The organism is Kribbella capetownensis, assembly GCF_004331485.1.
Lineage (GTDB): Bacteria > Actinomycetota > Actinomycetes > Propionibacteriales > Kribbellaceae > Kribbella > Kribbella capetownensis.
On the sequence record NZ_SJKD01000006.1, the window covers coordinates 225,704 to 281,315 of the forward strand.

The 55,612-nt window shown below is 67.4% G+C and carries 55 protein-coding genes and 1 tRNA gene (1 of these 56 only partly in view); 28 read left to right on the top strand and 28 right to left on the bottom strand.

Annotation, left to right across the window (positions count from 1 at the left end):
• Positions 1-216, top strand: the end of a protein-coding gene (locus tag E0H75_RS25975; RefSeq protein WP_131516267.1) for an alpha/beta hydrolase family protein. Its footprint begins 696 nt before the window's first position; 216 of the gene's 912 nt are visible here — the last part of the coding sequence; the start codon falls outside the window, past its left edge; it ends in the stop codon at positions 214-216.
• Between the two features lie 7 nt (positions 217-223).
• On the opposite strand, the gene E0H75_RS44685 is transcribed toward E0H75_RS25975, so the two are convergent.
• From E0H75_RS44685 to E0H75_RS25990, 3 genes are all read right to left on the bottom strand, one after another.
• Positions 224-1,687: an ATP-binding protein gene (locus E0H75_RS44685; RefSeq protein WP_131516268.1), complete on the bottom strand. Its 1,464-nt coding sequence runs from the start codon at positions 1,685-1,687 to the stop codon at positions 224-226.
• The gene (locus E0H75_RS25985) at positions 1,687-3,348 is read right to left on the bottom strand and encodes an NAD(P)/FAD-dependent oxidoreductase (RefSeq protein ID WP_131516269.1); all 1,662 of its coding nucleotides are present in this window, start codon (positions 3,346-3,348) and stop codon (positions 1,687-1,689) included. Before E0H75_RS25985 ends, E0H75_RS44685 begins: the two co-directional genes overlap by 1 nt.
• A 103-nt stretch (positions 3,349-3,451) precedes the next feature.
• On the bottom strand, positions 3,452-5,206 hold the full coding sequence (locus tag E0H75_RS25990; protein WP_131516270.1) for a chitinase: 1,755 nt from the start codon (positions 5,204-5,206) through the stop codon (positions 3,452-3,454).
• 268 nt (positions 5,207-5,474) lie between these two features.
• Here E0H75_RS25990 and E0H75_RS25995 point away from each other — a divergent pair, with 268 nt between their 5' ends.
• Complete coding sequence (locus E0H75_RS25995; RefSeq protein WP_202873178.1) at positions 5,475-8,486, top strand: S8 family serine peptidase; 3,012 nt, start codon at positions 5,475-5,477, stop codon at positions 8,484-8,486.
• Here E0H75_RS25995 and E0H75_RS26000 read toward each other — a convergent pair.
• Positions 8,483-9,244 carry a helix-turn-helix transcriptional regulator gene (locus E0H75_RS26000; RefSeq protein ID WP_131516271.1) on the bottom strand — a complete coding sequence of 254 codons (762 nt, stop codon included), beginning with the start codon at positions 9,242-9,244 and terminating at the stop codon, positions 8,483-8,485. The genes E0H75_RS25995 and E0H75_RS26000 overlap by 4 nt on opposite strands.
• Positions 9,245-9,306: 62 nt before the next feature.
• Positions 9,307-9,684, bottom strand: coding sequence for a hypothetical protein (locus E0H75_RS43700; RefSeq protein WP_202873179.1), 378 nt, complete (start codon positions 9,682-9,684; stop codon positions 9,307-9,309).
• Positions 9,685-9,865: 181 nt separating this feature from the next.
• Here E0H75_RS43700 and E0H75_RS26010 point away from each other — a divergent pair, with 181 nt between their 5' ends.
• Complete coding sequence (locus tag E0H75_RS26010) at positions 9,866-11,053, top strand: helix-turn-helix domain-containing protein (protein ID WP_131516272.1); 1,188 nt, start codon at positions 9,866-9,868, stop codon at positions 11,051-11,053.
• A 19-nt stretch (positions 11,054-11,072) separates the two neighbouring features.
• Entirely contained in the window at positions 11,073-12,218 is a 1,146-nt protein-coding gene (locus tag E0H75_RS26015; RefSeq protein ID WP_238163282.1) for a branched-chain amino acid aminotransferase, read from the top strand.
• Here E0H75_RS26015 and E0H75_RS26020 read toward each other — a convergent pair.
• On the bottom strand, positions 12,202-12,624 hold the full coding sequence (locus E0H75_RS26020; protein ID WP_165554034.1) for a nuclear transport factor 2 family protein: 423 nt from the start codon (positions 12,622-12,624) through the stop codon (positions 12,202-12,204). The two genes, E0H75_RS26015 and E0H75_RS26020, sit on opposite strands and share 17 nt — an antisense overlap.
• A 58-nt stretch (positions 12,625-12,682) precedes the next feature.
• Between E0H75_RS26020 and ligD the strand changes: the two genes are divergently transcribed.
• On the top strand, positions 12,683-13,654 hold the full coding sequence (gene ligD, locus E0H75_RS26025) for a non-homologous end-joining DNA ligase (protein ID WP_131516273.1): 972 nt from the start codon (positions 12,683-12,685) through the stop codon (positions 13,652-13,654).
• Between the two features lie 181 nt (positions 13,655-13,835).
• Here the strand turns inward: ligD and E0H75_RS26030 are convergent, their stop codons facing one another.
• On the bottom strand, positions 13,836-14,444 hold the full coding sequence (locus tag E0H75_RS26030; RefSeq protein WP_202873180.1) for a TetR/AcrR family transcriptional regulator: 609 nt from the start codon (positions 14,442-14,444) through the stop codon (positions 13,836-13,838).
• An 85-nt stretch (positions 14,445-14,529) separates the two neighbouring features.
• Between E0H75_RS26030 and E0H75_RS26035 the strand changes: the two genes are divergently transcribed.
• Together E0H75_RS26035 and E0H75_RS26040 are read left to right on the top strand one after the other, a co-directional pair.
• Positions 14,530-15,900 carry an FAD-dependent monooxygenase gene (locus E0H75_RS26035; protein ID WP_131516274.1) on the top strand — a complete coding sequence of 457 codons (1,371 nt, stop codon included), beginning with the start codon at positions 14,530-14,532 and terminating at the stop codon, positions 15,898-15,900.
• A 9-nt stretch (positions 15,901-15,909) separates the two neighbouring features.
• Entirely contained in the window at positions 15,910-16,542 is a 633-nt protein-coding gene (locus E0H75_RS26040; protein ID WP_131516275.1) for a nucleoside/nucleotide kinase family protein, read from the top strand.
• Here the strand turns inward: E0H75_RS26040 and E0H75_RS26045 are convergent.
• Positions 16,530-17,279, bottom strand: a complete 750-nt coding sequence (locus E0H75_RS26045) for a TetR/AcrR family transcriptional regulator (RefSeq protein ID WP_272948929.1) — start codon at positions 17,277-17,279, stop codon at positions 16,530-16,532. The two genes, E0H75_RS26040 and E0H75_RS26045, sit on opposite strands and share 13 nt — an antisense overlap.
• Before the next feature lie 82 nt (positions 17,280-17,361).
• Here E0H75_RS26045 and E0H75_RS26050 point away from each other — a divergent pair, with 82 nt between their 5' ends.
• Positions 17,362-18,261: an ATP-binding cassette domain-containing protein gene (locus E0H75_RS26050; RefSeq protein WP_131516276.1), complete on the top strand. Its 900-nt coding sequence runs from the start codon at positions 17,362-17,364 to the stop codon at positions 18,259-18,261.
• 9 nt (positions 18,262-18,270) lie between these two features.
• Complete coding sequence (locus E0H75_RS26055; protein WP_131516277.1) at positions 18,271-19,044, top strand: ABC transporter permease; 774 nt, start codon at positions 18,271-18,273, stop codon at positions 19,042-19,044.
• A 126-nt stretch (positions 19,045-19,170) separates the two neighbouring features.
• On the opposite strand, the gene E0H75_RS26060 is transcribed toward E0H75_RS26055, so the two are convergent.
• Positions 19,171-20,361 carry a cytochrome P450 family protein gene (locus tag E0H75_RS26060; protein WP_202873181.1) on the bottom strand — a complete coding sequence of 397 codons (1,191 nt, stop codon included), beginning with the start codon at positions 20,359-20,361 and terminating at the stop codon, positions 19,171-19,173.
• Positions 20,362-20,459: 98 nt separating this feature from the next.
• Between E0H75_RS26060 and E0H75_RS26065 the strand changes: the two genes are divergently transcribed.
• A complete protein-coding gene (locus tag E0H75_RS26065) occupies positions 20,460-20,678 on the top strand; it encodes a hypothetical protein (protein WP_131516278.1) in 219 nt (72 codons plus the stop codon).
• Between the two features lie 72 nt (positions 20,679-20,750).
• Here the strand turns inward: E0H75_RS26065 and E0H75_RS26070 are convergent, their stop codons facing one another.
• Positions 20,751-21,155, bottom strand: a complete 405-nt coding sequence (locus tag E0H75_RS26070; RefSeq protein WP_131516279.1) for a hypothetical protein — start codon at positions 21,153-21,155, stop codon at positions 20,751-20,753.
• A gap of 153 nt (positions 21,156-21,308) precedes the next feature.
• On the opposite strand from E0H75_RS26070, the gene E0H75_RS26075 reads away from it, so the two are divergent.
• Both E0H75_RS26075 and E0H75_RS26080 read left to right on the top strand, forming a co-directional pair.
• The gene (locus E0H75_RS26075; RefSeq protein ID WP_131516280.1) at positions 21,309-22,541 is read left to right on the top strand and encodes a sensor histidine kinase; all 1,233 of its coding nucleotides are present in this window, start codon (positions 21,309-21,311) and stop codon (positions 22,539-22,541) included.
• Positions 22,526-23,179, top strand: coding sequence for a response regulator transcription factor (locus E0H75_RS26080; protein WP_131516281.1), 654 nt, complete (start codon positions 22,526-22,528; stop codon positions 23,177-23,179). The genes E0H75_RS26075 and E0H75_RS26080 overlap by 16 nt, the downstream gene beginning before the upstream one ends.
• Here E0H75_RS26080 and E0H75_RS26085 read toward each other — a convergent pair.
• Complete coding sequence (locus E0H75_RS26085; RefSeq protein ID WP_131516282.1) at positions 23,155-23,991, bottom strand: alpha/beta hydrolase family protein; 837 nt, start codon at positions 23,989-23,991, stop codon at positions 23,155-23,157. The two genes, E0H75_RS26080 and E0H75_RS26085, sit on opposite strands and share 25 nt — an antisense overlap.
• Before the next feature lie 89 nt (positions 23,992-24,080).
• Here E0H75_RS26085 and E0H75_RS26090 point away from each other — a divergent pair, with 89 nt between their 5' ends.
• Together E0H75_RS26090 and E0H75_RS26095 are read left to right on the top strand one after the other, a co-directional pair.
• Positions 24,081-24,971, top strand: a complete 891-nt coding sequence (locus tag E0H75_RS26090) for a MurR/RpiR family transcriptional regulator (RefSeq protein WP_131516283.1) — start codon at positions 24,081-24,083, stop codon at positions 24,969-24,971.
• Between the two features lie 117 nt (positions 24,972-25,088).
• Positions 25,089-25,412 carry a putative quinol monooxygenase gene (locus tag E0H75_RS26095; protein WP_131516284.1) on the top strand — a complete coding sequence of 108 codons (324 nt, stop codon included), beginning with the start codon at positions 25,089-25,091 and terminating at the stop codon, positions 25,410-25,412.
• Positions 25,413-25,702: 290 nt separating this feature from the next.
• Here E0H75_RS26095 and E0H75_RS26105 read toward each other — a convergent pair whose 3' ends face one another.
• The 4 genes from E0H75_RS26105 to E0H75_RS26120 all read right to left on the bottom strand — a co-directional run bounded on the left by E0H75_RS26105 (position 25,703) and on the right by E0H75_RS26120 (position 28,735).
• The gene (locus E0H75_RS26105; RefSeq protein WP_202873182.1) at positions 25,703-26,341 is read right to left on the bottom strand and encodes an amidohydrolase family protein; all 639 of its coding nucleotides are present in this window, start codon (positions 26,339-26,341) and stop codon (positions 25,703-25,705) included.
• A 116-nt stretch (positions 26,342-26,457) separates the two neighbouring features.
• Positions 26,458-26,733, bottom strand: a complete 276-nt coding sequence (locus tag E0H75_RS26110; protein ID WP_131358745.1) for a YggT family protein — start codon at positions 26,731-26,733, stop codon at positions 26,458-26,460.
• 152 nt (positions 26,734-26,885) lie between these two features.
• Entirely contained in the window at positions 26,886-28,313 is a 1,428-nt protein-coding gene (locus E0H75_RS26115) for an MFS transporter (protein ID WP_131516285.1), read from the bottom strand.
• A 98-nt stretch (positions 28,314-28,411) separates the two neighbouring features.
• Positions 28,412-28,735: a YciI family protein gene (locus E0H75_RS26120; protein WP_131516286.1), complete on the bottom strand. Its 324-nt coding sequence runs from the start codon at positions 28,733-28,735 to the stop codon at positions 28,412-28,414.
• A gap of 301 nt (positions 28,736-29,036) precedes the next feature.
• Here E0H75_RS26120 and E0H75_RS26125 point away from each other — a divergent pair, with 301 nt between their 5' ends.
• The 4 genes from E0H75_RS26125 (at position 29,037) to E0H75_RS26140 (ending at position 31,361) form a co-directional block, all read left to right on the top strand.
• Entirely contained in the window at positions 29,037-29,276 is a 240-nt protein-coding gene (locus tag E0H75_RS26125; protein ID WP_131516287.1) for a hypothetical protein, read from the top strand.
• A gap of 2 nt (positions 29,277-29,278) precedes the next feature.
• Positions 29,279-29,668 carry a hypothetical protein gene (locus E0H75_RS26130; RefSeq protein ID WP_131516288.1) on the top strand — a complete coding sequence of 130 codons (390 nt, stop codon included), beginning with the start codon at positions 29,279-29,281 and terminating at the stop codon, positions 29,666-29,668.
• A 488-nt stretch (positions 29,669-30,156) separates the two neighbouring features.
• Positions 30,157-30,717, top strand: coding sequence for an NUDIX hydrolase (locus E0H75_RS26135; protein WP_131516289.1), 561 nt, complete (start codon positions 30,157-30,159; stop codon positions 30,715-30,717).
• A gap of 185 nt (positions 30,718-30,902) precedes the next feature.
• Complete coding sequence (locus E0H75_RS26140) at positions 30,903-31,361, top strand: hypothetical protein (RefSeq protein WP_131516290.1); 459 nt, start codon at positions 30,903-30,905, stop codon at positions 31,359-31,361.
• A 224-nt stretch (positions 31,362-31,585) separates the two neighbouring features.
• On the opposite strand, the gene E0H75_RS26145 is transcribed toward E0H75_RS26140, so the two are convergent.
• A complete protein-coding gene (locus tag E0H75_RS26145) occupies positions 31,586-32,257 on the bottom strand; it encodes a helix-turn-helix domain-containing protein (RefSeq protein WP_131516291.1) in 672 nt (223 codons plus the stop codon).
• 235 nt (positions 32,258-32,492) lie between these two features.
• Here E0H75_RS26145 and E0H75_RS26150 point away from each other — a divergent pair, with 235 nt between their 5' ends.
• The 3 genes from E0H75_RS26150 (at position 32,493) to E0H75_RS26160 (ending at position 33,587) form a co-directional block, all read left to right on the top strand.
• Positions 32,493-32,693: a hypothetical protein gene (locus E0H75_RS26150; protein ID WP_131516292.1), complete on the top strand. Its 201-nt coding sequence runs from the start codon at positions 32,493-32,495 to the stop codon at positions 32,691-32,693.
• Between the two features lie 18 nt (positions 32,694-32,711).
• Entirely contained in the window at positions 32,712-33,104 is a 393-nt protein-coding gene (locus tag E0H75_RS26155; RefSeq protein ID WP_131516293.1) for a hypothetical protein, read from the top strand.
• 228 nt (positions 33,105-33,332) lie between these two features.
• Positions 33,333-33,587: a hypothetical protein gene (locus tag E0H75_RS26160; RefSeq protein ID WP_131516294.1), complete on the top strand. Its 255-nt coding sequence runs from the start codon at positions 33,333-33,335 to the stop codon at positions 33,585-33,587.
• A gap of 435 nt (positions 33,588-34,022) precedes the next feature.
• On the opposite strand, the gene E0H75_RS26165 is transcribed toward E0H75_RS26160, so the two are convergent.
• A tRNA-Met gene (locus tag E0H75_RS26165) sits at positions 34,023-34,096 on the bottom strand.
• 114 nt (positions 34,097-34,210) lie between these two features.
• On the opposite strand from E0H75_RS26165, the gene E0H75_RS26170 reads away from it, so the two are divergent.
• Both E0H75_RS26170 and E0H75_RS26175 read left to right on the top strand, forming a co-directional pair.
• Positions 34,211-35,176: a GNAT family N-acetyltransferase gene (locus tag E0H75_RS26170; RefSeq protein ID WP_131516295.1), complete on the top strand. Its 966-nt coding sequence runs from the start codon at positions 34,211-34,213 to the stop codon at positions 35,174-35,176.
• A 113-nt stretch (positions 35,177-35,289) separates the two neighbouring features.
• Positions 35,290-35,871 carry a hypothetical protein gene (locus E0H75_RS26175; protein ID WP_131516296.1) on the top strand — a complete coding sequence of 194 codons (582 nt, stop codon included), beginning with the start codon at positions 35,290-35,292 and terminating at the stop codon, positions 35,869-35,871.
• A 77-nt stretch (positions 35,872-35,948) separates the two neighbouring features.
• On the opposite strand, the gene E0H75_RS26180 is transcribed toward E0H75_RS26175, so the two are convergent.
• From E0H75_RS26180 to E0H75_RS26200, 5 genes are read right to left on the bottom strand one after another with little or no spacing between them, the layout of a single operon-like run.
• On the bottom strand, positions 35,949-38,918 hold the full coding sequence (locus E0H75_RS26180; protein ID WP_131516297.1) for a UPF0182 family membrane protein: 2,970 nt from the start codon (positions 38,916-38,918) through the stop codon (positions 35,949-35,951).
• The gene (locus E0H75_RS26185; protein ID WP_202873183.1) at positions 38,915-39,532 is read right to left on the bottom strand and encodes a PPA1309 family protein; all 618 of its coding nucleotides are present in this window, start codon (positions 39,530-39,532) and stop codon (positions 38,915-38,917) included. Before E0H75_RS26185 ends, E0H75_RS26180 begins: the two co-directional genes overlap by 4 nt.
• A 43-nt stretch (positions 39,533-39,575) precedes the next feature.
• Positions 39,576-40,616, bottom strand: a complete 1,041-nt coding sequence (locus tag E0H75_RS26190) for a YlbL family protein (protein ID WP_131516298.1) — start codon at positions 40,614-40,616, stop codon at positions 39,576-39,578.
• Positions 40,613-41,059, bottom strand: a complete 447-nt coding sequence (locus E0H75_RS44280) for a hypothetical protein (protein ID WP_238163284.1) — start codon at positions 41,057-41,059, stop codon at positions 40,613-40,615. The genes E0H75_RS26190 and E0H75_RS44280 overlap by 4 nt, the downstream gene beginning before the upstream one ends.
• Positions 41,060-41,089: 30 nt before the next feature.
• Positions 41,090-41,515: a molybdenum cofactor biosynthesis protein MoaE gene (locus E0H75_RS26200; protein ID WP_131516299.1), complete on the bottom strand. Its 426-nt coding sequence runs from the start codon at positions 41,513-41,515 to the stop codon at positions 41,090-41,092.
• Between the two features lie 378 nt (positions 41,516-41,893).
• Between E0H75_RS26200 and E0H75_RS26205 the strand changes: the two genes are divergently transcribed.
• From E0H75_RS26205 to E0H75_RS26215, 3 genes are all read left to right on the top strand, one after another.
• On the top strand, positions 41,894-43,210 hold the full coding sequence (locus E0H75_RS26205) for a zinc-dependent metalloprotease (protein WP_131516300.1): 1,317 nt from the start codon (positions 41,894-41,896) through the stop codon (positions 43,208-43,210).
• Positions 43,211-43,356: 146 nt separating this feature from the next.
• Positions 43,357-43,938, top strand: a complete 582-nt coding sequence (locus tag E0H75_RS26210; protein ID WP_131516301.1) for an NUDIX hydrolase — start codon at positions 43,357-43,359, stop codon at positions 43,936-43,938.
• Between the two features lie 162 nt (positions 43,939-44,100).
• Positions 44,101-44,685: a ferritin-like domain-containing protein gene (locus tag E0H75_RS26215; RefSeq protein ID WP_131516302.1), complete on the top strand. Its 585-nt coding sequence runs from the start codon at positions 44,101-44,103 to the stop codon at positions 44,683-44,685.
• A 1,349-nt stretch (positions 44,686-46,034) separates the two neighbouring features.
• Here the strand turns inward: E0H75_RS26215 and E0H75_RS26220 are convergent.
• Positions 46,035-46,646, bottom strand: a complete 612-nt coding sequence (locus E0H75_RS26220) for a hypothetical protein (RefSeq protein ID WP_131516303.1) — start codon at positions 46,644-46,646, stop codon at positions 46,035-46,037.
• Positions 46,643-47,050, bottom strand: a complete 408-nt coding sequence (locus E0H75_RS26225; RefSeq protein WP_131516304.1) for a winged helix-turn-helix transcriptional regulator — start codon at positions 47,048-47,050, stop codon at positions 46,643-46,645. Before E0H75_RS26225 ends, E0H75_RS26220 begins: the two co-directional genes overlap by 4 nt.
• A 115-nt stretch (positions 47,051-47,165) precedes the next feature.
• Between E0H75_RS26225 and E0H75_RS26230 the strand changes: the two genes are divergently transcribed.
• Positions 47,166-48,098, top strand: a complete 933-nt coding sequence (locus E0H75_RS26230) for an NADP-dependent oxidoreductase (protein ID WP_131516305.1) — start codon at positions 47,166-47,168, stop codon at positions 48,096-48,098.
• Positions 48,099-48,111: 13 nt separating this feature from the next.
• Here E0H75_RS26230 and E0H75_RS26235 read toward each other — a convergent pair whose 3' ends face one another.
• The 3 genes from E0H75_RS26235 to E0H75_RS26245 all read right to left on the bottom strand — a co-directional run bounded on the left by E0H75_RS26235 (position 48,112) and on the right by E0H75_RS26245 (position 52,019).
• Positions 48,112-49,878, bottom strand: coding sequence for a helix-turn-helix domain-containing protein (locus E0H75_RS26235; protein WP_131516306.1), 1,767 nt, complete (start codon positions 49,876-49,878; stop codon positions 48,112-48,114).
• Between the two features lie 64 nt (positions 49,879-49,942).
• Positions 49,943-51,244 carry an MFS transporter gene (locus E0H75_RS26240; protein WP_131516307.1) on the bottom strand — a complete coding sequence of 434 codons (1,302 nt, stop codon included), beginning with the start codon at positions 51,242-51,244 and terminating at the stop codon, positions 49,943-49,945.
• 40 nt (positions 51,245-51,284) lie between these two features.
• Positions 51,285-52,019, bottom strand: a complete 735-nt coding sequence (locus tag E0H75_RS26245) for a 3-hydroxybutyrate dehydrogenase (RefSeq protein WP_131516308.1) — start codon at positions 52,017-52,019, stop codon at positions 51,285-51,287.
• A 146-nt stretch (positions 52,020-52,165) separates the two neighbouring features.
• Between E0H75_RS26245 and E0H75_RS26250 the strand changes: the two genes are divergently transcribed.
• Positions 52,166-54,427: an FdhF/YdeP family oxidoreductase gene (locus E0H75_RS26250; protein ID WP_131516309.1), complete on the top strand. Its 2,262-nt coding sequence runs from the start codon at positions 52,166-52,168 to the stop codon at positions 54,425-54,427.
• On the opposite strand, the gene E0H75_RS26255 is transcribed toward E0H75_RS26250, so the two are convergent.
• A complete protein-coding gene (locus E0H75_RS26255) occupies positions 54,396-55,571 on the bottom strand; it encodes an MFS transporter (RefSeq protein WP_131516310.1) in 1,176 nt (391 codons plus the stop codon). The two genes, E0H75_RS26250 and E0H75_RS26255, sit on opposite strands and share 32 nt — an antisense overlap.
• Between the last annotated feature and the right edge of the window lie 41 nt (positions 55,572-55,612).

Consider the following 55,612-nt stretch of genomic DNA (forward strand, 5'->3'; position numbering starts at 1 on the left):
ATCCTTGTTCTGCAAGGCGGGCGCGACTACCAGGTCACCGTCGCCGACGACCTCCCAGGCTGGCGGCAAGGGCTCCCCGACGCCAGCATCAAGGTCATCGACGCCGACAACCACCTGTTCTTCGCCGGCACCGGACCCTCCGCGCTGAACGACTACGCGATCGCGCAGAACGTGGATCCGGCAGCCATCACCGCCCTCCTCGACTGGTTGCCCTGAGCAAGCGCTAGGACAGCAGTGAGGCCCCGGTCTCGACCTCCTCCTCGGGATCGAGCGGCAGGATGATCTTGAACCGGGTGTTGCCGGGCTCGGACTCGACACGGAGATCGCCGTGGTGCTTCTTCACCACGATGCGCCAGGAGATGTCGAGGCCCAAGCCGGTACCTTCTCCGATCGGCTTGGTGGTGAAGAAGGGCTCGAAGATGCGGCGGCGGATCTCCTCCGGGATGCCCGGCCCGGTGTCGCCGATCTCGACGAGCGCGTACGCGCCGTCCCGTTTGGTCCGGATCGTCAGTGTGCCGTGCCCACCCATCGCGCTGACCGCGTTGTCGATGATGTTCGTCCACACCTGGTTCAGCTCGGCGGCGTACGCCGGGATCGGTGGCAGCTCCGGGTCGAAGTCCTTCACGACGTCGTACCCCTGCAGCTTGCCCGACATCATCACCAGCGTGCTCTTCAGCAATTCGCGCAGATCAACGGTCTGGTACGGCGCTCGGTCGATCTGGGAGTACTGCTTCGCCGCCCCGACCAGCGTCGAGATCCGGGTCACGGAGTCGTCGATCTCGTTCATCAGCGACTCGGTGTCGATCGTGTACATCAACCAGCGGACCGCGCCCTCGAGGTACGTCGGGCCGACCGCGGTCAGCACCTCCTCCATCCATGCCACGTCCAGCCCGGCCGCGGCGAGCACCGGCGCGACATCCCAGCTGGCCTGCACGTCGTGGTCGTCGAGCCAGTCGGTCAGCGAGTCCTCGGCGTCGGACAGGTCCATCGGCGAGATGTCCTTGTCCTTGTTCTTCTCCAACCGCTCGACCGCGTCGTCCTGCAGCGCGACGATCTGGTGCAGCTTGGTCGCGTCGAGCGTCCCGTCGGCGAGCATCGCCAGCTTGGACCGCATCCCGGAGACCCGCTGCCGCAACGTCGCCGCGGCCCGGACCGCCGCGGCGGCCGGGTTGTTCAGCTCGTGCGTGAGACCGGCCGACAAGGAGCCGAGGGCAAGCAACCGCTCGCGCTCCCCCAGCGTCTCGTTGGTCCGGCGCATGCCCATCACGAAGCCCTCGATCAGGTGCACGGCCATCGGGAACCAGGTGTTCATCATCGTCGCCATCGTGTCGGCGCCGATGACGTAGAACTCCGACGTCTCGGTCACCCGCATCGTCGCGGTGTAGGCCTTGCGGTCGGCGGCGCCGAAGAACGCGTTGAACGCACCGGCGTAGACCCCGCGCTGCCTGGTCCGGTTGATCTCCACCTCTTCGCCGTGCGACAGCTTGCACAGCCGGATCTCACCGGACAGCAGGACGTAGCAGCAGGTGGCCGGGTCGCCCTCGTTGAACACGAGGCCCTCGGAGTAGGTCTCGACGTACCCGGCGTCGGACAGCCACTGCAACTGCTCGTCGGAGAGGCTCTCGAACAGGAAGAGCGTGCGCAGCTCGTCCGGGCTCAGCCGGCGCGCCTCGGTCTCGGCAGCCATCAGAGCATCTCCAGGTATCGGTGCACCAGTGTCACGGCCATCGCTCCGTCGCCGACCGCGGAGGCGACCCGCTTGACCGACTCCGCCCGTACGTCGCCGGCGGCGAACACGCCAGGCATGCTCGTCTCCAGGTGGTACGGCTCCCGGTCCAGCGCCCAGCCCGGCGGCTTGCCGCGCAGGTCAGGACCGGTGAGTACGAAACCGCGCTCGTCGCGGAGCAGGTCGCCGGGCAGCCAGTCCGTCCGTGGGGCCGCGCCGATGAACACGAACATCCACTCCGTGTCCACCTCGCGGCTCTCGCCGGTCGCACTGTTCTGCAGGGTGACGCGCTCCAGATGCTCGGAGCCCTTGCAGGACACCACCTGCGTACAGGTGTGGACCTCGATGTTGTCGATGTCGTCGATCTGATTGATCAGGTACGACGACATCGTCGCCGTGAGCGATGGTCCTCTCACCAGCATATGCACGGTTTTCGCGTGTTTCGAGAAATACACCGCGGCCTGACCGGCGGAGTTCGCCCCGCCGATGATGTAGACCTCCTGGCCGACACAGCTCGGACCCTCGGTGGTCGCGGACCCGTAGTAGATCCCGCGGCCGCAGAGGTCGTCGACGCCGGGCGCGTCCAGGTGCCGGTAGGCCACCCCGGTCGCCAGGATCACCGAGTGGGACGAGATCTCGCTGCCGTCGGAGAACATCAGTTTGCGGGCCGACCCGAGCGTCTCGAGGCCGACCACCTGGCGCGCGGTCAGCAACTCGGCGCCGAACCGGACCGCCTGCCGCCGGGCCCGATCCGTCAGCTGCGCCCCGGACACACCGTCCGGGAAGCCCAGGTAGTTCTCGATCCGGCTCGACTGGCCGGCCTGACCACCGGTCGCCAACTGCTCGACCAGGACAGTCCGCAGTCCCTCGCTGGCGCCGTACACAGCAGCGCCGAGGCCGGCCGGTCCGCCGCCGACCACGACCAGGTCGTAGAAGTCCTTCGTCGGTGAGGTGGAGAGGCCGACCTTGTCGGCAAGCTCCGCCTCGCTCGGGGCGACCATCACCGTGCCGTCCGGGGTGATCACCACGGGCAGGGTCGACCCGTCGATCCCGGCCGCGTCGAGCAGGCGCTTGCTCTCCTCGTCGTCCACGCTCAGCCAGCGGTACGGCACCGCGTTGCGGGCCAGGAAGTCGCGGGCCGTGAACGACGGCGCCGACCAGCGGTGGCCGATCACCCGGGTCTCGTCACTGGACGGCTCCGGGGTCGTCTTCCACAGGTCGAGCATCGCGTCGACGACCGGGTAGAGCTTCTCCTCCGGCGGGTTCCACGGCTTGAGCAGGTAGTGGTCGAGGTCGACCACGTTGATCGCCTGGATCGCGGCGTCCGTGTCGGCGTACGCCGTCAGCAGGACCCGGCGGGCCAGCGGGAACAGGTCCATCGCGGCCTCGAGAAACTCGATGCCGGACATCTGGGGCATCCGGTAGTCGGCGAGCAGCAGGGCCACCGGTTCGCCACGCAGCTTGAGCTCGCGCAGAGCCTCCAGCGCCTGGGACGGGTGCTCGGCCCGGACGATGCGATTCTCCTCGCCGTACCGACGGCGAAGGTCACGGGCGATAGACCGGGAAACACCCGGATCGTCGTCCACGGTGAGGATCACCGGGCGGGTCGTCGACGCTGTCATGCCTCCTTCATACCAGCGCGAAGCCACAAAGCGGGATCGGTCATCCACAGGCACTGGCCCGGTTCGCGGGGCTGGTCACGAACCGGGCCGGCCTGGGCGGGCCTCAGGGCAGGGCCGCGAGGTACGGCGCGTGGCTGGTCCGGAACTCCCAGTTGTAGTAGCGGTCCCAGTTGATCGACCACGTCATCAGCCCGCGGAAGGCCGGTGACGCACCGCCGCGAAGGCTGTAACCACCGCAGTTCTGGCCCTTCACCAGGCAGTCCAGCGCTTGATGAACGGCTGCCGGGGCGGTGTAGCCGTTGCCCGCGCTGACTGCCGCCGGGAGCCCGAACCCGATCTGGTCCTCCCGCAGCCCAGGGAAGGTCTGACCGGTGTTGGCGACCGGGAATCCGGCCTTGACCATGTCCGTCATCGCGATGTGGAAGTCGGCGCCGCCCATGTTGTGGTACTGGTTGTCGAGCCCCATCACCGGACCGGAGTTGTAGTCCTGGACGTGCAGCACGGTCAGGGCGTCCCGCATCGCGTGGATCACCGGCAGGTACGACCCGGTCCGGTTGTCGCCGCCACCCGCACCGCCGTAGAACTGGTAGCCGACCTGCACGAAGAACGTCTCCGGCGCCATCGTCAGCACGAAGTTCGCGCCGTACCTCGCCTTGAGCGTCTTCAGCGCCAAGATCAGGTTGACGATCACCGGTGTGGTCGGGTTGCGGAAGTCGGTGTCACCGGAGTTCAGGTACAGCGAGTGGCCCTCGAAGTCGATGTCCAGCCCGTCCAGGCCGTACCGGTCGATGATCGCGCTGACCGAACTGACGAACGCGTCCCGGGCCGCCGTGGTGGTGAGCTGCACCTGTCCGTTCGCGCCACCGATCGAGATCAGCACCTTCTTCCCGGCTGCCTGCTCAGCCCGGATCGCCGCGATGAACTCCGCCTCGCTCTCGACGTTCGGGCACTCACTCGCCGGACAGCGGTTGAACCTGATGTCTCCCGATGTGACCGAGGTCGGTTCGCCGAAGGACAGGTTGATGATGTTCCACTCACTCGGTACGTCGGCCATCCGTACGTACCCGGAGCCGTTGGCGAAGCTCGCGTGCAGGTAGCCGATCAGCGCGTGCTTGGGTAATCCGGTGCTCGCGCAGCCGCCCGTCGTACCTGTCGTCGCCGCCGACTTGGCCGACTCACCAACGCCGTTGTACGCGGCTACGGCGTACGTGTGGCTGCTGCACGTCTGCAATCCGCTGAGGGTGGCCGTCGTACCGGTGGCGGTCTGTACGACGTTCGAGCCTTCGTAGACGCGGTAGCCGGTGACTGTGCCGCTGGCTGCCGGCCAGCTCAGTGAGATGGCGCTGTTCGTCGTACTGGTGACGGTCGGCGTACCAGGAACACTTGGAGCACCCGGAGTACCGCCCGGACCATCCAGACTGATGTCGTCCGCCTGGTACGCCGGTTGGCCGTACCAGCCATGCACGTAGATCTGAGCCGACGTCTGACTTGCGCCAGTAGTAAAGGACAGCGTCAGCTGCGTGTAGCTGGCGGCAGACGGCGTCCAGGTGGACGTGCCGCCGGTGACACCGAGGTAGACGTACGACCCACGCACCCAACCCGACAGCGTGTACGTCGTACTCGGTTGCACGGACACGGTCTGGCTGCACTGCGCGAAGTCGGAACCCGACACCGCACCGTTCAGCGCATGGCTGCCGCTGCGGACCGGGTTGGTGACGACCGATCCGCCCGAGCAGGTCCAGCCGCTCAGCGAACCGGTCTCGAAGCCCGGATTGGACAGGATGTTCGCGGCCTGAGCCGGCACCGTGATGCCGGCCAGCAGGATTCCGACGACAACAGCAAGCCATCGTGCACGCATTGGACCTCCTCGAAGGTCCATTTAGTAGAGACGCTCCATAACTAGAGGTCAATGCGTCACCGGAGCGGCTTCCCGACGTTGTCGGGAAACCGCCTGCTGTTTGGCAGGTTTTCGCCAGCGGCCAGTTGAAGCCAAAACAGTGTCGTCCGCGCCGTGGGTTGGCAGGCTCTTCCGCGTCCGGGCTCGGGGGCGGGCGGCCGGGGCGACAGCCGCGGTCAGGACCTGAGGGACGCACATCCGCCCGTCCCTCCAGCACTGGAGGAATCGCGTGAACCACCTGTCCTTGCGTCGACGGACCGCGCTGATCGCGGCCGCCGTCCTGAGCACCGCCGCCTTCGCGGCGCCGGCCGGGAACGCCGTCACCACGGCTTCCGCGCCCGGCTCGCCGCCACCGGACGATCTCGCCACCTCGATGCGACTGCCCCACTTCGCCCCCGGCCGGTACGTCGTGACGCTGGCCGACAAGCCACTGGCGACGTACTCCGGTGGTGTGGCCGGGCTGAAGGCCACCAAGCCGGCCAAGGGACACAAGGTCGACACCGCGAACCCCGACTCGAAGCGCTACAGCAACTGGCTCGACAGCCGCCACAACACGGTCGCGGCCGCGGTTGGTGCGAAGGCGACCCGGCACTACTCGACCGCGGTCAACGCGTTCGCTGCCATCCTGAGCAGCCAGCAGGTCAATGAGCTCAGCAAGACACCGGGCGTCGTCGCGGTCACTCCGGACCAGTTGCACCAGGCACTGGACGACAAGAAGCCCACCGACTTCCTCAAACTGTCCGGCAAGAACGGCGTCTGGTCCGCGCTGGGCGGCAACGCCGAGGCCGGCAAGGGCGTCGTGGTCGGCGTTGTCGACACCGGCATCTGGCCGGAGAGCGCCTCACTGTCCGGACCGAAGCTGGGCACCAAGCCCGCCACCGAGGCCGACCCGTACCGGCCGTACCGCTCCGGCGACAGCATCGTCATGCACAAGGCCGACGGCAACGACTTCACCGGCTCCTGCGAGGCCGGCGAGGAATTCACCGCCGACCTGTGCAACACCAAGCTCATCAGCGCCAAGTACTTCGGCGACGCCTGGCTCGGCGCCACTCCGCCCGAGGCCCGGGCCGACTACGCCTCCCCACGCGACGGCGAAGGCCATGGCACGCACACTGCGACGACTGCGGCCGGCCGCGCCGGTGTGGACGTTGCGGAGAGCGGCATCAACTTCGGCACGATCTCCGGCGTCGCACCGGCTGCCAAGATCGCCGTCTACAAGGCGTTGTGGACCGGCAAGGGCGGCGTCGGTTCGGGCGGCTACACGTCCGACATCCTCGCCGCGATCGACCAGGCCGTCGCCGACGGCGTCGACGTGATCAACTACTCGGTAGGCTCGATCTTCGAGTCCGCGCACACGGACCCGGTGCAGCTCGCCTTCCTGTCCGCGGCCTCCGCCGGCATCTTCGTCTCCGCGGCGGGCGGCAACTCCGGTCCGGTGCCTTCGTCGCTCGACAACACCTCTCCGTGGGTGACCACGGTCGGAGCGAGCACAGTGGCGCCGTACGACGCGACTGTGGTCCTCGGCAACGGCGAGAAGTACGCCGGGCTGAGCACCTCGATCGCTACCGCGGTCGGCCCGCTGTCGCTCGTCACCGGTGCTGCCGCTCGGGTGGACAGTGCAGCCGAGTACGACGGATCGCAGTGTCTGCCGAACACGCTCGACTCGGCCAAGGCTGCCGGGAAGATCGTGGTGTGTGACCGAGGCGTCGGAGCCCGGGTCGACAAGTCGGCCGAGGTCAAGCGCGCAGGTGGCGTCGGCATGGTGCTGCTGAACCTGACCGACCAGGACACAGTGGCCGACTCGCACGCAGTACCGACGGTGCACCTCAACACGCCGGGCTCGCTGTCGGTCAAGGCGTACGCCGGGACTGCCGGAGCCACCGCGCAGCTTGTGCCCGGCAACCTGACGGCACAGACCACGCCGTACCCGCAGATGGCGGACTTCTCCTCGCGTGGGCCGTCCCTGTCGAGCAATGGCGATCTGCTGAAGCCGGACCTCGCCGCACCGGGTGTGAACGTGCTGGCCGCGGTGGCACCGCCCAGTAACGGCGGACACAGCTACGCGTTCCTGTCCGGTACGTCGATGGCCGCACCGCACATCGCCGGTCTGGCTGCTCTCTACCTGGCCAAGCACCCGGACTGGACTCCGATGATGGTCAAGTCGGCCCTCATGACGACCACCAGCGACGTCAAGACCGCCAGCGGTGCTGTCGACGATGATCCGTTCGCGCGGGGCGCCGGTGAGGTCCAGCCGTCGCGCATGCTCGACCCGGGTCTCGTCTACGACTCCGGTGACGTCGACTGGCTCGGCTATCTGGAGGGCAGCGGTATCAACACCGGCACCGGCGTACCCGCGATCGACCCCAGCAACTACAACGCACCGTCGATCGCGGTCGGCGAACTGGTCGGCACGCAGACTGTCACCCGCCGCGTCACCGCGGTGAAGGGCGGTCTGTACCGCGCGACCGTGTCGGTGCCCGGCATGAAGGCTGTCGTCGCACCGTCGATCCTGAGCCTGCAGGCCGGCCAGACGAAGTCCTTCACCGTCAAGCTGACCCAGGACACGGCCCCGTCGCACGACGCCACCAGCGGCTGGCTGACCTGGCAGGGCGCTGGTACGTCGGTCCGCAGCCCGATCGTGGTCGTCCCGACCTCGGTCATCGCACCGACCAACGTCACCGGCTCCGGTGCCTCCGGCTCGGTCTCCTTCGACGCCACAGTGGGCAAGGCCGCTACGCCGATCCACGCCTACGGCTTCGCGTCGGCTCCCCAGGTCCCGGGCGAAGTACCGGCAGGAGCTGCGGACGCGGACCTGCCGAACTACCCGGTCACCGTGACCGCCGGCACCAAGGCCGTGCAGTGGAACATCAAGACGGTCGACCCGGCCGGCAGCATCTGGATGGTGCTCTACAAGATCGTGAACGGCCAGATGCAGCTGCTCTCCTTCGAAGGCACCGGGGCCAACCAGGCCTCCGCGACGCTGGCAGCTCCCTCCCCCGGCGTCTGGGGCGTGCTCGCCATTACCCTGTCGAACCCGCCTGGTGCCGACACCACGAAGTACACGATGCAGACCAACGTCGTGACGGGTGGCAACGCCCTCAAGGTGACGCCGTCGGTGTCACCGGCCGCCGGCAAGCCGTTCCAGGTCACCGCATCCTGGTCGGGTGTCCGCACTGATCAGCGCTCCACCGGGTTCGTCGAGTTCCCGAACCGCGCGGGCACGGTGGTGACGGTCAACTAGATCCAGCGACGCCGGGCGGCCTGAACACCCGCCTGGAACCGGGTCTGCGCGCCGAGCGACTCCATCAGCGCGCGGACCCGGCGCTGGGTCGTCCGCGGACTGATCCGCAACCGCCGGCTGATCATGTCGTCGGTCGCACCACCCGCGAGCAACAGCAGGATGTCCCGGTCCGGCGCCCGCAGTGCCGGCACGTCACCGTTCGCCAGGAGCGCCGGCATCGGGATCGCCAAGGCCCACAGCATCTCGAACGTCGCGATCAACCCGTCCAGCAAGCCGGACGACCGGATCAGCAGGTTGGACTCGGCCGGCGCCCGTTTGGTCAGCCCGATCAGCGCGGTGTGGTCGTCACCGACCGCCATCTTCATCGGAACCTGCGCCAGCACCCGGCCGACCTCACCCGCCGCCTGTAACTCCGGCAGCACGCCCATGATGTCCTCGGACTCGAACACCTCAGTGCCGTAGATCGCTCGATACTCGATTCCATCGGCGAGCCGATCCAGCTCCAGCCTCTGCTGGGTGGACGGCGGCGTCGCGTACGGCGGCCGATCCAGCACCCGGACCTGGCGGGTGGAGTTCCTCTGCAGATCCTCGTACGCCCGCAGCAGGGTCGGACCGTCCTCGATCAGCTCGATCTGATTGCCCTCCAGCACCGGAGTCCCTCGGGCACCACGCAGTTCGTCGGCGACACCCCGCAGCCGCGCCAACTGGGCATCCAACTCGTCCAGCGGATCAACAACCTCGTCCGCCACCATCGCCATCCCTCCACCCGACCGAACCCAAACGAACCAACACTAAACCGGATCAGCACATGGGCACCCGGTCAGGGACCGCAGCTGAGACAAGGCCACAGCTGCCCGCAGCGCGAACACCGGCCGTCCAGCCCCGGCGCCGGCAACCACACGGTCTCCACCGGGTCCTCGCTCCAGACCGCCTGAGCCGCGGCCGTTGTCGTGGCCCGGGCCGGCTTGGCCGGGAACCAGTGGACCTGGGTGCGTCCACCGGCACCGTGAACCGCCAGCAGAGCCTCGATCCCACCGTCCCAGGTGGACGTTCCGGGCCAGCGGCCGCGCCACCGGAGGGCGACGGTGCCGTCGGACCACTCCACCCCTTCGGCCAGGGTGCCTGTGCCGCGCACGCCGGAGACGTCGGCGTGGCGTACCAACCGGAAGAGGCGAGCCTGCCGCTGCATCGTGTTCACCTCTGCAGAATCGCCCAGCACGCGCTGCCCACAACAGGTGTGGTCTGTGGGCTGTGAGAACAGCCCACACCCCCTCACAACCGGCCGAACTGCTGGGACTGGTTTTGTCGGTGGGGGCTTGTAGCTTCTGGACACGCACCGCAACCACCAGGTGTGGCAGTGAGCGGACGGGGGTGATCCTGTGGCTGAGGCAGCGTCTGTATCAGGGTTCGGCCGGGAGTTGCGGCAGTGCAGGCAGGCGGCCGGCTTGAGTCTGCGGCAGCTGGCAGCGCGGGTCGGCTACGACCACAGCTACTTGTCGCAGGTGGAGCGTGGCCGGAGGCCAGGCTCTGCCGACCTGGCCCGCCTCTGCGATCGCGAGCTCGGCACCGGCGGCCGGCTGACCCGGACCTATCTGCGGGCGCACCCCAAGCGGACTGCTGCAGTCCGCCCGGTCGGTCTACCCGCGGCCTCGTTGGCAGCCGTGTGGGACGGGCTGACCAGCGCCCTCACCGGAGTGGACTGTGTGGAGGCGACTGGCGATGTTCGCAGTGTTCCGCCGGCTCGGCTGCTGCCGGAGCTCCTGGCGGACCTTCAGCTACTGCAGGCACAGGGACCGGACGGCTTCGGAGTACGGGCGGCTGAGCTGAGCGTCCTGGTCGCCGAGACACTGACCGGGCTCGGCGAGCTGCGCGCGGCCAGGCGTTGGTGGTCGGCGGCCCGAGCGTTCGCGGACAGCTCCGGCGAGGTTTCCGTTCGCAGCTTGGTGCGCGCGAGGGAGGCGGTCAGTGGACTCGCAGAGCTGCGACCGCCGTTGCAGCTGCTGGAGCTGGCGGATGAGTCATTGGCGCTCGCACAGCAGATCCCGGCCAGCGGCGTACAGGCTCATGCTGTGCGGGCGCGGGTGCTGGCACAGCTGGGTCGACGGGCCGAGGCACACCGAGCTCTGCAGGAGCTGTTGAGCTGCTCCGATGCGTTGCCCCCGGCAACCACGAGTCGTCTGGGCGACCTCGCGCCATACGAGGTGCATGCCGCGGAGGGCACGGTCTGCGCGAGCCTGGGGTACGGGACTGCGGGCTGTCTGATGCTGGGACGTGCGTTGGAGCTGTGTCCTGAGCAGAGGATCGGAGAGCGGGCGCAGCTGGAGTTGGCGCTGGCCGAGTGCCTGGCGTTGGAGGGTGAGGTCGCTGCTGGTCTGGCGCTGGCGATGCGGGTGCTGGTCGAGCTCCCGGACGAGTGGCACACCTATTACCTGTACGACGAGGCCGGCCGAGTGCTGGCGGCCGCGCGGGACCGGGAGCCGGGGCTGGCAGCAGTGCGGGATCTTGAGGTTCTGGTGGAGCGGCGGCCGTACGCGACCGGCCGCAGTGTGGGCAGCGGGTCGTGGTGAGGCATGACCCGGGAGTAGCGTGCTGCGGGTGACGAGTGAAATGCAGAGCACGACGGTGACCAGCGGGTGGGATTTCGCGGTCGAGTTGCGGAGTGATCCGGCGAGTGCGGAAGCGCGCTCGGCGATCCTGGCCAAGCCCGCCTTCGGCCAGTCGTTCACGGACCACATGGTGATGGCCAACTGGACGGACGACCGCGGCTGGCACGACCCGAAGGTCACGGCGTTCGCACCGCTCAGTGTGAGCCCGGCTGCCGCCGTACTGCATTACACACAGGAGATCTTCGAGGGTCTGAAGGCGTACCGGCACGCGGACGGGTCAGTGTGGGCGTTCCGGCCGGATCGGAACGCGACGCGGTTCGTGAAGAGTGCCGAGCGACTCGCACTGCCGGTGGTGCCGGAGGACGCGTTCATCTCCGCACTCCGTGCGCTGGTGACGGTTGACGAGCCGTGGGTGCCGTCTGCCGAGGATGGCGAGACCAGTCTGTACTTGCGCCCGTACATGATCGCCACTGAGGCGGCGCTGAGCGTGCGACCGTCTCGCGAGGTGCTGTTCGGAGTCATCGCGTCCCCGGCCGGCCCGTACTTCGACACCGGTCCCAAGCCGGTCTCCATCTGGCTGACCACCTCGACCGTCCGTGCGACGCCGGGTGGCACCGGCGCGGCCAAGTGCGGCGGCAACTACGCGGCCAGCCTGGCCGGTCTGGCCGAGGCTGTCGCCAACGGTTGTGAGCAGGTCGCTTTCGTCGATGCCGCTGAGCACAAGTGGCTCGAGGAGATCGGCAGCATGAACATGTTCTTCGTGTACGCCGACGGCCGCATCGCCACGCCGGAGCTGAACGGGTCGATCCTCGAAGGAGTTACCCGGTCCTCGGTGCTCGAGCTGGCTGCCGATCTCGGGCACGAGGTCGAGGAGCGCCGGATCTCCGCGGACGAGTGGAAGGACGGCGTACGCACGGGTGAGATCACCGAGGTCTTCGCCTCGGGCACCGCCGCGGTCGTCACCCCGATCGGCCGCGTCGCCTGGCCCGACGGCGACCTCACCATCGGCGATCACTCCGTTGACCACGGCGTCGGCCCGATCACCAGGTCGATCCGCACCACCCTCCTCGACCTCCAGTACGGCCGCACCCCGGACACCCGAGGCTGGCTCACGCGTCTGGTGTGATCTCTCGCCCCAGAGCTTCGGCTACCGCCAGGACGTTCACGTAGTCCTTGAAGTGCACGATCCGGCCGTCCCGGACCGTCAGTACGACGATGTTGGGCAGAGAGAACTCGCGACCGGTCGTGCTGACCGTTCCGGTCGCGTCCTGCTCGACGACGATCACATCCGGGTCGGCGGTCTCGTGCACCACGACGTTGCGGTAGGCCTGGTAGCGCAACGGGCTCGCCGTCCAGTTCGCCTCCAGGAAGGCGCGGATCTCGGCACGTCCCTCCAGCCGCGACGGCACGCCTGGCCGGGTGAACGGGAACTCGTGGACGGCGTCCTCGGCGTACAGGTCGAGCATCTCGTCGGTCGCCTTGTCGATCGCTGTCTGCTGGTAGCGCTGCAGCACCTGATGGGGGTCGAGCACCTGACATCCTATGGTCGGGTTGATGCGGGTTGTCGGCACGGGCGGTTAGGTTGAGGCTATGGCTCAGTCCAAGGGGAAGTCTCCGGCGATCGAACTGGAGGTCGGGGAGCGGACGGTGCGGATCTCGAATCCGGATCGGGTCTACTTCCCTGCGCGCGGGGAGACGAAGCTCGATCTGGTGAACTACTACCTGTCCGTGGGTGACGGGATCGTCCGCGCGCTGCGGGAGCGGCCGTGCATGCTGCACCGGTTCCCGGAGGGTGTCGCCGGCGAGAAGGTGCACCAGAAGCGGCTGCCGCACGGCGCACCGCCGTGGATGGAGACCGTCCGGGTGAAGTTCCCGCGGTACAACCGGACCGCCGACGAGCTGTGCGTGACCGAGCTCGCGCATGTCGCCTGGGCGGTGCAGATGTCCACCGTCGAGTTCCACCCGTGGAACTCCCGCCGCGCCGACACCGAGAAGCCGGACGAATGGCGGATCGACCTCGACCCGATGCCGGAATGCCCCTTCGACCGGGTACGCCGGGTCGCGCACGTCGCTCACGAGGTCCTCGACGACCTCGGTGCGGTCGGCTATCCGAAGACCTCGGGCGGTTCGGGGATCCACATCTATGTCCGGGTCGAGCCGACGTACGGGTTCTCCGACGTACGCCGGGCCGCGCTGGCGTTCGCGCGAGAGGTCGAGCGGCGCGCACCGGACGACGTGACGACGACGTGGTGGCGCAAGGACCGCGACCCGAAGAAGCTGTTCGTCGACTTCAACCAGAACGCGCGGGACCACACGATCGCGGCCGCGTACTCGGTCCGCGGCAACCCCGAGGGCACCGTCTCCACCCCGATCCGCTGGGACGAGGTCGACGACGTCGACCCGAAGGACTTCACCATCCAGACCGTCCCAGCCCGCTTCGCCGAGCTGGGCGACCTGCACGAAACGATCGACGACAACGTCTACACCCTGGACACCCTCCTCGAGTGGGCCGCCCGCGACGAACGCGAAGGCGCCGAAGAACCACCTCCCCCAGAGGACTAACCCACCACCACGCCGTCCGTGTGGGGCGGTCGCCGAAGTTCGTCGCCAGGATCTTCCGGCCCCAGGCCCGGACCTGCCCCACTCACCAAGGTCCTCAGATCGGCCGCGTCTGCTCACGGCTCAGCCTGACCGACGCGGAGCTGACGCTCTTGGTGAGTGCCACACGTCCGCGCCGCGTCGCCTAGCGGGAGCCGGTCAGGCCGTGGTGGAGGAGGTTGGTGAGGGTGTCGATGGCGGTTTCGTCGGGGATGGTCTGGCCGTTGGCGGGGTTGACGACCAGCCAGGCGTAGGCGAAGCCCTCCATCAGCGCGTTCATCGCGGAGATCTGTACGAGCGGTTCGGCCGGTGGGTTCGGCAGGTGGGCGAAGTGCTCGATCATGTGGGCGTCGTCGTCGGCCATGATCTGCTGCAGCCGCCGACCGAGCTCCGGGTCGACCATCGAGGCCTGTTTCAGCGCGATCATCTCCGGCAGGTGCTGCTGGTAGAACCGCCAGAACGCGGCCACGTGCCAGCGGATCGCCGAGATCGTGCTGAAGTCCGCGTCATGCCCGGCGACGTCGACGATCGTCTCGTCCGCCTCCGCGAGCATGTCCCTCAGCAGCGCCTCGAGCAGTTCCTCCTTGCCCGCGAAGTGGTTGTAGAACGATCCCGTCGCCCGGCCCGCGGCCGCGGTGATGTCGGTGATCTTCGTGTTCAGGTACCCGCGCTCGGCGAACACCTGCCGGGCCGCCTGCTTCAGCGCGGCCCCGGTTCCGGCCGCCCGTTCCCGGCGGCTCACCGTGTCGGTCACGACAACCTCCTTGACACCGAACCCTAGTCACGTTCATAGTGAATCTGAATTCAGTGAATCATAATTCAGTCCAGGAGACCAGAAGATGTCCGTACTGATTGCGGGCGCCGGCCCGACCGGCCTGACCCTGGCGATCGACTTGGCCCGCCGTGGTCTCGCCGTCCGGCTGATCGACAAGGCGGCGGAGTACTTCAACGGTTCACGCGGCGACGGACTGCAGCCTCGGACTCTGGAGATCTTCGACGACCTCGGCGTGATCGACGAGGTCCTGCGGCAGGGCCGGTCCATGCCGCTGATGAAGATCTACATGAGCGGCGAACTGTTCGGCGAGCGGCGGATGGCCGAGATCGCCGAGCCGACCCCGGACGTCCCCTACCCGAACGCCTGGATGCTCGGCCAGTCCCGGACCGAGAAGATCCTGCGCGACAAACTGTCCGAGTACGGCGTTCAGGTCGAACTGGACACCGCGATCGTCGGGTTCACCCAGGACGAGAACTCGGTCACCGCCGAACTGTCCACCGGCGAGACCGTCGAGGCGGAGTACCTGGTCGGCGCGGACGGCGGTCGCAGCTTCGTCCGCAAGCACCTCGGGATCGCGTTCGAGGGCACCACCGACGAGTCGATCCGGACCCTGCTCGGTGACGTCGCGGCCGACGGCCTCGACCACGAGTTCGGCTACTGGTTCGCGGCCAAGGACAACCCGATGTCCGGGATCGCGATGACCCCGCTGGCCGGCGGCGACCAGTTCCAGTTCGGCGCGCCGCTGGACTCCGACGACGCCGACACCTCGATCGAGGCCCTGCAGGCGCTGGTCGACAAGTTCGCCGGTCCGGGTGTGGCGAAGCTGCGCGACCTGACCTGGTCGACCGTTTGGCGGCCGAACGTCCGGCTGGCCGAGCGGTTCCGGGTCGGCCGGGTCTTCATCGCCGGCGACGCCGCGCACGTCCACCCGCCGACCGGCGGCCAGGGTCTGAACACCGGCGTCCAGGACGCGTACAACCTCGGCTGGAAGCTGGCCGACGATCGCGAAGAGGTGCTGGCGACCTACGAGACCGAGCGCCGGACCAACGCGGCCCGCGTCCTCGGGATCAGCGAGGAGCTGATGCAGAAGCACGTCGAGGGTGACGAGTCGGCGATGGAGCGCGGCGAGAACACCCGTCAGCTGGACGTCTCCTACCGCGACCTCGCGGACACCCGGCCGATCGTCGCCGGCGACCGTGCGCCGGACGCTCCGCTGGTAGATGCTGAGGGCAACAAGACCAGCTTGTTCGACCTGTTCCGTGGCCCGCACCAGACCCTGCTGCGTTTCTCCCCGACCACCCCATCGACCGACGAGCACACCGTCGACATCGGTCGTGACGGCAGCGCGGCGTACACCAGCCCGGAGGCCTTCGCCCACTACCACGCCCAGGACGGCGACGAGATCCTCGTCCGCTCGGACGGTTACCTCGCCTAGGATCGGCGAATGCGCACCCTGGATCCGGCCGCCGCTTACGACCGCGCCGTCGCCTTGGCGACGCGGGGGCGGCGGCAGATCCTGGGGATCACCGGAGCCCCCGCGGCCGGCAAGTCGACGTACGCCGAGCAGCTCACCGCGAAGCTGGTCGGTGACGGCCACCGTGTCGCACTCGTGCCGATGGATGGCTACCACCTCGCGCAGTCGGTCCTGGACGAGCTCGGGTTGGCCGAGGTGAAGGGTGCGCCGCACACCTTCGACGGGTACGGGTTCGTTGCCTTGCTCAAGAGGTTGAAGGAGTCACCGGACGAGCAGATCTGGGCACCGCGCTTCGACCGCGGGCTGGAAGATTCGATTGCCGCCAGCATCGGAATCGCACCCGACGTCACCCTGGTCGTGACCGAAGGCAACTACCTGCTCTTCGACGAACAACCCTGGGCGACTCTCCGCACGATGCTCGACCAATGCTGGTACGTCGAGGTGCCCGAACAACTGCGGCACGATCGGCTCGAAGCGCGGCACCGGCGGTACGGCAGGTCAGCCGAGGAAGCGCACGAACGCACCTACGGCACCGACGAACGCAACGCGCGGCTGATCGCGGCGACCGCACCGGCGGCCGACGCGGTCATTCACTTGCCCTGACAGACCCGGTCGATGAAGGCCGCCACACCATCCAGATAGAGCTGCAGACCGAAATCGAAGTCCTGTTCGCTCTCGTCCTCGAAGTTGCCGACCTCGTCGAAGATGCCGGCATCGACCAACCGGGCGACGGCCGGATACTGCCGCGGGTCGGCCACCTGCCTGAGGGTGGCACCAAACTGCTGGAACGCGGCCGGGTTCTGGTCGTAGCCCGCAGCCAGGTCGAAGGCCATCCGGACCTCGCCTTGGACGTAGGTGATCAGGCCCATCACCACACCGACCTTCGCCTCCTCCGGCAGACCGGTGTCGTTCAGTAGGCCGAGCGCAGCGTCGAACCAGGCGAGGTTGTTCGGGCCGGCCGGCGGACCGGAGATCGGGATCTTCGCGTACCACCGGTGTTTGCGGATGGCGGCCAGCACATTGTCCGCCCAGAATGTCAGTCCGGTCCGCCAGTCGACCCCCTCGGGCATCGGATCCGGACGCTCGATCGCCGCGTCCGACATCAGCACGAGCAGATCGTCCTTGCTCTTCACATGCCGGTAGAGCGCCATCGTCGAATTGCCCAGCCGCTCGGCGACCCGTGCCATCGAGACCGCGCCCAGATCGTTGTCCGCGTCGGCGACCTCGATCGCGGCCCGGACGATGTCGTCGAGGGACAGCGACGGCTTCGGTCCCCGCCGCGGCGCCTCCCGCAGCCGCCACATCAGCGCCACGTCCGGGGGCAACTCGTTCTTCTCCACCGCCTCAGTTTAGGGCTTGCCGAGCGATATAGCGTATATGCTACGCTATTTAGCGTATCTGATACGCAGTAAGGAGGGGACGATGATCGTCGAGGCAACCGGACTGCGGAAGTCCTACGGCGCGACCGAGGTGCTCAGCGGGGTCGATCTGCGGGTGCCGGAGGGTTCTGTGCACGCACTGCTCGGGCCGAACGGCGCGGGCAAGACCACGACCGTGCGGATCCTGACCACGCTGACCAGGCCGGACGACGGCCGCGCGACCATCGCCGGGTACGACGTACTGCGCGAGCCGGCTCAGGTCCGCGGGGTGATCAGCCTGACCGGGCAGTACGCCGCGGTGGACGAGGACCAGACCGGTCGGGAGAACCTCGTCATGGTCGGCCGGTTGATGCATCTGGGCCGGCCCGCCGCACGTCGTCGTACCGGCGACCTGCTGGAGCGGTTCGGGCTGACCGACGCGATGGACCGGCGGGTCAAGACGTACTCCGGTGGGATGCGGCGGCGGCTCGATCTGGCGATGAGCCTGATCGCGCGGCCGCGGGTGATCTTCCTGGACGAGCCGACCACCGGGCTCGACCCGGCCAGCCGGTCGACGATGTGGGAAGTGATCGGTGAACTGGTCCGGGACGGCACCACGATCCTGCTCACCACGCAGTACCTGGAGGAGGCGGACCGGCTGGCCGACCGGATCGTGCTGCTCGACCACGGGCGGATCGTTGCCACCGGCACCGCCGACGAGCTCAAGACCCAGATCGGTGGCGAACGCATCGAGCTCCGCTTCGCCGACGAGGTGCAGTTGCTCAAGGCAACCGGGGTACTGGACGGCGTCGCCGACGAGCTGGTGCTGAACATTCCGTCCGACGGTACGGCGGCCCACCTGCACCACGTGCTCGACGTACTGCGCGACAACGGTCTGCAGCCGGAGCGCGTCTCATCGCACCGGCCGACCCTCGACGACGTCTTCCTCGCCCTTACCGCCTAGGAGCCCGCCATGTCCCATCACGGAGTCGCCGCCGCATTCTCGGACACGGCGACGATGATCGACCGCAGCGTCCGGCTGTCCCGGCGCAACGTCGAGACGTTGTTCGTCTCGATCCTGCTCCCGCTGCTGATGATGTGCCTGTTCGTCTACGTGTTCGGTGGCGCGATCAGCACCGGCACGGAGTACATCAACTATGTCGTCCCGGGCATCCTCCTGCTCACCACCGGGTACGGCGCATCGTCGACGGCGATGGTGGTCGCGGACGACATGCACAGCGGGATGATCGATCGCCTGCGCTCGTTGCCGATTCGCAGCTTCGCCGTGCTGACCGGGCACGTTACGGCGAGTATCGCCCGTAACTCCGTGTCGACGGCGATCGTCGTCCTCGCGTCACTGGCAATGGGATTCCGGCCGTCGGCGAACGCCGGCGAATGGCTGGCCGCGATCGGCTTGCTGCTTCTCTACGTGCTCGCGTTGTCGTGGCTGGCGGCCGGTCTCGGCGTGATCGCCAAGTCGGTGGAGTCGGCCAGCACGTTGAGCTTCTTCATGTTGTTCCTGCCGTACCTGAGCAGTGCGTTCGTCCAGCCGGAGACGATGCCGTCATGGTTGCGGCCGATCAGTGAACACCAGCCGATCACGCCGGTGATCGAGACCGTGCGCAGCTTTCTGATCGGCGCACCGCTGGGGAACAACGGCTGGACCGCACTCGCGTGGTGTTGTGGTCTACTCCTGTTCTCGTTCACGTTGGCGACGTCGCTGTACCGGCGCCGAACGAGCCGCTGATCGCAAGTTACATCCCGTTGACCGAAACGTATTCGGACGTGACCCCTCGCTCGGGTTACTGTCAAGGTCCCCCCCAACGTGTGGTGGTCCCACTCCCCCCGGGACCCACACGGACAAGCGCCCCGGTCATTGACCGGGGCGCTTCGTTTTGTCAGCGTTCCAGCACATGACCGGCAGCGCGAGCAGGCCGCGGGTGCGGATCGAGTCCCGCCACCGCAGGTCACTCCGCGGTACGCCGAGATGCAGACCGGGCGCGTGATCCAGCAGCGCCTCGAGTGCGATCGCGATCTCCAACCGCGCCAACGGCGCACCGACGCAGTAGTGAATCCCGTGCCCCAGAGCGAGGTGTCCGCCAACCGCGCGATCGAAGTCCACGCGGTCCGGATCCGGAAACCGTTCCGTGTCCCGGTTCGCCGAAGAGATCCCGAGCAGCACGGTCTCCCCTGCCGGAATCACCACACCATCGATCTCCACGTCCTCGACCGGGAACCGCCTGATCGCCAGCGGCGCCGGGCCGTCGTACCGCATCAACTCCTCGACCGCGCCCGGGAGCTGCGACCGGTCCGACCGCAGCCGCTCCCACAAGACCGGCTCGTCGAGCAGTGCGAGTGTCGCGTTCCCGATCAGGTGGACGACGTTCTCGTACCCGGCGAACAGGATCAGGAAGATCAGCGAGGTCAGTTCGTCGTCGCTGAGTCGATCGTCGTCGTCCCGCGCCGCGATCAGGTCACTGACCAGGTCGTCACCCGGGACCGACCGCTTGCCCTCGATCAGTCCGGCGAAGAACCGCAGCATCGCCCCGATCGCCGCCCGCGCCTCGTCCGGCCCCGGCGGCGCGAGCATCGTGTCCGTCCACGCGCGGAAGTCGGTGCGCGCCTCCTCCGGTACGCCGAGCAGATCGCAGATCACCGTGATCGGCAGCGGCGCGGCGTACTCCGCGACCAGGTCGGCCTGCCCGCGACGTACGACGGGAGCCAGCAGTTCGTCCGCGGTACGGCGGATGGGCGCGGCCAGCGACTCGATCCGGCCGGGAGTGAAGGCGCGGGTGACGAGAGAGCGGATCCGCGTGTGGTCCGGCGGGTCCAGGTTGAGCAGGTTGGCGTCCAGGGCGGGCGGCAGGTTGAGACCGCGGTAGTTGCCTGGGAGGGCACTGCGCTTGTCGACGGACAGTCGCGGATCCGCGAGTGCCCGGCGGACGTCGTCGTACCGGGTGACGAGCCAGGAAGGGCTGCCGTCGGGGCCGGCGATGCGGTGGACGGGTCCGGATCGGCGGAGGGCGGAGTAGGCGGCGTACGGATCGCTCGGAGTGATCGTCACCGGCCCAAAAATACCGGCAGAAAAGTTTGTCGAGGTGTGTCGAATCCGGGCCCTCTTCTCCGACGTATCAGTGAGAGCGACCAAAGGAGAGGGTCAGAATGAACACCACCGCCACCACCACCGACAGCACCGTCCGCACCATGATCGTCACCATGCTGGCCGAGGGCAGCCCGGTCTGGTACGTCGCCGGCATGGTCAACATGCGAAGCCACGACGTCTATGTGATCGGCCGCGAGGCCGGCTACCCGGACAAGGCCAGACTGCGCCGGGCCGTGTGGGCCTCCAAGAACCGCACCCGCGTGCCGCAAGCCGCCTGACACCCGCTCAGGTCGCTCCACAAACACCGTCGGCCGCTGCTGTCCCCGGACAGCAGCGGCCGACGTCTGTTCTCACCGGGCGAAGCCGGCGCGCACGTCCGGACGGTTCACAATGAAGGCGACCGGCACCATGGCCAGCGCACAGACGGCCTGCATCGCCGCGAACCAGCCCGGACACAGCCCCGGGATCAGGTCGACCGCGACGATCGCGATCGGCATGACGATCGAGATGATCCGGATGCGGACGTACGCCCACCGCGCTCCGCGGGCGGCCCTGGTGAGGAGCCAGTACGCCACGAAGGACGTCACGAGAACGGCGCAGGACCGGCCCCACAGGAAGCCCGGCACCACCCGGTGGCCGGCCGCACGGTCCATGACCGTGCCGACGACCACCGCACCGAACAGGCCGTAGAGGATGACGAACCCTTTGGCCCGGTTGAACGCTTCGGACTGCTTCTGACTGGTAAGAGTTGGCATGTTCCAAACGCTAGAAACCGCAGGTGGGGCCCGGTATGTGGCTGGCCGCACGGTTGGGTGGGGCTAGCCCTACTTCTCCTCGGATCGGGCCGATTTCACGCATTCGGTGGTGCACAGTGGCAGGACCAAGCCGCAGTGAGAAAGAGGATTCAGATGTCGTGGGTTGCGAGTGCCTGCGTAGGGTTCGTCCGGTCGTGCATCGTCCTGGTGGTCAGCATGCTGGTGCCTGCTGTCTGGGCTGCGGGGGTGGCGGTGGCGATCTGGTGGCGGAGCCCGTGGACGTGGATCGTGCCGTTCGTCTGGGCCGCCCTCGGCACTCTCCTGCTGATTCGGCCGGTCGCCGGGATGGTCCGGTCGTTGCTGGCCCGGTGGACGGGCACGGTGATCCCGGGCGGGTACCGGGAGCTCGGGACAGTGACGCGGCTGTCCACGGGCTTCTGGTGGAACGGTCACTCCTACGAGAAGACGCGCCGGGACGCCGAGAAGGACCTGCGGCTGCGGGTGCGGTGGACCGATCCGGCGAACTGGCGTGATCTGAGGTGCTTGGCGATCCTCGCGGTCACCGCCGGCCTGAGCGCGGCTGTTCCGCCGGCTGGGATCGTGGCAGCCGTCCTCGGGTTCGCCCAGTCGATGCCAGTGCTCGGAGTGGCCGGACTGGTCGTGGCGGTCGCCAGTTCGCCGTACGCGTGGCGCCCGTTCGAGCCGATCGCCGTACGCTTCCTGCGTCCGACGCCGTCGATGGCTCTGGCGAACCGGGTCGACGAACTGACCGCGCAACGGGCCGACGCAACGGTTGCCCAGGCTGCAGAGATCCGGCGGATCGAGCGGGACCTGCACGACGGAGCGCAGGCGCGCCTGGTATCGCTCGGGCTGTCGCTGGCGACCGCAGAGAAGCTGATGGAGACCGATCCGCGTGCGGCCAAGGCTCTGTTGAAGGACGCCCGGGTCGGCGCAGCCACGTCGCTCTCCGAGCTCCGCGAACTGGTCCGGGGCATCAACCCGCCGGTGCTGAACGAGCGCGGTCTGGTCGACGCCGTACGTGCCCTGGCGATGGACACCCCGCTGGAGACGACCGTCAGCGCAGGCGGCCAACTGCGGCTGGATCCACCGATCGAGTCCGCCCTGTACTTCGGGATCGCCGAGCTGCTGACCAACGCGGTCAAGCACGCGCAGGCGGACCACGCGGAGATCGCGATCTCCCATGACGGCAACGGCATCGTCGTACTGATCGAGGACGACGGCCGCGGGGACGCCCGGGTCGAGGATGCGGGCGGCCTGGCGGGGCTGCGCCGGCGGCTCGCGGCGTTCGACGGCACCCTGGAGTTGACCAGCCCGGACGGCGGCCCGACTCGTGCAAGGATAACGGTGCCATGCGAATCCTTGTAGCCGAAGACCTCTACCTGCTACGGGACGGGATGGTCCGTCTGCTCGAGGCCTACGGGCACGAGGTGGTGGCGACCGCGACCACCGGCCCCGAGACCCTCGATGGACTCCGGAAGTGGAAGCCGGACGTCTCGGTGATCGACGTACGGATGCCACCGACGCAGACGGACGAGGGCCTGAAGGCCGCACTGGCCGCCCGCCGCGAGGTCCCCGGGCTCCCGGTTCTGATCCTGTCGCAGCATGTCGAGCAGCTCTATGCGCGCGAGCTCCTGACCGACGGCGCCAGCGGTGTCGGGTACCTACTCAAGGAGAGTGTGTTCGAGGCCGATCAGTTCATCGACGCACTCGAACGCGTCGCGGCCGGCGGGACGGCCCTGGATCCGGCCGTCGTCGCCAAGCTGCTTTCCAGCGGTACGTCGAGCAAGCGCCTCGACCGGCTCACCGAGCGCGAGCTGTCCGTGCTCGGCCTGATGGCCGAGGGCCTGTCCAACCAGGCGATCTGTCAACGTCTGTTCATCAGTGAGAGCGCCGTCAGCAAGTACACGACGTCCCTGTTCGGCAAGCTCGGCCTCACCGACGACGACACCAGCAACCGCCGCGTGATGGCCGTCCTCGCCTACCTCGGACTCACCGGCTCCTGAGCCCGGGTCTTCAGCTGATCCGCGAAGAAGCGTTCGACAGTGGGCAGGATCTTGCGGCCGGAGTGGGCGGCGCCTTCGACCATGTCGAAGGTGATGTCGAGGCCATGCGAGCGATAGTTCCGCTCCAGGGTGCGCAGGCGCTCGATCCGGGTGGTGCCGGTGAGTTCGGCGCCGTCCATCCAGTTGGACTCGCCCGGGTTCATGATCTCCCAGCTCTCCACGTCCTCGGAGCCGACGACGAGCTGGATCGGCACCCGGCGGAGCGCGTCGAAGTCGATCGGCTGACCGAACTTCTCCTCGAACCCCTTCGTCCCGAGCCACCACGGCAGCGTGTCGTCCAGCTGGGTGATCCGGCCGGGCGCACCGATCGACGCGGCGGCCAGACGCTCCGGGTGCAGGTAGAGGAACCGGTGCGTGAACTGCCCGCCACCGGAGAAGCCGTGCAGGTAGAACCGCTCGGCTGCCACCGGGAACCGGTCCGCCACCTCGTCCACGATCGCCAGCAGCATCCGGTCGAACCGGATCCCCTGGTACTCGATGAACTTGAAGTTGTGCAGGTCGTCCGGGTCGACCAGGCCGGCCGGGAAGATCGGCGTCAGCACCACGACCCCCTGCTCCTCGGCGAAGTCCTCGAGGTGGTTGCGGTACGTCGCTGCGGACCGGGCGGTCCCGTGCTGAACCACCACCAGCGGCGCGCGGTCGTCGTTGGTCAGCCGCTGCGGCACGTACAAGCAGTAGTGCAGCCGCGGATCCACCTGGGACGCGAAGATCGGGGTCTTGCCACGCTGGTAGACGGTCGAGGTGTTCGCCATGGACTTCCTTCGGTGAGTCTACGATGTGTTACAGAATAGGGAAGCTTGGATGATTCGTTACAGTCACTACGGGATCGGATAATACACAGATGGTCGATGAGGTAACAGGGGTTACACGGAATCCGGCGTTGGCCGACCTGCGCCGCCGGATCCGGGATCACTGGGACGAGTTCACGCCCGCGTCCCGCGCGGTCTGCCGGTCACTGTCCGAGATCTCGCCGGAGCGACTGCTCTACCTGTCCGCGCAGGAGCTCGGCCAGGCGAGCAAGACCAGCAACGCCACGGTGATCCGCACGCTGCAGTCCCTCGGGTACGCCGGTCTGGCCGAACTGAAGGACCGGGTGGCCACGCCGTTCCGATCGACGACCCGGCGGGAGGAACGGCTACGGGACCGGATGGAGGCCACCGGCGGTGACCCCAAGCATGTGTGGGACCGGGTCATCACGGAGTCGATCGAGCGGATCGAGTTCCTGAACCAGCACATGGCGATGGACAAGTACCAGGAAGCGGTCCGGCTGATGCTGGACGCCCGTGAGTTGGTGATCTACGGGTTCGGCGCGAACTACGTGGCGGCGGAGTACCTGATGCTGAAGCTGCGACGGTTCGGTCTGCGCAGCCGGTGCATCCGGACGGCCGGATTCCAGCTCGCCGACGACCTGCTCGGCATCGGGTCCGAGGACGTGGTGATCGTGATCGCACCGGGCCGGCTCATCATCGACGGCGAGGTCGTGATCGACCGGGCCAGGGCCGTCGGCGCCGGCATCATCCTGCTCAGCGAGGAGCATGTGGCCGAGCGATTGGCGGACGACGTGACGGTGGCGATCCACGTGCCGAACACGGTCACCGGGATCACCGCGGAGATGCTGACGACGATCGTCACCGCGGACGCCCTCGCGCAGGCGGTGGCGGCGGCGGACGCGGAGCGCACGCTGGAGACGTCGCACACGCTGGAGTCCCTGCGCCAGCAACTAGGTTTCTGACCGGGTTTGTTGCTCGAGGCGTGCGACTCTTCGGCGATCTCAGATTGCGACGACCGGGGCGGTGCGGTCACCGATAGCATCGACCCGGACCCATTCGACCCTGCGGAGGACTACCTGATGATCTTCATCACCGCCAAGTTCCGGGTGAAGCCGGAGCACGCCGAGAACTGGCCTTCGATCACCGCCGACTTCACCGCCGCGACGCGCGCCGAGCCCGGCTGCCTCTGGTTCGACTGGTCGCGCTCACTGGACGACGCGAACGAGTACGTCCTGGTCGAAGCCTTCGCCGACGACGACGGCGCCACCGCACACGTCACCTCCGACCACTTCAAGGCCGCCCAGCAGCACCTCCCGCCGCACCTGGTCGAGACCCCCCGCATCGTCAACTTCAAGCTCCCCCAATCCGACTGGTCCGAACTCGGCGAACTCGCCGTCAAGTAGCTCAGCCCGGCTCGACGACAACGGTGTTCCGGGCGGCTCACCGCAAATATGGTTCGCGGAGTGGCTGGGATCACCTACCGCGCTCTGGTTGGCGAGGCGGAGGGGCGTGGGCATGGCACCCAGGAACGCGACTCGGGATCAACTGGCGGGTGCGGCGCGGGCTGCGCTCGGTGGCGGGCGTCGATTGGTGGTGGTCGAGCGACTGACCGGCGGCACCACCAGGGCGTGTACCGGCTGACGATGGATGACGCGACGACGGCGATCGCCTACCTGTTGGACGAGGCCGAGAACTACTGGCCGGAGACCGACTGGGACGGCGATCTCGCGGCGCGAACCCGATCGCCCAACTGGTGTCGGTTTAGACCTGCTTGCCGGCCTCGATCCAGTTGAAGAACCGCTCGTTGATCAGCTTGGTGTCCGCTCATGCCGCCGCCGAAGTGCACGAAGTGGATCTTGACGTCGTCTCCGTAGCGGTCGACCAGCTTGCCGATCTGGTCGATGTCGGACGCCGCACCGGGCGAAGTGTGGACGTGTACGACGAGGCCGCGCTCGCGTGCTGTGCTGAAGATCTGCTCGAGTTGCGGAGCGCACTCCGGATCCTCGACAGCCCCGCCCAGCAGGAAGCTGGTCTTCAACGCGACCACGCCCGGCTCGCCAGCCAGGGCGAGCGCCGCAGTAGTGAGCTCGGCGTCCTGCGGCCGCGGCGAGACCCACAACCCGCAGCGGATCCGATCGTCCTTGGCCGCCGCCTCGATCACCAGCGGGTTGAAACCGAAGGACACCGAAGCGTCCGGCACCCCGTAGTTGGGCAGCACGAGCGCCCGCTCGGCACCCTCCCGGTCGAGGTCCTCGATCAGCTCGGCAACCGTAGCCCGGGCCAGGATGTCCGGATTGGCCGGCGGCCCGCCGTAGAACGGGAACGCAGGCATGATGCCCAGGTGGCGATGCGCGTCATTCGTCAGCTTCTCGGTCAGCCTCCGACGGTGACCGCAGAAGATTTCCTATGCAATAGCAGCCTCTACTATCCGACACAGGCGGGCTGGACCTAGAGGCTGAAGGCTATCGACCGCAGGATCAGAGCCGCGACGAACACCACGGTGAAGGCGAGGTCGATCGCCAGCCCGCCGGCCCGCAGTGGCGGCAGCCTCCGCCGTACCGGCGCGATCACCGGCTCCGTCCAGGCATGAGTCACCGAACGCACCCGGCCGGCCCGCTGACCGCCGCTCGCCAGCAAACCCGTCCAGTCCAGCACCATCCGCACGATCAGCAGCAGAATGAACGCCGTCAAGGCGTACCCGACCAGGGCTCCGATGATGCTCATGACCAATCTCCTCCGTGAGGGCCGCACCGGCCATCTCACCAGTATCAACGCCGCCGGCCACGTCGAAGTGTCCTCGTCCGCAGCTTCTTAGCTGACTATCAGGCAAACGAAGGCCCGGACCTGATGGTCCGGGCCTTCTTCGGGCCCGTTGCTTACTGCTGCGGTTCCGATGGTGCCTGGCGAGGCATCAGGGCGACGATCGGGAGGCTGAGGGCCGTAATGGCCAGAACGACGATCAGCGTGACCTTCATCGCGTGGGCCAGTCCGGAGGTCGCGGCGTGGAAGAAGACCGACGTGACCGCGGCCGAGCCGATCGCCGATGCGAGTTGCTGGATCGAACTCAGCGAGCCGCTGGCGCTGCCGGCCTCGTCAGGTGTCGCGTCGCCGAGAGCAACGGTGGGGATCGTGGTGAAGCTGAGGCCGCTGCCGATGCCGACGACGATGAACGCCGGCGCCAGCGCCCAGATGCTGAGGCTCGTACCGAAGTGATCGACCAGGACGAGGACCCAGCCGCAACCGGCGAGGGCAACCGCGAGGCCGATGACGACGAGCCTGCGGCCGAACTTGCTGACCAGGCCACCCATGGCGGCGAACGCGGCGGCGATGAGCCCCACGGTGAGCGGCACCAGGCCGAGCGAGGCGTCCCGCGGGCTGGCGTGCAGCCCTTCCTGCAGGAACAGCGACAGTACGAAGATCAGGCCGGTGCCGGCCGCGAAGACGGCCAGGCCCACGAGCATCGCGGAAGTGAAGCCCCGGTTCTTCAGCAGCGACGGCATGATCAGCGGGTGGGCCGCGGTGCGCTGACGGTAGGCGAAGGCTGCGAAGAACAGGACGCCGACGGTGATCGAGGTGACGGGGACGACGCTCCAGCCGTTGGTCGAGCCCTCGATCAGGCCGTACAGCAGCCCGATCATCGCAACCGCGAGGAGGCCGGAGCCCCAACCGTCGACGACGGTAGTGCGGTCGCCGCCGTCACGCGGCAGGATCTTGGCGGCCAGGACCAGGCCGATGCTGCCGAGGATGAGGTTGATCAGGAAGATCGGGCGCCAGGACAGACCGAACAGGTCGGCACTGATGATGAATCCGGCCAGGACCGGGCCGGCGACACTGGACAAACCGAGAACCGGGCCGAACAGCCCGAACGCCTTGGCAAGCATGTCGCGGCTGAACGCCTTCGTCATGATCGCCATGCCTTGCGGGATGAGGAGAGCCCCGAACGCACCTTGGGCAATCCGGGCGGCGATGAGCAGGGTCGGGTCAGGTGAGAACCCGGCGACTGCCGAGGCCAGGGTGAACCCGCCCATGCCGATCAGGAAAAGCCTGCGCTGGCCGAACTTGTCACCCAACCGCCCGCCGACCAGCAGCAGGACACCCATGGCGAGCATGTACGCCGGTCCCAACCACTTGATCAGACTCACACCGCCGTGGAGCTCGTCGGCGATGGTGGGCGCGGCGATGTTCGTGACGGTCGCATCGATGACATCGAGGGCGTCGGCAAGCAAAACCAGCGCCAGGATGGCCCACACCCGGTGACTGGAGCGGCGTACGACGTCTGTGGTCGGCTCCGTCAAGACAGTCATGAGGAACGTCCTTCCCTACCCAGGGGCGCCCCTCCTGGGCGGCCTCTCACCCCCACTACGAACGCCCCTGCGCCGATCCGACATCGCGCGCCCGTCGCTCACTGGAAGGGCCGTACCTCGATCTTGCGATCGCAGACCTTCGACGCCTCGGCGGCGAGCTTCAGCACCACATCCAGATCGGGGGCCTCCCACACCCAGACGCCGGCGAGGTACTCCTTCGACTCCACAAACGGCCCGTCGCTGAACACCGCCTGCTCGCCCCGGTTGTCGATGACCGTGGCCTCGTCGGTGTCCGCCAGTCCGCCCGAGAAGACCCAGTAGCCCTCGGCGATCAGCCGCTCGTTGAACACGCTGATGGCAGGCCGCCGGTCCGTGCTGCCTGGATTGCTCTTGTCATCGATCACGGAAACCAGATAACGCATCTGAAGATCATCTCCTCTGGTGTCAAGACAACGTGGTTCGGCTCACCTCTCCTACGAACCCAACCACCCCGATCCGACACCCTCCAGACGTCTTTGCAGCCGCCAAGCAAAAACGAAGGCCCGGACCTGATGGTCCGGGCCTTCTTCCGTAGTCCTCGGCCAGCTAAACCTCAACCCCGTCTACGCGCATCCAGCCCCTACCGATCGGGTCATCCCGAAGAGATTCACAGATCGCCGCCGACGTGTCACGCAACTGGTGCGAGACGAGGTCGTCAGGCGCTACGGGTCAGGGGAGGCAGCGTTGGAGGTAGCCGAGGAATGTGGCATCGGAAAGACGACAGTCCTCAAGATGGCGAAGCTACCTGACTCCCGAAAGCCGACATACGAGGCGATCCAGGACATGGCCCCGGAGCCGGAGGCTGTTGCCATCGAGATCAAGACCGACGAACGGGTCGACTCCGTTGACACCGACCGCAACCCGTTGCCGACCGAGAGAAGACACCTCCTCTCCACCCGGACGGCGACTACCCGCTCGAACTGAAGATGGCGCAGAACCGCTGGGAGCGGGCCGCCATCAGGTATGAGCGGGACCTCGGTACTCTCGTGGGCTGGTACCGCAACCCATCAGCGGCCGGCAAGAACTCACTCCGGATTGCACACAAGTCGGGGGAAGTCTGGAGGTCGGTCCAGCCGGACTTCGTGTTCGTGCACAGGAACGGCGACAACCTGCTCCCCTCCATCATCGACCCGCACAGTGCGCACCAGGGCGATGCAGCCCCCAAGTTGAAGGCGCTCGCCGAGTACGCCGACGAGCACGGCGATCAGTTCGATCGCATCATCGGGATCGGTGTCGAGAAGGGCAAGATCCTCTACGGCCTGGACTTGAAAGACTCAAAGATCAGGCAGGCGGTGTATGAGTCGCCGTCCGACTAAGACTCTATTGAGCGCCTGTATGAGAAGCACGGGACGAAGTACGCGACCATCCCCGGAGATCTCTGAGCCCACAGTTGTCGGTGCTGCTCGATGAGATCGATGACGTGATGCAGCGTCGCGACGTGACCGCGTATAGTCCGTGGGCTTAATCCACCACCTCGCGACTTCTCTCGGCTGGCGGGACGTTGCGCCGAAGAAGCATGCAAATGACTGAGACCCTGCTGTCGGGACCGAGATGAGCGAGCCGCAATTCGTCGAGACCATCTCGCAAGGGAAATTGGAGCCGCTGGCCGCTGCCGTACTGAACGCCGGGGTCCTCGACGGGGAGGTGCTCGGTGCAGCCTGGAGTCGTGATCGACGAAGCTTGGCGAGCCGATTACCGGCTCATGCCAGTACGACACGCACGCCATGGCCCCGCGTCGCAGGTCGCGCAGCAAAGCAACGCCACTGATTGAGCCGCGATGAAGCACGTTCGGTAGTGTCGTAGCGTGACGGCTGATGACGGTACGGAATCCACGCTGTGGAAGATCCATGGTGAGCGGCTGATCGATGACACCCGCCGGCTGCGGTTGAGTATCGCGTCGGTCGAGCTACCCGATGGTGTCCGGTTCGAGCAGTACGTTCTGCGGATGCCCAAGGCCGCCATGATGGTGGTGCTCGATGACAAGCAAGAGCACGTGTTGATGATGTGGCGACACCGCTTCATCATCGACCGCTGGGTCTGGGAGCTGCCAGGTGGCTATGTCGATCCTGACGAGGATCCAGCCGTGACCGCGGCGCGAGAGGTCGAGGAGGAGACTGGGTGGCGCCCGCGGAACGTCAAGCCGCTGGTGTCCCTGCAGCCCTCGGTAGGGACGACGGACGCCGAAAACCTGCTGTTCGTGTCCTACGGTGCCGACTACATCGGTGAGGCGGCGGACATCAACGAAGCGGAACGGATCGACTGGGTGCCGCTCGACTCGATCCGCGAACGCATCGACACCGGCCAGATCATCGGCGCGGCGTCCCTTGTCGGTCTGCTGCACGTGCTGGCGTTCCAGGCCGGCTGACCTCGTCCAGCGGTGACACCCCGATCTCGATCATGCTCTCGAAGAGAGCGTTGACCGGTCTGACGTTTTGGTATGGCGCTAGGTGCGTGCCGAGGTCCTGTAGATAGCTGGTGCCGCGTGGATCGGACCGACGTGGCGAGTGTCGTTGCTTCCATGCCGAGGGCGCAGGATTCCTCGAGCCGACGTTGGTCCGCCAGGATAGTTGCGAGCAAGGCAGTGTTGAACAGGCGGCCGCGTTCGTAGCCGTCGGTCATCTCGAGGGATCGCCGTGCGAAGGGTTCGGCATCCCCAGCGAGCCCGAGGTCGCGAAAGGCATGTGCGAACTTTGCCGCCAAATACGCGTGGTCGAAGTAGGTGAGCCACAGTGGTCGCTCTTCAGCGTCCGACTTGTTGAACGTGTCCTCCGCGCGGCTCAGCGCAGCCAGACAACCGGTCTTGTCTCCCTGCAGCGCGAGACCATGGGCTTCCATGACGGCCGCCTCGGCCTGCAGGAGCTTCGAGCCAGATCGCTTCGCGCTGTGCTGGGCCGCGAGGGCCAGGTCGACGGCGCTATCGGCGGCACCATGGAAGGCTGCCTGATGACTCATACCGGCCAACATCTCGCTGGCGAGCCGCTCATCGTCGGCTTCATGACAGAGACGTAGCGCCTGACGCAGATGAGTGTGGCCGTCTGCGTGGTGGCCGATGTCGTATGCCATCCAGCCAGCCAAGTGGTGGAGTTCGGCGGCGGCCGCGAACAGGTCGGACCGGCCTCCGCCCGAGGTGCTCTCCTGCAAGAGCGGTGTGACCGTCGCGTTCAGATATGAGGTCACGACCGAACGGCTGTGACCGCCGCCGTACCGGTTGTCGAGGCGACGGAAGACCTGCGTCATCTCGCGAATCTCGGTGCTCGCGTCTGGCCGTACACGACTGAGGCGCCGGTTGGGGCTGGGCGCCGTACCGGCCAACAGACTGGCCCTACCGCGGTGAGACCGGCGCCGGCCGACTTGATGAACTGCCTCCGATGCACTCCGTCTCCTTCGGCAGGTGATTGAGCCTGCACGATAGAGCGGCGGTCGGAGCGCGTGTATGCATCGATGCCATCCTGGCCGTCGTCGTAGTTGGCTTGCGCATGCGGCGCTCTCGCATCGGCTTGCTCGCCGCAGTCGACAGGCCGAGCCGTCAGGTTGAACCACAGCAGCCGCTCGGGGATATTCAGGGTCCGAGCCCAGCGGTCGAGTTTGCCCAGGTCCCGCACCGGTATCGCGCTGCGCTCGATCCGGCTGACCTGCCCCTGGGTGAGTCCAAGCCACTGGCCGACGTGCGCCTGTGTCGGTTCGGGCCGCAGCAGCTTGCGGTAGGCCAGCAGCAGCTTGCCGAAGTGTCGCTCAACCGCAGCCTCGGCAAGTGCGTCAGCCTCCCAGAAGTCGTCTGAGAGGCGCGGCGCCTCACGGGTGAACTCGGGGGCCCGCCGCTGGCACGGTCCACACTGGTCACCGCCGTTGTCCGCCGCCAGGTATGCACCGCATGAAGGACACAACCGCCGCTGGGAGCGCGTCACAGGGTCAACGCTACCCGTGACGCTCTGTCGGTATGCACGGCATGCATATTCCCGGGCGCATATGTATCGCCGTCGTTTTCCACCACGCAGCGTCATTGGATGGTTGTCCTCCGATAACCGACCCAATCGAACGGGGACGTGAGCTAATGCATCACCTGATGTGGGGCTTATGGATCGCGGCAGCTGCCTGTTACGTCGGTATCTTCCGCGACATCGCGCGGGAGGTGCGCGGCGAATGACGACGCTTGCCGACGTCCCCCGATCAACCGACCGCCGCGTCCGTGTCTGGTTCGGTGAGCACGTCATCGCGGACTACACCGCCGAGCCGGCGAAAGCTCTCCGATACCAGGCGGGCATGACACGCCGCTTCGCCAGCCTTCGCGTCACCATCGAGCCGGCCGCTCCCCTGGGAAGCCCCGATGCCGAAGACCGATGACGAACTCCGTCTGCGCCGATGGTGGGTGAGCGTCTGGCAGCGCCTCAACGAGACCTTTCGCCGTTGGCGGGACGAGGGCTGAACGGCTTCTCGGAAGACTTCACCCGACCGCTGCTGCTTGGGTACCTGCGCCGGGATCTGCTGGTGACGGACAGCCAAGTTGGCGAGCTCAAGCGAGACATGGCCGCCTACGCCGAAGCGGAAAACGTCACGATGGGCCACATCTACGTCGAGCAGCCTGACAGTTGGCTCTCAGCATTCGAGGCACTAGTCGATTCGGCTAGCCGCTACACGGTCTCCGCGGTGGTGCTGCCGAGTCTGCTGCACTTCGTAGGAATCGGTATGCGGACCGATCGACGCGGATGGTTCGAGGAAACCACCGGCGCTCGAGTCCTGGTGCTCAATCCATGAACTGGCGGGATCGGCGGGGAGTCGTCCTCAGCCCCTCGCATGTGCGGGTGATCGCTGCACGCCCGCCGATCCCGTCGCTCGATCCTTGTCCGAGCCCTCTCCTCTCCTGTGGAGGGCTCGGCCAGGGACTTCACCAGCCGGCTGGCGCGGAACGTGAAGCGAGTCTGTTCTGCGCCAGCCGTTCCACCCTCCGACCTACTCGGCACTTCCCGGAAGTGAGGCAGATATATGTCCCAAGTCGAACAGATGAAGATGCAGCTGCACGGCCTGGCCGATCAATCCCGACAAGGTGCGGCCAGCTTGGCCGGGTTCAAGCAGCACTTCGAGCAGTCCAGCCACCAAGTGCAGGCCCTGATCCGCGGTACGGCGACCCGGGCTGACCAGGACATCGAGACCATGCTGGATGCCGCTGCGAAGTCGGTTGACCAAGCCGTCCAGTCGTTGCAGACACCGCTAACGAGACCCGTATCAAGCAGCAGTTGACCTACTGGGTTGGTCTCATGCGCCAGGCGTTCCGGCACTACCGCGCTGGCAACCCAGCCATCCGGCGCCAGCTCAACCAGGGCGTCTTCGAGAAGATCTGGCTCGACGACGATGAAGTTGTCGGTTTCGACTACACCCCCGCGTTCAGTCGCATGCTCGCGGAGACGCTTCCCGCTGATCTCGCCGCTGAACAGACCCGAGAGCAGAAGCGCCTCGTTAGAACTCGCGACCTGTGGCTCGTCCCCGATCCTGAGCCTGCCCTAACAGAGGACGACCTTGCCATCCCGAAAGATCTGCCCCGCCGTGATCGGCGTCACACGGTCCGTGTGCCCCTCAGCGCGTACCTGCGGCAGGAGAGGCCCCAGGGCCAGTTGCCTTGGGAAAGAAAGAACCCCGGTCCTTCTCAGGACCGAGGTTCTAACCATCATTTCTTAGTAGCGGGGGCAGGATTTGAACCTGCGACCTCTGGGTTATGAGCCCAGCGAGCTACCGAGCTGCTCCACCCCGCGTCGTTGTGTCTTTAGTTTAGGGGATCGGGGCCGAGCAACCAAATCGGCTCCCGGTATGGCTCCTCGCGGCGGAAATCCGTGTCAGGGGCGGGTGCCGCGGCGTACCGTCCGGGTATGTCTCGACACCTCATCCGCCCGTTCCGGGAGGCTGACCTGCCGGCGGCCGCCGGCCTACTCGCGGAGCGGCACAAAGAGCATCGAAAGCGTCACCCTTTGCTGCCTGCAGACTACGAGAGCGAGCGGCTCGCGCTGGTCGAGGTGACTGCGCTGTGGGAGAGCGAGAGAGCGTCCGGCGCCGTCGCACTCGAGGATGGCGAGCTGACCGGCTACCTGCTGGGCGCACCCAAGCAGTCCGCCATGTGGGGCCCCAACATCTGGGTCGAGGCTGCCGGCCACGCCATACGTGAGCCCGAACACATCCGCGACCTATACGCCTCCGCGGCCGCCAAGTGGGTGGACGACGGCCGCATCGCGCAGTACGCGCTGGTGCCAGACGACCCGGAGCTGCTCGATGCGTGGTTCCGGCTGGCGTTCGGCTCTCAGCACGCGCATGCGATCCGTCCGGCGCCGACCACGCCGCCACCGGAGTACCCGGGCCTCACCGTACGACGTGCTGTTCGCGGCGACATCGCCGTACTCGCGCAGCTGGACCTGGTGCTGCCACAGCATCAGGCGCTCTCGCCGGTGTTCTCCGCCGGGGAGATGCCGACGATGCAGGAGGCGCTGGACGATTGGGAGGAGTCGATCGACGATCCGGACTACGCGACGTTCGTGGCCGAGTACGACGGGCGCGTGATCGGCTCGTCGATCGGATGTGCCCTGGACAAGTCGAGCTCGCACAGCGGGTTGGCCCGGCCGGACAACGCCGGCTTCCTCGGGTTCGCCGCCGTACTGCCCGAGGCCCGCGGTCACGGCGCAGGTCGAGCGCTCGGTGAGGCTGTGCTGCAGTGGTCGGCGGACACCGGGTACACGTCGGTGGTGACCGATTGGCGGGTCACGAATCTGCTGTCGTCACGGACTTGGCCGAAGCTCGGGTTCGAGCAGACATTCCACCGGCTGCATCGGCTGGTCGGGTACTGACCTCACGTTGTCCACAGGTTCGAAGTCGCGTGCCGGGAAGGGTCGCGATCGCTGCATCTTCTTGGGCAGGAACGCCTTGCAGCAAGCGAGGCGTCGAGGTCCAGGAGGTAGTCATGTCGTGTTCGTCCCGCCGTTCCCGATTCGTGCCGTCGACCCGTCGTATCGTGATCGGGAGCGCCGTCGTCCTGGCCTCATTCGGAGCCTGGACCACCACGGCCACAGCGAGCAACGTCGAGCCGCGCCCGGGGTATTGCGTGACTCCCCCATCGACCGAGCAGAGGGCGGACATCTTGGACGGCTTCGTGATCGAGAACCTGCCCGACGGTCTCGGGACGCCGAGTGATTTCGAGTACGAGTGGGAGGACGTGAGGTTCCACAGCCGGGTGTGGGAGACCGGCCCGGATCCCGAGGGTGCGTACCGCGTCGACCTGACCGCGAAGACGCTGCGCGGTGAGAAACTCACCGACCTCGAGGCCCTGAAGACCTTCCTGATCGAGTACGAGGAGAAGGATCCGGACAGCTGGGAGCTCCGCGCGACCAAGGTCGGCGAGTACGACGGCCTGGTCGCTGGGGACGAGGTGTTCTACTTCGTCTCGCCGGGTGTCGCTGCCGAGGTGTCGATCGATCACGAGCGGTTCTCCGACGACGACCTCCTCGACACCGCGGCCGGCTTCCACCCGGAGACCACCACCTGAGTCAGTGGCCTCGGGCAACGAAACGGGGCGGCAACCCGACGGTTGTCGGTGTCGCCGCCCCGGTGACAGCCTGTGGATCAGCCTGTCGGTGACGTCGGTGGACTCGATGGAGTCGGCGTCGACGGTGTCCCACTCGGAGCGGGAGTGGGCGGTGTGACTACTGCACCGGCCGCTATGGCCTTGTCGATCGCCTGCTTCATCTTGTTGACCTGAGCCTGATAGCCGGCCAGGTCGCCCTTCGTCAGGGCAGCCTGTGCAGCGGTGTACGCGGCCTGCGCCTCGGCGAGCGCCTGTTTGACCGTCTGGTTCTGCGTCGACGCTGGTGGCGGCTTCGAGCCTGGCGGCTCTTCACCGGTATCGACGCTGGTGTTGAAGACCTTGGTCAACGCCTCTTGCAACGTCCCGCCATAGGCGACCCGATCACCGAAGGAGACCAGCACGTACCGGAGCACCGGATAGCTACCTGCTCCACTCGTCCGGACCGAGTACACCGGCTGGACGTAGAGCAGACCACCACCGAGTGGAAGCGTCAGCAGGTTGCCGAACTGCGCTCTCGCGCCACTGCTCGGTTGGTTGATCGGGAGCAGCGCCTGTCTGATCCCTTCGTCGGTCTGGAACTTGTTGAAGACCTGTCCTGGACCGGGGATCTGCACGTTGCCGGGCAATCGGAGTATTCGGAACTTGCCGTAGTCCGGTGAGGTCGCCTCCGAATCGACGGCCATGAAGGCGGTCAGGTTCTCCCGTTCCGCGTTCGGCACGTACACCGAGGTCAGGGAGAACTTCGGCTCGGTCTGACCGGGCATCCGCAGCGAGAGATAGAAGGGAGGCTGGTTGCTTTGCACCGACGAGTCACTACCGGACGACACCGCGGTCGGGTCGGCCGGAACGCGCCACAGGTCGCTGTTCTGGTACCAGGTGCCGGAGTCCGTCACGTGGTACTTGGCCAGCAGGTCGCGCTGGACCTTGAACATGTCCTCCGGGTAGCGCAGGTGGGACATCAGCGACGGCGAGATGTCGGAGCGCGGCTTGACCGTGTTCGGGAAGGCCTTCATCCACGTCTTCAGCACCGGGTCGTTCTCGTCCCAGGCGTACAGCTCGACCGAGCCGTCGTACGCGTTGACGACAGCCTTGACCGAGTTGCGGATGTAGTTGATCTCCTCGCTCGGCTGCTGCGCGATGGTGCCGCGGCCGGTCGTGGTGTCCCGGGTGCTGTCGTCCAGCGCGACCTTCTCCGCGTACGGATAGTTCGCCGAGGTCGTGTAGCCGTCGACGATCCAGACCACCTGGTTGTCGACGATGGCCGGGTACGGGTCGCCGTCCGGCGTCAGCCAGGGCGCGGCCTTCTCCACCCGCTCACGTGGGTTGCGGTCGTAGAGGATCTTCGAGTCGGGGTTCACCCGGCTGGACAGCAGGATGTTCGCGTCCCGGAGCTTGGTTGCGTACAGCAACCGGTTGAAGAAGTTGCCGACCGCGACGCCGCCCTTGCCCTGGTAGGTGTTCAGCGTCGGGTCGCCGCCGCTCTTGCCTTCCGGGGTGTCGAGCTCGACCGGCGAGCCGCCCTGTGGGCCACCGACGATCGAGTAGTCCGGGGACTGCTCACCGAAGTAGATCCGTGGCTCGTAGTCGCCGAGCTGACCGGTCGGCGGAAGGTCCTTCTCCGACCACACCGGCGTACCGTCCGCGGCGCGCTGGTTACCGTTCGCGGCGACCACGCCGTAGCCGTGGGTGTAGACGGTGTGGTCGTTGTTCCAGTTGCGCTGGCCGGCCGGGAGCCGGTCGACCTGCACCTCGCGGACCGCGATGACGGTGTCGCTGACCTTGTCGCCGATCTTGTAGCGGTCGACGTCGAGGTCGGTCGGGAACGAGTAGAAGCCACGCACCTGCTGCAACTGCTCGAAGGTCGGGCCGACCACGCTCGGGTCGATCAGCCGGATGCCGGGCAGTACCTCGGCGTCCTGCGTCAGCTCCGACGGAGTCGCGGTCTGTTTGGCCTGGTAGTTGAGCACCTCGGCGCCCTCGAGGCCGTAGGCCTGGCGCGTCGACTCGATGTTCTTGGTGATGTACGGCGCCTCACGCACCGGCTCGCTCGGGCGTACCCGCAACTGCTGCAGCGCTGCCGGCCACAACGCGCCGAGCAGGATCGCCGACAGAATCAGTACGACGGTGCCGACACCGGGAAGCAGCCAGGTACGCCGCACCACGTTGGCGAAGAAGAGGCCTGCACACAGAACTGCGATGACCGCCAGGATCTCCTTGCTGGGCAGGACCGCATGATCACCGGTATAGGAGATGCCTGTGAACAGCTTGGCGTCCGACGTCGTCAGGCCGAACCGGTCCAGCCAGTAGCTGAAGGCCTTCAGCAGGACGAGCAGCCCCAGCAACACCGAGAACTGCACCTGCGCGGCCCCGGAAGCCTTCTGCCCCTTCGCGGACGGCCGGAATCCGCCGTACAGGTAGTGCGTGATGATCGCCGCGACGAGCGACAGCAGCACGATCGAGTAGCCGAAGCCGAGCAAGACCCGCAGCCACGGGTAGTCGAAGACGAAGAACGCGATGTCCTTGTTGAAGTGCTTGTCGGTGACGCCGAACGGGGTCCGGTTCCGCCAGGCCAGGAAGACCTTCCACTCCCCCGACGCGGCCGAGCCGCCGAAGACCAGCATCAGGGTGGCGACCACGCCGATGGCGATCTTGCCGCGCTGCTGGAGCAGATCGCCGTACCGCTCGAAGCCCGGACTGGGCGACGGCGCGAGCGCGACCCGTGGCCGGGTGCGGAAGGCGATGACGATGTTCGCGACGACGGCGGCCGCCATCAGCAGACCGACCACGAAGAAGAGCAGTACCCGGGTCCCGAGCACCGTGCCGAACACGGAACCGAGGTCCACCGAGCGGTACCACAACCGCTGGGTCCAGATGTCGGTGAAGACGCTGAAGAGGATCAGCAGCACGATCAGTGTCGCGATCGTCGGCAGCAGGGCTCGGGGCCGACCACCACCTGTTCGCCGCGGCCGACGCGGCTCCTCCGGCATGTCGTAGACGCCGTCGCTCATGGTCGGTTCTCCTCGTTGTCATTCATGCCATCGACCCCAGGACCTCGGCCAGGCCGGCTGCCGACCGAAGGCTCGAATGTCAATGACAGTACTTCGCACAGCGTGGGGACCAAGTCCGCGCCGGTCAGTACGGCGCTGTCCTCGTCGTGGGAGCGGAGCCGGACCGCACCGAAGCGGCTGCCCTCGCGCAGGACCGCCGCGACCATCCGCACCTCGTGGCGGCGGGGGTCGCTGCCGGCCATCCGGGCGACCTCGGCGTCCGAGTCGGCGCTGGACAGACCTGCTTCGGCCGTGGCCGGCAGCACGATCCGCTCGATCGACAGCGCACAGCCGCTGACCCCTTCGGGCCACTCGATCCGGCCCAGTGCGTCGGCCAGGTGCTCGTCCTCGAGACTGCCGGGCAGCTCTCCCTGGGCGACCGGGGTCAGCGGCTGCGAGGCGTCGTCGGCGCCGAGCTCCGCGGCCAACTGTGGTTCGGCACGGAGCAACTCTTCGGTGGGGACCAGCGCGAACAGCTGCGCGGGCTGGTCCCAGCCCGCGCTGCTCACGTGCTTCTCGATCTCGATCACCGCGCGACTGAGCGCGTCGGGAGGCAGAGTGCCTACGGAATCCATGCCGTCAGCTCTCCATTTCGGCCGGCCGGTACATCCAGGTGGCTCACGATGCGCACGAGGGGACCTCCCCCTGCCCGCCGACTGCTGCCTTGATGCCGGCGATCGCCTCGGTCAGTGTGGTGATCTTCACCAGTCGGATGCCCTTCACGCCGGCATGCAGTGCCGCCTCGCAGTTGTCGGCGGGCACCAGGAAGATGGTGGCGCCGTCGTTCTTGGCGCCGGCGATCTTCTGCTGGATGCCGCCGATCGGGCCGACCTGGCCGAGCGCGTCGATCGTGCCGGTGCCCGCGACGTGCTTACCGTCCAGCAGCGGACCCGGTGTGAGTTTGTCGTAGATGGCCAGCGCGAACGCCGTGCCCGCGCTCGGGCCGCCGATGTCCTGGCCGAGGTTGACCGTCACCTTGACCGGGGAGTCGACCCCGATGGTGATGCCGACCATCGGCCGGGTCTCGTCGCCAGGTGTGGCAGCGGTCTTCACCTGGATGGTCTGCTCCACGTTGTCGCGCCGGACCAGGAATGCGACGTTCTCGCCGACCTTGTGCTTGCGGACGTACTCACCGACCTGCGGGACCTGCGACATCGCGACGCCGTCTACGGCCAGGACGACGTCACCCGGCTTCAGCTTGCCCTCGGCCGGGGTGTCCTTGGCGACCGTCGAAACCTTGGGGTGGTACGGGACCTTCGCGGCCTGCAGAGCGGCCGCGATCGCGCTGTCCTGCGAGCCGGTCATCTCGGCGGTGTTCTGCTCCTCGACCTGGTCGGCGCTCTGGTCCGGGGGGTAGATGATGTCACGCGGGAACAGGTCGTTGTGCGGGTCGAGCCAGTTGCGCATCGCCTGCGGGAGCGTGAGCTCACGCCCGGGCGAGGTGACGGACACGGTGGTCAGGTCCAGTTGGCCGCTGGTCGGGAAGGTGTCGTGCCCCTTGATCTCGATGACCGGCTTGTTGTTGCTCGACGTACCGAGGGTGTCCTTCACCGGACCGGGACTGAACGAGACGAACGGCACCGAGAAAACGGTGACCAGCCCGAGCGAAACGACCAGCACGATGATCGAAGTGACCAGTGTTGCGGTACGACGTGTCACGAACCCTGCCCTGCGATCTTGGTGGAACCGAACGTCTCAGTGGTGCCGAGCTTCCTGGCGGCGTGTGTCTTTGCTGAGCCCAACGTCCCACCGGCCCGAAGTGTCCCCGCGGGCCCGAACCGGTCCGCTGTACGCGACTCGCTCGCTGCATCCGGCCGGTCAGGAGAGGATGGCTTGCCGGCGTGATCGGACTTGTCAGCCTTGTTGAAGTCGGTCTTGTCCGCGTCGGTCTTGTGCGCGCGGTTCAGGCCACGGCGGCGGCGTTCCGGGGTGGCGCGAGGGCCAGGAGCGGCGAGTGCGTCGTTGAAGCGACGGAAGTCCTCGACCGAGTCGAAGGCGCCACCGGACCGGCGCGGACCGCGGCTCCGCCCGCGCCAAGCCGCCCAGCACATCGCCAGCAGCGTGGCCACCACCGGGAACGCCAGCCACGCCAAAACCTTCATCCGGCCACCTTCATGCGCCCAGCGTACGTGTCAGTGAGCGCCGACCCACTCGCTGGCACCGTCGGTGAAGTGCTGGTGTTTCCAAATCGGGACCTCCGCCTTGAGGTCGTCGATCAGCTGCCGGCAAGCGGCGAACGCGACATCCCGGTGCGCGGCAGCCACCGCCACGATCACGGCGGCGTCCCCGATCTTCAGGTCCCCGATCCGGTGTACGGCGGCCAGCGCGGTCACCGCGGGATCGGCACAGACACGCTCCGCCACTGTCCGCAGGTGGTCCAGGGCGTCCGGGTGGGCCTCGTAGCTGAGCTGGTCAACCGGCTTCTCGTGATCGTGATTCCGCACGGTGCCGATGAACAGAGCCGTCCCGCCGGCGGTCGGATCAACCACGGCGGCCAGCACCTCGTCGGTGGACAGGACGTCCTCCCGGATGTCCAGCAGCCTGATCGCGTCGCTCATCCATTCCTCATTCCGGCTGGGGAACCACCCCGAACACGTACCACGAACCAACCCCCACATCCTCGATTCTCCCCCACGCAGCTCCCAAGTCCCACCACCGCACCCCTGAGACCTTTCGCCGGACGCCGAGATCACCGCGCTGAGCCATCCCGTGCGCACGCTCCGCACACGGCCCCGCTGCAGGTGCCGGCGGTGAGCCCAGCCTGCCCGACTGTTGCCTCCACCCCCACAATCGGGGCCGTCGGCGCGACCGCACGGCGGAGTGACGGTCTGCCGGCGGCGAACAGGAGCAGTAATGCGTTCGCCGGGGGAGGAACGGGTCGGTGGAACCAGTACGTTGGAGTAGTACGCCCCACCCGCACAGGAAGGCCCACTCCGATGAGCGACGAACCGGACAACCCGTTCAAGGGAACTCCGTTCGAGGCCATGTTCCAGCAGTTCTCCGGTGCGGCCGGCGCGGGCGGCGCTCCCGACCTGAACGCGATCTTCGCGCAGGTCCAGCAGCTGCTCAGCGGTTCCGGCGACGGCAGGCCGGTGAACTGGGATCTGGCCAAGGACATCGCACGCAAGACGGTTTCCACCGCCGGAGACCGCTCCGTCACCCCCACGGACACCGACCGAGTAGCGGACGCGGTCCGGCTGGCCGAGCACTGGCTGGACGAGGCAACGACGCTGCCCGAAGCATCCACCACGTCAGCGGCCTGGAGCCGGGCGGAGTGGGTCGAGAACACTCTGCCCGTGTGGCAAACCGTGGTCGACCCCGTCGCCGAGCACGTCGCCGGCGCGATGGGTAACGCCCTTCCCGCCGAAGCACAGCAGCTCGCCGGGCCGATGGCCGGGATGTTGCGCCAGCTGGGCGGCTCGATCTTCGGCGCCCAGGTCGGCCAGGCACTGGGCGAGCTGGCCAGCGAGGTTGTGAGCTCGTCCGACATCGGACTGCCGCTCGGACCGACCGGCCAGGCTGTACTACTACCGGACAACGTCGCGAAGTTCGCTGAGGGCCTCGGACTGACCGACGAGGACGTCCGGCTGTACCTCGCGCTCCGCGAGGTCGCGCACCAGCGGCTGTACGCCGGCGTCCCGTGGCTGCGGCAGCATGTGCTCGCCGCGGTGGCGGATTACGCCGCGGGCATCGAGGTCGACACCGGCAAGATCGAGCGAGCCATGGCGGACATCGACCCGCAGAATCCCGAGGCCATGCAGGAAGCGCTCGCGGGCGGCCTGTTCGAGCCGGAGGACTCCGAGCAGCAGAAGGCCGCACTCGTCCGGCTCGAGACTGCGCTCGCTCTCGTCGAGGGTTGGGTCGACGACGTCGTACGGCAGGCGACCAAGGAGCGGATGCCGGCAGCGGTGCAGCTCTCGGAGACGGTACGCCGGCGTCGGGCAGCCGGTGGACCGGCAGAGCAGACGTTCGCCACGTTGGTCGGTCTCCAGCTCCGTCCGCGGCGGCTGCGCGACGCGGCGAACCTGTGGGCCGCCGTCCGCGACGCTCGCGGCGTCGACGGCCGTGACGAGCTCTGGTCACACCCGGACCTGCTTCCGAGTGCAGGCGACTTGGACGACCCGATCGGGTTCGCTCAGCACGCGGGCGAGCTGGCCGACATCGACATCACGGACTTCCTCCCCGATGAGGACTCGTCGGACACGCCGAAGCAAGAGGGTGACGAGGGCAACGACCCCGGCACTACCAAGTAGTCCGCAGCAACCGTCGTACGACGGCACGACCCCGCGGGACGAAGCCACTCGGCAGGTTCCAGCGGGGTCGCGCTGTATCTGCCTGTCGGCGTACGGCGCGTTGCGGGTTGACGATCTGGGCGGCCGACGAGTTTGGGAGTGGCGTCATGGAGACTGACCGGGTGCTTCATGACGATGCGGTGATGACGTTGGACGGGTGGAATGCGCCCGACGGTATGCAGGCAGAGCTCCGGGAGCATTACCTGCGGTGGTTGGCGGAGCATCCGGACGCGATGTGGCGCAGTTGCCGGCCGGAGCATCTGACGGCGAGCGCGCTCGTGGTGGACGCGACGGGCAGCCGGGCGCTGCTCACGCTGCACAAGACTGTCGGGCGATGGCTGCAACTCGGCGGACACTGCGAGAACGGCGACATCACACTCGCCGGAGCCGCGCTGCGCGAGACCACGGAGGAATCCGGGCTGACGGGTCTGTCGATCGATCCGTCACCGCTTCAATTGTCCCGTCACGAGATTCTCGCCGGCGGGTGTGCGGGGACGTTCCACCTGGATGTGCAGTTCCTGGTGACGGCGACCGCTAGGACTGACTACGTGGTCAGCGAGGAGTCTCACGACCTCGCATGGTTCCCGATGAAGGCTCTTCCCGAGAGCGCGGATCACGTGGTCGAAGAGCTCGCCGCGAGAGCGACGCGGCGACTTGCTCACAGCGCCGGGAGCGTTTCTTCCGGGTGACTTCTCGAAGGGGCCTGGAGGTGCGCGAGTCAGGCGCCTCCGACGGGTGGCGTGATAGCAGGACGCAGCCGGGCATCTTGATGGCGGCACACCGTCTGCTATCTGCGCGATCTGCTTGTCACGCCGTCGCATGCCGATCCCGAGGTCACCGTCTTCCTGACGATGTGGAACCTCGAGGAGTACTGCCACGGCGAAGTACTGGACGAGGTGCTCGAGCGGCATGGCATCCCGACCGGTCCCGAGCACACCCGAGCGGTCCGTTCCCGGCTCGGTTGGCGTGACCGGTTGGCGCCGATACGGCAGTCATTGCTGGTGAACGTCATCGGCGAGGACTTCGTCGCCACGCACATGGCGTGGGGCGCGATCAACGAGTGGTGCGCGCATTCGGCGTACACACGGCTGATCCAGTCCGAGGATCACCCGGTCCTGACCGACATCCTCAAGCGGATCGCGAAGCAGGAGACCCGGCACGTCGCGTTCTACAACAGCCAGGCCCGGGACCGTCTGCTCCGCAGCAAGCAGGCGCAGAAGATCGCCCGCTTCGCACTCTCCAAGGGATGGGGCATCGTCGGCTCGACGATCATGCCGCCAGCCGAGGTGAAGCACATGCTCACCTACCTGTACGGCGGCGAAAACGGCCTGGCCGAAGTCCGCAAAGTAGACGCCAAAATCGACGCCCTCCCCGGCCAGCAATCCCTCCACCTAGTAGAAAAAGAACTCACCAAACACAACGTCCACCCCGGCTGACCCACCCAACACCGCCCCACGCTCCCCAGCAACCCCACACAAGAGCTCCCGGCCAATCCGGGGCCCGCGCTGCGACCGCCCATTCACACCCCCGAAATCTGACGTCCCACGAGCCAAACGAACGCCAGTTGGTCTGCGTAGATCGCCACCCGCGCCCCCCATGGCCCCGGGTGCGCGCAGTCCCCACGCCGCTCACCCCGCGCGTTCCCTGCAGCCCCTGTGGTCCCCGTTCCTCCCGTGTACTCCCGTCCCCGCTGTCCCGCGTGCGTGCAGTTCCCGAGGTCCGTCCCCCATGTATTCCTGCATCCCGTGGTCCCGCTACCCGCAACCCCCGTGTACTCCCGTCGCCGCTGCCTGTGAGCGGCCTCCTCCGACATCCGCAGGTCTCCGCTCTGCCTGCCTCAGGGCGCGCTCGGGCTGGCTGGCTCCGTGGTGCGGTCGCCCGTTGCCGGCACTCCCCCGTGGAATGCCGGCGCACCACGCAATACCCAGGTTCCTACCGGCGCGCATCCCCCCGGTTGCTGCAGTCCGACTTCCCCCGTGGGCTGCCCCTTTCCCTGCGCGCCAAGGGAGTTCCGTGCACTCCCCGTGGAACCCCGTGCGATCCCCCGCTGTCGTACTACGTGATGCAGTCGCCGCTACTCTCCCCCGTGCAGTCATCGTCCCGCTATCCCCGTGCACCCCGTTTCTTCACTCCATGTGGAACCCGGGTTCGTCCTATGCGATCCACGTTCACTGCACTCCCCATAGAGCCCCCTCTCCCCCACGCGATCCCCGTCGTCTCACCGCGTGCGTGCAGGTCTCGGCGTCACACTTCGACCGTGCATCCCCCGCAGCCGTACCGCGTGGGGCCCCCGCTGCCCCGTTCCCGCTACCCCGCTGATCTCAGCCGCGGACAGCTCCACAGTCGTACTCCGCCGTGCATTTCCCTCGCCTGCGTTCCCGTGGAACGCCCCGCTCCCGCTGACCCGTGCTATCCCCGTTGCTGTCGCTCGGGTGCAGGTTCCTCATACAGCCCCCGCTGTCCTGCTAGCCCGTGCGATCCGCCGCTGGTAGGCGCCGGCTTTGGCCCTGCCCCGTGCAGGACCTGCGTCCCCGTGATCCCCTGCTTGCTGCATTCAGCGGTTGTGCACACATCTGCCGCGCCATGGGACCTTGGCGGCTGGGCCGCCTGGTCCCCGGGTGGCGATGTGTTGGCCGCATCCCCCGGTGCGGTGTGGGTGGTGCGTCACTTGCTGGTGGTCGATCACCGCCCCTGAACGGCATCGGCGGGGCCAGCGGGTGACGGCTGGGCTTCCCCCAGAAGCCCTGCTGCATGGTGAACGAGCGGGGAGCGAGAAGGTGACGGGTCAGGCGTGACGAAGTAGGGAACGAGTTGCATCCCAGCCCTCGAGGCCCGGATCCAGTCGCGCAATGTCAGCATTCGATCGCAGACGGTGCCATCCAGGGCCGAATCCGACAGCGTGCCGGCGCGGCTTGACCGCCTCGAGCTCAGCGAGAGGCGTGTCGAACGTCGGGGCGGCCGCGGAGACCCAATCAGCAGTCGGCAGGCGTACGCCGATGGCCGCGACGGTGCCGTCCTCCGAGGGAGTGACAGCGATGTCCGCAGTGCTGAGGGATCGGAAGAGCTTGCCGATCAGCAGTCCGGGCAGATCAGGTACGTCGTGGCTCACGGCGACAACCGCGGCAGCCGGACCGGCGAGTTCCACCGCGTCGAGTACGGGTCGCGCGGCGTCGACGGCGTACACCGGTGTGCCGGGCCAGGTCAGCGCACTCACCGACTCCAGCGCGGACTCGTCAGCACCGACGACGGCCACAGCAACGTCCACCCGATCCAGCGCCGCCAGGACCTCGTAGGTGTCCTCGGCTAACGCCAACCGCCACGCCTCGGCGTCGCGACCCGGCGGAGCCCAGGTGCCGGTCCCAGGTACGACGAGAACCACCACACGCCGGTCGGTCATGCGGAGGCGCTCACGTCGTCGTACCGGGATCGGGCGGCGTTGACTTCGGTCATATGCGTCTCGGCCCAGCCCTTGATAGAGGCGATGAGCGGCATCAGCGTCTCGCCGAGCGTGGTGAGCTCGTAGTCGACTCGGACTGGTACGGACGGAGTCACCGAGCGGCTGAGCAGACCGTCACGTTCGAGCGAGCGCAGCGTTTGCGTGAGCATCTTCTGACTGACGCCGGCGATGCGACGGGACAGGTCCGAGTACCGGAGCGGGCCGTCGGCCAGCGCGCTCAGGATGAGCGTCACCCACTTGTCGCTGATGCGGTCCAGCAGTTGCCGCGCCGGGCAGGTCGCCAGGAACGCGTCGTACTTGCGGGCGGCTTCTTCGCGGAGCTGAGCGGCGGTGCGGGTCGGCATGGCCCTCCTCGTCGTGCGATACGCACTACGCAGTGCGTACTTCCCGGCAGAGAGTAACTCTCCGACAGTGGTGTTCGCCAACGAAAAACCTCAGCACCACAAGGAGAGAGACGATATGCGCGCATTGGTCGCCCGCCGGCTCGACAGGCCGGATGCACTCGAGCTGATCGAGACCCCGATTCCGGAACCGCGCCACGGTCAGGTCCGGATCAAAGTCGCCGCGGCCGCGGTCAACCCGGTCGATCTCGCGGTCAGCACCGGCGGAGCCGTGCAGTACGGCGTCACCGCAGCCCGGGACCAGTTCGGACTCGGCTGGGACGTCGCCGGCACCGTTGACGCGGCAGGACCAGGTGCGGACCTGGCCGAAGGTACGCCAGTGATCGGACTGGCCGATCTGCTCGGGCGCCCGCTCAAGACACATGCGGAGTACGTCGTACTCAACGCCGATGCGGTCGCACCCGCGCCGAAGGATCTGGACCTGACCGCCGCGTCCACCATCGCGTTGAACGCCCTGACTGCACTGCAGGCATTGAAGGCCATGCAACTTACTCCCGGTAAGTTCGTCCTCGTCACCGGCGCGGCCGGCGGCGTCGGCGGGTACGCGGTCGAGATCGCCAAGCACCTCGGGCTGACCGTGATCGCCAGTGCTGCCGCGGAGGACGAGGAGCTGGTACGACGGCTCGGCGCGGATCACTTCGTAGCGCGGGCGGACGATCTGACAGCCGCAGTACATGCGATCGTCCCGGCGGGTGTTGACGGTCTGGTGGATGCGGCCGTCATTGGCATTGGTGCGCAGGAGACGGTTCGCAACGGTGGGCAGCACGCGCATGTCCAGGCTGGCCCGACGCCGCCGCATCTTCGCGACATCACAGTGCACCAGATCTTCGTCCACGCGAACCGCGCAGAACTGACGGAGCTCGTCCAACTGATCGAGGCGGGGGCCATCACCACGCGAGTCGCGGACACGTATCGGCTGCAGGAGGCGGCACAGGCTTACAAGCGGCTCGCCAACGGCGGCGTCCGAGGCAGGCTCGTCCTCATCCCTTAAGACAAAGAGGAGTTCAGGCCAGGGCGGACCGCAACCGGAGTGCTACCTGGATGTCGAGGGCGCGGTCCGGGGCCTGCCAGCCGTCGCCGAGCAACGCGCCGATTCGGTCGAGTCGTTGCTGCACGGTGTTCGGGTGGATGTGTAGAGCGGTGGCGGCTCGGGTCGGGCTTTGGCCTGATGCGAAGTACGCGCGGAGCGTGCCGATCAGGTCGGTGCCGCGTTGGGCGTCGTACCCGAGTACGGCGCCCAGGACGTGCTGCACGTGGGCCTGTACGTCGACGTCCGCCGCACCGACCAAGCCGGCGACGCCAAGGTCGTCCGGAGTCGCAGACTCACCACTGCGGCCGAGCCGCAGCATCGTCCCCACCAGACGGACCGCCTGGCGATGTGAGTCGACCAGCGGCTCACCCCACGCCGCCGGACCAGTCACCCCGATCGTCGCGCCGGTGCGCTTCGCAACTTCAGCCAACTCGCGCGCAGCAGCTGAAGCGTCCGCACGAGCTAGCAGTAGCACCAAGTCACCGCCGTAGGGACCAGACACCACCAGCTTGTCCTCCAGCGGCGCCGCCAGCCGAGCACGTACGGCGGCCTGGTCGCCACGGCAGACAGCCACCACCAGACGGTCGTGCCGGCGATTCGGCGCAAGCAACCGGAGTCGATCGGTCAGCGTCCTCGGGTCGGCGGCTCCACTGAGCACATCGGCCAGCAGATCAGCCTGAGCACGCTGCGACTGCTCCGCAGCCTGCCGACGGAACAGCAGAACGAGAGCAGTGACAACAGCAGCCCGCTCCACGATCCGCTGGTCCGCACCGGACAGCTCATCGACGCCGCCGATCACCAGCGCGCCGAGCCGCTCCCCCTTCGCCGTTGCCGCAACAACCCAGGAGTCACCGACCCTGGTCAACCGTCCGGACTCGGACTCCTGCCACCGCACCACAGCGCCGCGCGTGTCACCGGCCACGGCCAACTCATTGCCCACGGCATCGACCAACACGACCCACACGTCCAGCAGCTCGGCCAGCGCAGCAGCGATCGCATCCACATCGCCACCAGACAACACGATTCCGGCGAACCGGTCATGCGCCGCGGCAGCGTGCTCGGTGCCGGCGTGCGCAGCAGACAGCTGATCCAGAGCGGCCGCAGTCTCCGCCGCCGCTCGCACCTGAACGATCGTCACAGCCGCCAACGCCGCCAGCGATCCCAGCAGCGACACCTCGTCCTGGCTGAACGGCCGCCGCGTCCGGTTGGAGGCGAACAGCACTCCGACAAACGCTCCATCGACGATGAGCGGCGTACCGCAGATGGCGACCAGCCCCTCCTCTCCGACCGCGTGGTCGATCGAAGAGGTGTGCCGGAAGCGCCGGTCCGCCGGGTAGTCGGCGGTCCAGTACGGCTTGTAGGTCTTGGCGACCAGACCGCCGAGTCCTGCGCCCAGAGGAAGCCGGACCTGCTGGAAGGCCGCAGAGACCGACCCGTCGGTCGCTCGCATGTACGTGTCGCCGCGGGCATCGTCGTACAGGGTCAGATAGGCGACGTCCGCGCCGAGGAGGGTGCGCGCACGGTGCACGATGGTGTCGAGTACGCCGCCCGGGTCGCGGGCCGAGGCGAGTTCGCGGGCGACGTCGACCAGGGCGGACAGTTCGGCCTCACGCTTCTTGCTGGCGTCGATGCCGGCCCGGATGCGCAGGGCGAGGTCGCGCGCCACCGCGTCCTCGCCCGCCGCCCGGGCCAACTCGCTCCCGGACGCATCCTCGGCCAGCAGCCGCAGAAGCTCCTCCATCCTCGCGATCATGCCACCTCCGGCTGCCTGCGGGGTCCTGTCGCGGGCGGTCCCTGAGAAGGGGTCAGAGGGCTGTCAGGTCCCGCTTGCGGGTTTCGGAGTACGACGTGACCGCGACGATCGAGATGACCGCGCACACTGCGACGTACACGGCGATCGCGTAGCCGGAGTCGTACGCCTTCAGCAGCGCCACAGCGATGAACGGCGCCAGGCCGCCCGCGATGATCGACGCCAACTGGTAGCCCACCGACACCCCGGAGTACCGGACCCGAGTACCGAACAGCTCAGTGAAGAACGATGCCTGCGGCCCATACATCGCCCCGTGCAACACCAGCCCGACCGTCACCGCCACCGTCGCCAGCGCGAAGTCCTTGGTGTCAACCATCGCCACGAACAGGAAGCCCCACACGCCAACCCCGACCGCACCGATCAGATACACCGGTTTGCGGCCGACGCGGTCGGACAGCGCGCCCCACATCGGGATGGCGAAGAAGTGCACCGCGGCACCGATGAGTACGGCATTCAGCGCGAACGACTTGTCCATCCCCAGGTGTTCCTTGGCATACGTCGCGATCACGATCGTGAAGATGTAGTAGCTGACGTTCTCCGCCATCCGGGCGCCCATCGCGGTCAGCACCTCCCGCGGGTAGCGGGTCAGCACCTCGATCAGCGGCAGCTTGTCCTCCGGCTGCTGCTTGGCCCGTGCCTCCTTGAACACCGGCGACTCCTCGATCCGCAGCCGCACCCACAGTCCGACGAGTACCAGTACGGCGGACAGCAGGAACGGAATGCGCCAGCCCCAGGAGTCGAAGGCAGCGTCCGACTGGAACGCCGCCAGCCCAGCCAGTACGCCGTTGGCGATCAGCTGACCCGCTGGAGCACCCGCCTGCGGCCAGGAGGCCCAGAAGCCACGCCGTGCCGGGTCACCGTGTTCGGACACGATCAGTACGGCGCCGCCCCACTCACCACCGAGCGCAAAGCCCTGGATGAGTCGCAGCACGGTCAGCAGGACCGGAGCGAGCGCACCGACCTGTGCGTACGTCGGCAGCAAGCCGATGGCGAAGGTGGCCAGGCCCATCATCAGCAGCGACAGCACCAGCAGGTTCTTGCGGCCCAAGCGGTCGCCGTAGTGGCCGAACACCACTCCGCCGATCGGGCGGGCGAAGAACCCGACGGCGAACGTGGCGAAGCTCAGCAGCGTTCCGGTGAGCTCCTCACCCTTGGGGAAGAACAGATCGCCGAACACCACCGACGCGGCCACGCCGTAGAGGAAGAAGTCGTACCACTCGACGGTGGTGCCGACGAGACTCGCACCGACCACCCGGGCGATCGGTGTCCGGGTGCGGACCGGTTCTGTTGCTGTCATGGCGGGCTCCAACACTGCTAGTGGGCGGTCCTGAACACTGCTAGTGGGCGGTCCAGCCGCCGTCGAGTACGAATGAGCTCCCCGTGATGGAGGCGGAGGCCGGACCGCACAGCAGCGCGACCAGCTCCGCCACTTCGGCCGGCTCGATCAGCCGCTTCACCGCGACCGGCTCGAGCATGACCTTCTCCAGCACCTCTGCCTCGGACAGTCCGTGCGTGGCCGCCTGGTCCGCGAGCTGTGCGGTGACAAGCGGCGTACGCACGTAGGCCGGGTTCACGCAGTTGCTGGTGACCCCGTGCGCCGCACCCTCCAGGGCGACGACCTTGCTGAGTCCTTCCAGTCCGTGCTTGGCGGCGACGTACGCCGCCTTGAACGGGCTGGCCCGGAGTCCGTGCACCGAACTGATGTTGATGACCCGCCCCCAGCCGGCGCCGTACATGTGCGGAAGGGTCTGGCGGATCAGGCGGAACGGCGACTCGAGCATGAGCCGCAGGATGTAGCTGAACCGCTCCGGGGGGAACTGCTCGACCGGAGCGACCTGCTGGACCCCGGCGTTGTTGACCAGGATGTCCACGTCCGTCGGGAGGTCGGCCAGACGCTCAAGATCAGCCAGATCGGCCACCACCGGCTGCACACCGTCAGAGGCGACCTTGTCCAGTGCGCTAGCGTCGTAATCGACTGCCAGCACGTGTACGCCGTCGGCCGCGAGCCGCCGTGCACAGGCGGCGCCGATGCCGGACGCAGCTCCGGTGATCAGGGCTCGACGGGTCTCCATGGCCGATGACTGTAGGAATCCGCCCCCGGCCGCACTATGGGATGGGGTCACACAACATTGCGGATCGATGTGGATTCAGGCGCCACTTGTCCACAGTCACACCTATCAAACCTGCCGATAGTGATAGATCGAACTATCGTTGAAGCATGGTCGACATAGAACATCCGAAGAAGAAGGCCGCCGGCGTTCCCGCGGTGCTGTCCTCGTTCAAGTTCGGCTTCCGCGAGATGGGCCCGGCCCGGACCGGCAAGGTCTTCCTGAAGATGAACCAGGACGGCGGCTTCGACTGTCCGTCCTGCGCCTGGCCGGACCCCGACCACAAACGCAAGCACGCGGCCGAGTTCTGCGAGAACGGCGCCAAGGCGGTCGCGTGGGAGGCGACCCGCAAGCGGGTGCCGCGCAGCTTCTTCGCCGAGCACTCGATCGACCAACTGAACGAGATCTCCGAGTTCGACCTCGGCAAGCTCGGCCGGATCACCGAGCCGATGCTGTTGCGGGCCGGCGCCACGCACTACGAGCCGGTCGGCTGGGACGAGGCGTTCCAGGTCGTCGCGCGGCATCTGAAGGCCCTGGTCGACCCGAACGACGCCGTCTTCTACACCTCCGGCCGGACCAGCAACGAGGCCGCGTTCCTCTATCAACTCCTGGTCCGTGCCTACGGCACCAACAACCTCCCCGACTGCTCGAACATGTGCCACGAGTCTTCCGGTACGGCGCTGTCCCGGGTGATCGGCAGCGGCAAGGGCGCGGTCACGCTCGAGATGCTCGAGGAGGCCGAGCTGATCGTCGTCGTCGGGCAGAACCCGGGCACCAACGCACCCCGGATGCTCAGCCACCTGGAGGTTGCCAAGCGCAACGGCGGGTCGATCGTCTCGGTGAATCCGCTGCCCGAGCCCGGACTGATGAACTTCAAGAACCCGCAGCGTCCCCGCGGCTGGGTCGGCAAGGGTACGACGCTGGCCGACCAGCACCTGCAGATCCGGCTCGGCGGCGACCAGGCCCTGTTCCTTGCCGTCGGCCACCTTCTCGTCAAGGCCGAGGCGGCCAACCCCGGCACGGTCCTGGACAAGTCCTTCATCGACGGCCACACCAGCGGCTTCGAGCTGTACTCCAAGCACAACACCGAGCTCGACTGGGCCGCGGTCGAGCAGGCCACCGGCCTGCGTCGGGCCGAGATCGAGGAGTTCACCCAGCGGTTCATCGCGTCCAAGGCGACGGTGATCTGCTGGGCGATGGGCCTGACCCAGCAGCGCGAGGCGGTCGCCACGATCAGCGAGATCGTCAACGTCCTGCTCCTGCAGGGCAACATCGGCAAGCCTGGCGCCGGACCGTGCCCGGTGCGCGGACACTCGAACGTCCAGGGCGACCGCAGCATGGGCATCTGGGAGAAGATGCCGGACGACTTCCTCGACAAGCTCGACGCCGAGTTCTCGTTCACCTCGCCACGCAAGCACGGCATCGACGCGGCCGACACGGTGAAGCGGCTGCGCGAGGGCACGGTCCGGGTCTTCTTCGCGATGGGCGGCAACTTCGCGTCGGCGACACCGGACACCGAGGTCGTCCACAGCGGCCTGCGGCAGTGCGACCTGACCGTGCACGTGTCCACGAAGCTGAACCGGTCGCACACCATCACGGGGCGCGAGGCGCTGATCCTGCCGACGCTCGGCCGGACCGACCACGACCACACCGCGGCCGGCCCACAGTCGGTGACCGTGGAGGACTCGCAAGGCGCCGTACACCTGTCCACCGGGAACCTGATCCCGCCAGGTCCGGAGCTGAAGTCGGAGATCGGTATCGTGGCCGGGCTGGCGCGGGCCCTGGTTCCGGACGTCGGGGAGATCCCGTGGCGAGACTTCGCCGACGACTACAGCCTGATCCGGCAACGGATCGGCCGGATCGCGGACGGGTACGAGGACTTCGAGGCGCGGTTGCGCGCCAACGAGGGCGGCTTCCTGCTGGACCACGCGGCGCGTGACCGGCGCGAGTTCCACACCTCCGACGCGAAGGCCCAGTTCACCGCGAACGACCTGAGTTGGTTGCCGACGGCACCGGGCCGGCTGCTGCTGCAGACGCTGCGCAGCCACGACCAGTTCAACACCACGATCTACGGGCTGCAGGACCGCTACCGCGGCGTGGACGGCAGCCGTGAGGTGGTCTTCGTGAACCCGGACGACCTGGCCGAGCTCGGCCTGGAGGACGGCGCGTACGTCGACATCGTCAGCGAGTTCCAGGGTGTCGAGCGGCGGGCCAACAGGTTCCGTCTCGTCTCGTACCCGACCGCGCGAGGCTGTGTGGCGGCGTACTACCCGGAGACCAACGTGCTGATGGCGGCCGACGACGTGGCCAAGGGCAGCAACACCCCGGTCGCCAAGGGTCTTACGGTGCGGCTGGAGCCAACCTCCTCCTGAACCACGGCTGCAGCGCAGCCAGTACGACGGCCACCGCGGCGCTGGACAGCCACAGCCCCTCAGGACCGGCGGTCTCGAGAAGCTGGGTCACCGTCAGCGGCGCGATGGCCGTCGCGATGCCCCAGCTCAGGCCGAACACGGCCAGATACCGGCCCCGGGCGTGGTCGGGCGCGAGCCCGGACGCCTGAGTGAGGTAGCGAGTCAGGAGGAACAGATCACCCACACTCCAGAGCACCGCAGCGAGCAGAAACACGGTGAGAGTCTGAGCGAAGGCGCAGACGACGAGCCCAGCACCGAGCAGGATGTAGCCGACCGCGATCGACCGGAAGTCGTCGAGCCGCCGCACGCGGAGCAGGCGCTGGGCGAGAATCAGGGTGATCGCTGAGACAGCCAGGATGAATCCGGTGCCCGACTCCGGCAGCCCTTGCTCCAGCAGGGTCAGCGGCACTCCGATCACCAACTGCATGTAGATCGTGGCGAAGACCGTGCCACTGATCAGCAGCAACACCAGCCGGCGATCCCGCCACACCGCCACCGCGGTCGCCGGCACGTGTTCCCGCCGTACGTCGGCTGGGAGCGCGAGCGCGACGAGTACGGCGCAGGCCAGGCAGCTGAGCGCGTCGGCGACGAACAGCCAGCGCAGATCCCAGTGACTGACCGCTGCCGCGAGCAGACCGGCCAGGACACCGGCCGCGGCCATTGCTGCGCCGAGCAGCCCGTACGCCGCTGGGCGGTCGGACGGATCGGTGACGTCGGCGATCGTCGCCTGACTGGGTGGCTCGTAGATCTCGAAGGCGAGGCCGAGCAGGATCGCTGCCAGCACTGCCGACCAGAGCGTGCTGCTGAGCGCGATCCACAGCTGGGCGACGGCGCAGCCGGTCAGGCCGAGCACGATCGTGCGACGGCGGCCGAGGCGGTCGGCCAATTGCCCGCCGAGCAGCCGGGACGGGATGGTGGCGACGCCGAAGACGGCCAGGATCAGCCCGGTCTCGCCGAGCGACGCTCCGAACTCGACCGTGAGCACCACGCCCAGGAACGGCAGCGTGAACGCACCGATCCGGTTCACCGCCCGGGCCACCACCAGGATCCAGACCGCGCGGGACAACCCACGCCAGGGCGCGGTCAGGGTCGCAGCAGCACTCATTGCGGGCTCCATGACTATCTAAGTGGATATGATCGGTCACG

Excerpts from the sequence above, each read along its gene's own strand:
- E0H75_RS26225 (WP_131516304.1), bottom strand. The coding sequence starts at position 47,050 with ATGCCGACCCGCACCGCCGCTCAGCTCCGCGAAGAAGCCGCCCGCAAG.
- E0H75_RS25990 (WP_131516270.1), bottom strand. The coding sequence starts at position 5,206 with ATGCGTGCACGATGGCTTGCTGTTGTCGTCGGAATCCTGCTGGCCGGC.
- E0H75_RS26175 (WP_131516296.1), top strand. The coding sequence starts at position 35,290 with ATGTCGTGTTCGTCCCGCCGTTCCCGATTCGTGCCGTCGACCCGTCGT.
- E0H75_RS26220 (WP_131516303.1), bottom strand. The coding sequence starts at position 46,646 with ATGACCGACCGGCGTGTGGTGGTTCTCGTCGTACCTGGGACCGGCACC.
- E0H75_RS26205 (WP_131516300.1), top strand. The coding sequence starts at position 41,894 with ATGAGCGACGAACCGGACAACCCGTTCAAGGGAACTCCGTTCGAGGCC.
- E0H75_RS26120 (WP_131516286.1), bottom strand. The coding sequence starts at position 28,735 with ATGCGTTATCTGGTTTCCGTGATCGATGACAAGAGCAATCCAGGCAGC.
- E0H75_RS26200 (WP_131516299.1), bottom strand. The coding sequence starts at position 41,515 with ATGAGCGACGCGATCAGGCTGCTGGACATCCGGGAGGACGTCCTGTCC.
- E0H75_RS26080 (WP_131516281.1), top strand. The coding sequence starts at position 22,526 with ATGCGAATCCTTGTAGCCGAAGACCTCTACCTGCTACGGGACGGGATG.
- E0H75_RS26085 (WP_131516282.1), bottom strand. The coding sequence starts at position 23,991 with ATGGCGAACACCTCGACCGTCTACCAGCGTGGCAAGACCCCGATCTTC.
- E0H75_RS26050 (WP_131516276.1), top strand. The coding sequence starts at position 17,362 with ATGATCGTCGAGGCAACCGGACTGCGGAAGTCCTACGGCGCGACCGAG.
- E0H75_RS26215 (WP_131516302.1), top strand. The coding sequence starts at position 44,101 with ATGTGGAACCTCGAGGAGTACTGCCACGGCGAAGTACTGGACGAGGTG.
- E0H75_RS26255 (WP_131516310.1), bottom strand. The coding sequence starts at position 55,571 with ATGAGTGCTGCTGCGACCCTGACCGCGCCCTGGCGTGGGTTGTCCCGC.
- E0H75_RS26235 (WP_131516306.1), bottom strand. The coding sequence starts at position 49,878 with ATGGAGGAGCTTCTGCGGCTGCTGGCCGAGGATGCGTCCGGGAGCGAG.
- E0H75_RS26230 (WP_131516305.1), top strand. The coding sequence starts at position 47,166 with ATGCGCGCATTGGTCGCCCGCCGGCTCGACAGGCCGGATGCACTCGAG.
- E0H75_RS26065 (WP_131516278.1), top strand. The coding sequence starts at position 20,460 with ATGAACACCACCGCCACCACCACCGACAGCACCGTCCGCACCATGATC.
- E0H75_RS26245 (WP_131516308.1), bottom strand. The coding sequence starts at position 52,019 with ATGGAGACCCGTCGAGCCCTGATCACCGGAGCTGCGTCCGGCATCGGC.
- ligD (WP_131516273.1), top strand. The coding sequence starts at position 12,683 with ATGGCTCAGTCCAAGGGGAAGTCTCCGGCGATCGAACTGGAGGTCGGG.
- E0H75_RS26105 (WP_202873182.1), bottom strand. The coding sequence starts at position 26,341 with ATGCCTGCGTTCCCGTTCTACGGCGGGCCGCCGGCCAATCCGGACATC.
- E0H75_RS25985 (WP_131516269.1), bottom strand. The coding sequence starts at position 3,348 with ATGACAGCGTCGACGACCCGCCCGGTGATCCTCACCGTGGACGACGAT.
- E0H75_RS44280 (WP_238163284.1), bottom strand. The coding sequence starts at position 41,059 with ATGAAGGTTTTGGCGTGGCTGGCGTTCCCGGTGGTGGCCACGCTGCTG.
- E0H75_RS44685 (WP_131516268.1), bottom strand. The coding sequence starts at position 1,687 with ATGGCTGCCGAGACCGAGGCGCGCCGGCTGAGCCCGGACGAGCTGCGC.
- E0H75_RS26170 (WP_131516295.1), top strand. The coding sequence starts at position 34,211 with ATGTCTCGACACCTCATCCGCCCGTTCCGGGAGGCTGACCTGCCGGCG.
- E0H75_RS26130 (WP_131516288.1), top strand. The coding sequence starts at position 29,279 with ATGGCGCAGAACCGCTGGGAGCGGGCCGCCATCAGGTATGAGCGGGAC.
- E0H75_RS26055 (WP_131516277.1), top strand. The coding sequence starts at position 18,271 with ATGTCCCATCACGGAGTCGCCGCCGCATTCTCGGACACGGCGACGATG.
- E0H75_RS26035 (WP_131516274.1), top strand. The coding sequence starts at position 14,530 with ATGTCCGTACTGATTGCGGGCGCCGGCCCGACCGGCCTGACCCTGGCG.
- E0H75_RS26150 (WP_131516292.1), top strand. The coding sequence starts at position 32,493 with ATGACGACGCTTGCCGACGTCCCCCGATCAACCGACCGCCGCGTCCGT.
- E0H75_RS26240 (WP_131516307.1), bottom strand. The coding sequence starts at position 51,244 with ATGACAGCAACAGAACCGGTCCGCACCCGGACACCGATCGCCCGGGTG.
- E0H75_RS26070 (WP_131516279.1), bottom strand. The coding sequence starts at position 21,155 with ATGCCAACTCTTACCAGTCAGAAGCAGTCCGAAGCGTTCAACCGGGCC.
- E0H75_RS26115 (WP_131516285.1), bottom strand. The coding sequence starts at position 28,313 with ATGACTGTCTTGACGGAGCCGACCACAGACGTCGTACGCCGCTCCAGT.
- E0H75_RS26000 (WP_131516271.1), bottom strand. The coding sequence starts at position 9,244 with ATGGCGATGGTGGCGGACGAGGTTGTTGATCCGCTGGACGAGTTGGAT.
- E0H75_RS26040 (WP_131516275.1), top strand. The coding sequence starts at position 15,910 with ATGCGCACCCTGGATCCGGCCGCCGCTTACGACCGCGCCGTCGCCTTG.
- E0H75_RS26155 (WP_131516293.1), top strand. The coding sequence starts at position 32,712 with ATGGTGGGTGAGCGTCTGGCAGCGCCTCAACGAGACCTTTCGCCGTTG.
- E0H75_RS26210 (WP_131516301.1), top strand. The coding sequence starts at position 43,357 with ATGGAGACTGACCGGGTGCTTCATGACGATGCGGTGATGACGTTGGAC.
- E0H75_RS26180 (WP_131516297.1), bottom strand. The coding sequence starts at position 38,918 with ATGAGCGACGGCGTCTACGACATGCCGGAGGAGCCGCGTCGGCCGCGG.
- E0H75_RS26075 (WP_131516280.1), top strand. The coding sequence starts at position 21,309 with ATGTCGTGGGTTGCGAGTGCCTGCGTAGGGTTCGTCCGGTCGTGCATC.
- E0H75_RS26250 (WP_131516309.1), top strand. The coding sequence starts at position 52,166 with ATGGTCGACATAGAACATCCGAAGAAGAAGGCCGCCGGCGTTCCCGCG.
- E0H75_RS26185 (WP_202873183.1), bottom strand. The coding sequence starts at position 39,532 with ATGGATTCCGTAGGCACTCTGCCTCCCGACGCGCTCAGTCGCGCGGTG.
- E0H75_RS26110 (WP_131358745.1), bottom strand. The coding sequence starts at position 26,733 with ATGAGCATCATCGGAGCCCTGGTCGGGTACGCCTTGACGGCGTTCATT.
- E0H75_RS26095 (WP_131516284.1), top strand. The coding sequence starts at position 25,089 with ATGATCTTCATCACCGCCAAGTTCCGGGTGAAGCCGGAGCACGCCGAG.
- E0H75_RS26090 (WP_131516283.1), top strand. The coding sequence starts at position 24,081 with ATGGTCGATGAGGTAACAGGGGTTACACGGAATCCGGCGTTGGCCGAC.
- E0H75_RS26160 (WP_131516294.1), top strand. The coding sequence starts at position 33,333 with ATGTCCCAAGTCGAACAGATGAAGATGCAGCTGCACGGCCTGGCCGAT.